The 57,671-nt window shown below is 29.9% G+C and carries 57 protein-coding genes and 2 other annotated features (1 of these 59 running past the window's edge); of the genes, 10 read left to right on the forward strand and 47 right to left on the reverse strand.

All coding sequences use genetic code 11. The features are described from left to right. The 5 genes from FAY47_RS01135 to ytxC form a co-directional block, all read right to left on the reverse strand. Window positions 1-747, reverse strand: a 747-nt coding sequence (locus FAY47_RS01135; protein WP_143314764.1) for an RNA methyltransferase, incomplete at its 3' end; no start/stop codon positions are given. Window positions 748-952: 205 nt separating this feature from the next. Beyond that, complete coding sequence (gene rplT / locus FAY47_RS01140; protein WP_143314561.1) at window positions 953-1,312, reverse strand: 50S ribosomal protein L20; 360 nt, start codon at window positions 1,310-1,312, stop codon at window positions 953-955. A gap of 24 nt (window positions 1,313-1,336) precedes the next feature. Then, window positions 1,337-1,534, reverse strand: coding sequence for a 50S ribosomal protein L35 (gene rpmI, locus FAY47_RS01145; RefSeq protein ID WP_143314562.1), 198 nt, complete (start codon window positions 1,532-1,534; stop codon window positions 1,337-1,339). A 21-nt stretch (window positions 1,535-1,555) separates the two neighbouring features. Beyond that, entirely contained in the window at window positions 1,556-2,077 is a 522-nt protein-coding gene (infC, locus tag FAY47_RS01150) for a translation initiation factor IF-3 (protein ID WP_143314563.1), read from the reverse strand. A 26-nt stretch (window positions 2,078-2,103) separates the two neighbouring features. Continuing rightward, window positions 2,104-2,226 (reverse strand) — a sequence feature (ribosomal protein L20 leader region). A gap of 50 nt (window positions 2,227-2,276) precedes the next feature. Continuing rightward, window positions 2,277-3,140: a putative sporulation protein YtxC gene (gene ytxC, locus FAY47_RS01155; RefSeq protein WP_143314564.1), complete on the reverse strand. Its 864-nt coding sequence runs from the start codon at window positions 3,138-3,140 to the stop codon at window positions 2,277-2,279. Window positions 3,141-3,280: 140 nt separating this feature from the next. Here ytxC and FAY47_RS01160 point away from each other — a divergent pair, with 140 nt between their 5' ends. Further along, the gene (locus FAY47_RS01160; protein WP_143314565.1) at window positions 3,281-3,982 is read left to right on the forward strand and encodes a DUF6873 family GME fold protein; all 702 of its coding nucleotides are present in this window, start codon (window positions 3,281-3,283) and stop codon (window positions 3,980-3,982) included. Between the two features lie 95 nt (window positions 3,983-4,077). On the opposite strand, the gene FAY47_RS01165 is transcribed toward FAY47_RS01160, so the two are convergent. From FAY47_RS01165 to FAY47_RS01220, 13 genes are all read right to left on the reverse strand, one after another. Next, entirely contained in the window at window positions 4,078-4,704 is a 627-nt protein-coding gene (locus tag FAY47_RS01165) for an HD domain-containing protein (protein ID WP_143314566.1), read from the reverse strand. 103 nt (window positions 4,705-4,807) lie between these two features. Then, the gene (locus FAY47_RS01170; RefSeq protein ID WP_143314567.1) at window positions 4,808-6,451 is read right to left on the reverse strand and encodes a peptide ABC transporter substrate-binding protein; all 1,644 of its coding nucleotides are present in this window, start codon (window positions 6,449-6,451) and stop codon (window positions 4,808-4,810) included. Window positions 6,452-6,505: 54 nt separating this feature from the next. After that, entirely contained in the window at window positions 6,506-7,480 is a 975-nt protein-coding gene (locus FAY47_RS01175; protein WP_143314568.1) for a dipeptide ABC transporter ATP-binding protein, read from the reverse strand. Next, entirely contained in the window at window positions 7,480-8,487 is a 1,008-nt protein-coding gene (locus FAY47_RS01180; RefSeq protein WP_143314569.1) for an ABC transporter ATP-binding protein, read from the reverse strand. Before FAY47_RS01180 ends, FAY47_RS01175 begins: the two co-directional genes overlap by 1 nt. Window positions 8,488-8,506: 19 nt before the next feature. Further along, window positions 8,507-9,448, reverse strand: coding sequence for an ABC transporter permease (locus tag FAY47_RS01185; RefSeq protein ID WP_143314570.1), 942 nt, complete (start codon window positions 9,446-9,448; stop codon window positions 8,507-8,509). A gap of 15 nt (window positions 9,449-9,463) precedes the next feature. Continuing rightward, a complete protein-coding gene (locus FAY47_RS01190; RefSeq protein WP_143314571.1) occupies window positions 9,464-10,390 on the reverse strand; it encodes an ABC transporter permease in 927 nt (308 codons plus the stop codon). A 334-nt stretch (window positions 10,391-10,724) separates the two neighbouring features. Further along, on the reverse strand, window positions 10,725-11,456 hold the full coding sequence (locus FAY47_RS01195) for a LytTR family DNA-binding domain-containing protein (RefSeq protein WP_185966679.1): 732 nt from the start codon (window positions 11,454-11,456) through the stop codon (window positions 10,725-10,727). A gap of 12 nt (window positions 11,457-11,468) precedes the next feature. Further along, on the reverse strand, window positions 11,469-12,731 hold the full coding sequence (locus tag FAY47_RS01200; protein WP_207706207.1) for a GHKL domain-containing protein: 1,263 nt from the start codon (window positions 12,729-12,731) through the stop codon (window positions 11,469-11,471). Between the two features lie 96 nt (window positions 12,732-12,827). Continuing rightward, complete coding sequence (locus FAY47_RS20120; RefSeq protein WP_185966680.1) at window positions 12,828-12,983, reverse strand: hypothetical protein; 156 nt, start codon at window positions 12,981-12,983, stop codon at window positions 12,828-12,830. Next, complete coding sequence (locus FAY47_RS01205) at window positions 12,955-13,587, reverse strand: accessory gene regulator B family protein (RefSeq protein ID WP_143314574.1); 633 nt, start codon at window positions 13,585-13,587, stop codon at window positions 12,955-12,957. Before FAY47_RS01205 ends, FAY47_RS20120 begins: the two co-directional genes overlap by 29 nt. Before the next feature lie 299 nt (window positions 13,588-13,886). After that, window positions 13,887-14,771, reverse strand: coding sequence for an Hsp33 family molecular chaperone HslO (gene hslO / locus FAY47_RS01210; protein WP_143314575.1), 885 nt, complete (start codon window positions 14,769-14,771; stop codon window positions 13,887-13,889). A gap of 2 nt (window positions 14,772-14,773) precedes the next feature. After that, window positions 14,774-15,520, reverse strand: a complete 747-nt coding sequence (locus FAY47_RS01215) for a class I SAM-dependent methyltransferase (protein WP_143314576.1) — start codon at window positions 15,518-15,520, stop codon at window positions 14,774-14,776. A 65-nt stretch (window positions 15,521-15,585) separates the two neighbouring features. Further along, window positions 15,586-15,837, reverse strand: a complete 252-nt coding sequence (locus FAY47_RS01220) for a small, acid-soluble spore protein, alpha/beta type (RefSeq protein ID WP_143314577.1) — start codon at window positions 15,835-15,837, stop codon at window positions 15,586-15,588. 455 nt (window positions 15,838-16,292) lie between these two features. On the opposite strand from FAY47_RS01220, the gene dapA reads away from it, so the two are divergent. The 4 genes from dapA (at window position 16,293) to dapD (ending at window position 18,989) form a co-directional block, all read left to right on the forward strand. Next, window positions 16,293-17,171: a 4-hydroxy-tetrahydrodipicolinate synthase gene (gene dapA, locus FAY47_RS01225; RefSeq protein ID WP_143314578.1), complete on the forward strand. Its 879-nt coding sequence runs from the start codon at window positions 16,293-16,295 to the stop codon at window positions 17,169-17,171. Between the two features lie 10 nt (window positions 17,172-17,181). After that, window positions 17,182-17,934 carry a 4-hydroxy-tetrahydrodipicolinate reductase gene (dapB, locus tag FAY47_RS01230; RefSeq protein WP_143314579.1) on the forward strand — a complete coding sequence of 251 codons (753 nt, stop codon included), beginning with the start codon at window positions 17,182-17,184 and terminating at the stop codon, window positions 17,932-17,934. A 70-nt stretch (window positions 17,935-18,004) separates the two neighbouring features. Next, window positions 18,005-18,160, forward strand: a complete 156-nt coding sequence (locus tag FAY47_RS20125) for a hypothetical protein (RefSeq protein ID WP_185966681.1) — start codon at window positions 18,005-18,007, stop codon at window positions 18,158-18,160. A gap of 118 nt (window positions 18,161-18,278) precedes the next feature. Further along, window positions 18,279-18,989 (forward strand): 2,3,4,5-tetrahydropyridine-2,6-dicarboxylate N-acetyltransferase, encoded by a 711-nt coding sequence (gene dapD / locus FAY47_RS01235; protein ID WP_143314580.1) that lies wholly within the window; start codon window positions 18,279-18,281, stop codon window positions 18,987-18,989. A gap of 110 nt (window positions 18,990-19,099) precedes the next feature. Here dapD and FAY47_RS01240 read toward each other — a convergent pair whose 3' ends face one another. Together FAY47_RS01240 and FAY47_RS01245 are read right to left on the reverse strand one after the other, a co-directional pair. Further along, a complete protein-coding gene (locus tag FAY47_RS01240; RefSeq protein WP_143314581.1) occupies window positions 19,100-19,756 on the reverse strand; it encodes a single-stranded DNA-binding protein in 657 nt (218 codons plus the stop codon). Window positions 19,757-19,868: 112 nt separating this feature from the next. After that, window positions 19,869-20,627: a polysaccharide deacetylase family protein gene (locus tag FAY47_RS01245; protein ID WP_143314582.1), complete on the reverse strand. Its 759-nt coding sequence runs from the start codon at window positions 20,625-20,627 to the stop codon at window positions 19,869-19,871. Window positions 20,628-20,729: 102 nt separating this feature from the next. On the opposite strand from FAY47_RS01245, the gene FAY47_RS01250 reads away from it, so the two are divergent. Further along, complete coding sequence (locus FAY47_RS01250; RefSeq protein ID WP_143314583.1) at window positions 20,730-21,275, forward strand: DUF4364 family protein; 546 nt, start codon at window positions 20,730-20,732, stop codon at window positions 21,273-21,275. Here the strand turns inward: FAY47_RS01250 and FAY47_RS01255 are convergent. Beyond that, a complete protein-coding gene (locus FAY47_RS01255; RefSeq protein WP_143314584.1) occupies window positions 21,235-22,143 on the reverse strand; it encodes a YncE family protein in 909 nt (302 codons plus the stop codon). The two genes, FAY47_RS01250 and FAY47_RS01255, sit on opposite strands and share 41 nt — an antisense overlap. A gap of 150 nt (window positions 22,144-22,293) precedes the next feature. Between FAY47_RS01255 and FAY47_RS01260 the strand changes: the two genes are divergently transcribed. After that, window positions 22,294-22,539, forward strand: a complete 246-nt coding sequence (locus FAY47_RS01260; protein WP_143314585.1) for a TIGR03905 family TSCPD domain-containing protein — start codon at window positions 22,294-22,296, stop codon at window positions 22,537-22,539. A gap of 150 nt (window positions 22,540-22,689) precedes the next feature. Here FAY47_RS01260 and FAY47_RS01265 read toward each other — a convergent pair whose 3' ends face one another. From FAY47_RS01265 to FAY47_RS01360, 21 genes are all read right to left on the reverse strand, one after another. After that, complete coding sequence (locus tag FAY47_RS01265; protein WP_143314586.1) at window positions 22,690-24,003, reverse strand: folylpolyglutamate synthase/dihydrofolate synthase family protein; 1,314 nt, start codon at window positions 24,001-24,003, stop codon at window positions 22,690-22,692. Window positions 24,004-24,105: 102 nt separating this feature from the next. Further along, entirely contained in the window at window positions 24,106-25,029 is a 924-nt protein-coding gene (locus FAY47_RS01270; RefSeq protein ID WP_143314587.1) for a hypothetical protein, read from the reverse strand. A gap of 26 nt (window positions 25,030-25,055) precedes the next feature. Beyond that, window positions 25,056-25,568: a prepilin peptidase gene (locus FAY47_RS01275; RefSeq protein WP_143314588.1), complete on the reverse strand. Its 513-nt coding sequence runs from the start codon at window positions 25,566-25,568 to the stop codon at window positions 25,056-25,058. Window positions 25,569-25,577: 9 nt separating this feature from the next. Then, window positions 25,578-26,186, reverse strand: coding sequence for a prepilin peptidase (locus tag FAY47_RS01280; protein WP_143314589.1), 609 nt, complete (start codon window positions 26,184-26,186; stop codon window positions 25,578-25,580). Between the two features lie 53 nt (window positions 26,187-26,239). Further along, window positions 26,240-26,986 (reverse strand): TadE family protein, encoded by a 747-nt coding sequence (locus FAY47_RS01285; RefSeq protein ID WP_143314590.1) that lies wholly within the window; start codon window positions 26,984-26,986, stop codon window positions 26,240-26,242. Window positions 26,987-26,995: 9 nt separating this feature from the next. Continuing rightward, window positions 26,996-27,166: a hypothetical protein gene (locus FAY47_RS20130; protein WP_185966682.1), complete on the reverse strand. Its 171-nt coding sequence runs from the start codon at window positions 27,164-27,166 to the stop codon at window positions 26,996-26,998. 53 nt (window positions 27,167-27,219) lie between these two features. After that, window positions 27,220-27,933: a hypothetical protein gene (locus FAY47_RS01290; protein ID WP_143314591.1), complete on the reverse strand. Its 714-nt coding sequence runs from the start codon at window positions 27,931-27,933 to the stop codon at window positions 27,220-27,222. A gap of 83 nt (window positions 27,934-28,016) precedes the next feature. Beyond that, complete coding sequence (locus FAY47_RS01295) at window positions 28,017-28,730, reverse strand: hypothetical protein (RefSeq protein ID WP_143314592.1); 714 nt, start codon at window positions 28,728-28,730, stop codon at window positions 28,017-28,019. Window positions 28,731-28,742: 12 nt separating this feature from the next. After that, window positions 28,743-31,133, reverse strand: a complete 2,391-nt coding sequence (locus FAY47_RS01300; RefSeq protein ID WP_143314593.1) for a DUF5702 domain-containing protein — start codon at window positions 31,131-31,133, stop codon at window positions 28,743-28,745. A gap of 10 nt (window positions 31,134-31,143) precedes the next feature. Further along, window positions 31,144-31,803: a TadE/TadG family type IV pilus assembly protein gene (locus FAY47_RS01305; protein ID WP_143314594.1), complete on the reverse strand. Its 660-nt coding sequence runs from the start codon at window positions 31,801-31,803 to the stop codon at window positions 31,144-31,146. Window positions 31,804-31,822: 19 nt separating this feature from the next. Next, on the reverse strand, window positions 31,823-31,999 hold the full coding sequence (locus FAY47_RS01310) for a Flp1 family type IVb pilin (RefSeq protein ID WP_143314595.1): 177 nt from the start codon (window positions 31,997-31,999) through the stop codon (window positions 31,823-31,825). A gap of 262 nt (window positions 32,000-32,261) precedes the next feature. Continuing rightward, the gene (locus FAY47_RS01315) at window positions 32,262-33,131 is read right to left on the reverse strand and encodes a type II secretion system F family protein (protein WP_143314596.1); all 870 of its coding nucleotides are present in this window, start codon (window positions 33,129-33,131) and stop codon (window positions 32,262-32,264) included. A gap of 1 nt (window position 33,132) precedes the next feature. After that, complete coding sequence (locus tag FAY47_RS01320) at window positions 33,133-34,080, reverse strand: type II secretion system F family protein (protein WP_143314597.1); 948 nt, start codon at window positions 34,078-34,080, stop codon at window positions 33,133-33,135. A 113-nt stretch (window positions 34,081-34,193) separates the two neighbouring features. Continuing rightward, on the reverse strand, window positions 34,194-35,435 hold the full coding sequence (locus FAY47_RS01325; RefSeq protein WP_143314598.1) for a CpaF family protein: 1,242 nt from the start codon (window positions 35,433-35,435) through the stop codon (window positions 34,194-34,196). An 8-nt stretch (window positions 35,436-35,443) separates the two neighbouring features. Continuing rightward, window positions 35,444-36,529, reverse strand: a complete 1,086-nt coding sequence (locus FAY47_RS01330) for an AAA family ATPase (protein WP_143314599.1) — start codon at window positions 36,527-36,529, stop codon at window positions 35,444-35,446. Window positions 36,530-36,558: 29 nt separating this feature from the next. Next, on the reverse strand, window positions 36,559-38,241 hold the full coding sequence (locus FAY47_RS01335) for a DUF6382 domain-containing protein (protein WP_143314600.1): 1,683 nt from the start codon (window positions 38,239-38,241) through the stop codon (window positions 36,559-36,561). Between the two features lie 135 nt (window positions 38,242-38,376). Next, window positions 38,377-39,564 (reverse strand): ABC transporter permease, encoded by a 1,188-nt coding sequence (locus FAY47_RS01340; RefSeq protein ID WP_143314601.1) that lies wholly within the window; start codon window positions 39,562-39,564, stop codon window positions 38,377-38,379. Continuing rightward, a complete protein-coding gene (locus tag FAY47_RS01345) occupies window positions 39,557-40,288 on the reverse strand; it encodes an ATP-binding cassette domain-containing protein (protein ID WP_143314602.1) in 732 nt (243 codons plus the stop codon). Before FAY47_RS01345 ends, FAY47_RS01340 begins: the two co-directional genes overlap by 8 nt. Window positions 40,289-40,615: 327 nt before the next feature. Beyond that, entirely contained in the window at window positions 40,616-43,258 is a 2,643-nt protein-coding gene (locus tag FAY47_RS01350; RefSeq protein ID WP_143314603.1) for a valine--tRNA ligase, read from the reverse strand. A gap of 51 nt (window positions 43,259-43,309) precedes the next feature. Next, window positions 43,310-43,536: a binding site (T-box leader), on the reverse strand. Between the two features lie 64 nt (window positions 43,537-43,600). Then, a complete protein-coding gene (locus FAY47_RS01355) occupies window positions 43,601-45,064 on the reverse strand; it encodes a cellulase family glycosylhydrolase (RefSeq protein WP_143314604.1) in 1,464 nt (487 codons plus the stop codon). Between the two features lie 137 nt (window positions 45,065-45,201). After that, a complete protein-coding gene (locus tag FAY47_RS01360; protein WP_243129497.1) occupies window positions 45,202-45,741 on the reverse strand; it encodes a CPBP family intramembrane glutamic endopeptidase in 540 nt (179 codons plus the stop codon). A gap of 95 nt (window positions 45,742-45,836) precedes the next feature. Between FAY47_RS01360 and FAY47_RS01365 the strand changes: the two genes are divergently transcribed. The 3 genes from FAY47_RS01365 to FAY47_RS01375 all read left to right on the forward strand — a co-directional run bounded on the left by FAY47_RS01365 (window position 45,837) and on the right by FAY47_RS01375 (window position 49,227). After that, on the forward strand, window positions 45,837-46,439 hold the full coding sequence (locus tag FAY47_RS01365; protein WP_143314605.1) for an accessory gene regulator B family protein: 603 nt from the start codon (window positions 45,837-45,839) through the stop codon (window positions 46,437-46,439). A 59-nt stretch (window positions 46,440-46,498) separates the two neighbouring features. Beyond that, on the forward strand, window positions 46,499-47,230 hold the full coding sequence (locus tag FAY47_RS01370) for a LytTR family DNA-binding domain-containing protein (RefSeq protein ID WP_243129499.1): 732 nt from the start codon (window positions 46,499-46,501) through the stop codon (window positions 47,228-47,230). Window positions 47,231-47,889: 659 nt separating this feature from the next. After that, window positions 47,890-49,227: a GHKL domain-containing protein gene (locus tag FAY47_RS01375; protein WP_143314607.1), complete on the forward strand. Its 1,338-nt coding sequence runs from the start codon at window positions 47,890-47,892 to the stop codon at window positions 49,225-49,227. A 26-nt stretch (window positions 49,228-49,253) separates the two neighbouring features. Here FAY47_RS01375 and FAY47_RS01380 read toward each other — a convergent pair whose 3' ends face one another. The 5 genes from FAY47_RS01380 to FAY47_RS20765 all read right to left on the reverse strand — a co-directional run. Further along, window positions 49,254-49,397: a cyclic lactone autoinducer peptide gene (locus FAY47_RS01380; RefSeq protein ID WP_143314608.1), complete on the reverse strand. Its 144-nt coding sequence runs from the start codon at window positions 49,395-49,397 to the stop codon at window positions 49,254-49,256. A gap of 197 nt (window positions 49,398-49,594) precedes the next feature. Next, window positions 49,595-52,282, reverse strand: a complete 2,688-nt coding sequence (locus tag FAY47_RS01385) for a glycoside hydrolase family 9 protein (protein WP_243129500.1) — start codon at window positions 52,280-52,282, stop codon at window positions 49,595-49,597. A gap of 40 nt (window positions 52,283-52,322) precedes the next feature. Further along, complete coding sequence (locus FAY47_RS01390) at window positions 52,323-54,545, reverse strand: glycoside hydrolase family 48 protein (protein WP_143314609.1); 2,223 nt, start codon at window positions 54,543-54,545, stop codon at window positions 52,323-52,325. Between the two features lie 137 nt (window positions 54,546-54,682). Then, the gene (locus FAY47_RS01395) at window positions 54,683-56,182 is read right to left on the reverse strand and encodes a glycoside hydrolase family 9 protein (protein WP_243129517.1); all 1,500 of its coding nucleotides are present in this window, start codon (window positions 56,180-56,182) and stop codon (window positions 54,683-54,685) included. 164 nt (window positions 56,183-56,346) lie between these two features. Next, window positions 56,347-57,671 carry the end of a glycoside hydrolase family 44 protein gene (locus tag FAY47_RS20765; protein ID WP_243129502.1) on the reverse strand. It continues 1,597 nt past the right edge of the window, so 1,325 of the gene's 2,922 nt are visible here — the last part of the coding sequence; its start codon lies off the right edge, out of view; the stop codon is at window positions 56,347-56,349.

Consider the following 57,671-nt stretch of genomic DNA (forward strand, 5'->3'; position numbering starts at 1 on the left):
TAATATAACCGATGTTGCTATAGCAACATTTAAAGATTCTGCTCCTCCTGGCATAGGTACCTTAACCTTTTTATCTGAAAGATTGTATATCTCCTCACTAACACCATTTCCTTCATTTCCAACTGAAATAATAATCTTTCCAGTTAAATCTTCTTTAAAGAAATCCTTATCTCCTTCCAAAGAAGTAGAAACTAGTGAAAATCCTCTATCTATTAATTTTTTTGTAATGCTATTATTTTCATCATCATTAATGATAGGAATATGAAATAACGATCCCATGGTAGATCTTATAGTTTTATCATTATAAACATCCACAGTCCCCTTTGTTAATATAACGCCATCCACACCGGCCGCATGAGCAGTTCTAATTATAGTTCCTAAATTACCAGGATCCTGAAGTTTATCACATAACAAATAAAAACTTCCTTCAAAGCTTATATCTAGCTTCTTCATCCCAACAACTGCTACAATTCCTTGTGGTTTTTCTGTAGAACACAACTCTCTTAATAAATCATCTCTTAATCCATAAATTTTCGTCTTATTTATATATTTTCCAAGATATTCATTAAGTTTTTCTACTTCACCGCTAAAGAATATATAATCTACAGAAACACCTGCTTTAAATGCTTCTTCTATAAGCCTAAATCCTTCTATTATATATTTAGAAATTTTATTTCTGCCTTTTCTATCCTTAAGTTTTTTTGTTTCTTTGTACAAAGTATTATCTTTACTTTCTATGAAAATCAAAGTTTACACCCCTACTATTTTATATTAACTATCTTACCTTCTATAATACTATAATCAGATGATAATTCAATATACTTGAAAATACTAATTTATGTTCAATTCTATCGTCCATATCCTTTTCATGTAATAAAGCTGCTCTATCTTATATATCTATTATTTTTTGCAAAAAAAAACGCGACACTTTGTCGCATTTCTATTATATATATTAAGCGTTTATGTTTTTCTTAGCTACTTCTACTAAATCAGCAAATGCCTTTGGATCATTTATAGCTATTTCTGATAACATCTTTCTGTTGATGTCAACACCAGCTAATTTCATTCCGTTCATGAACTTTGAATATGAAAGACCATTCATTCTTGTAGCAGCATTTATTCTAGCTATCCATAATCTTCTATAATCTCTCTTCTTTAATCTTCTTCCAACATATGCATTTCTTAATGCTCTTATAACTGATTCATTAGCTGTTTTAAATAACTTACTCTTTCCACCGTAGTATCCTTTTGCAAGCTTTAAAACTTTTTTATGATTCTTACGAGAATTAACCGCTCTTTTTACTCTTGCCATTCTTTAAACCTCCTGTACCAATTCTTATAGATATGGTAATAATTTCTTCATTGCTTTTTCTTGAGTAGTTGAAACATATCCCGCTTTTCTAAGATTTCTCTTTCTCTTTGCACTTTTCTTAGTTAGGATATGGCTTCTGAAAGCCTTTGCTCTCTTTAATTTACCTGTACCTGTTAATTTGAATCTTTTTGCTGCACCTCTATGAGTTTTCATTTTTGGCATTGCTTAATTCCTCCTCTCAGTTTATGCCTTTTTAGGGCCTACAACCATCGTCATATTTCTTCCTTCTCTTTTAGCTGGCTTTTCGATAATACATACATCTTCAAGCTTGCTCGCGAAGTTTTCTAGAATCTTTAGTCCTAAATGACCAAGTTCCATTTCCCTTCCTCTAAATCTGACAGTGATCTTAACTTTGTCTCCATCTAATAAGAACTTTCTTGCATTTTTAGCTTTAATTTCGATATCATGTTCTTCAATTGTAAGGCTTACCCTTACTTCCTTTATACTGATAACCTTTTGCTTTTTCTTAGCTTCCTTTTCCTTCTTAGATTGCTCATATATGAATTTTCCTAAATCCATAATCTTGCAAACTGGTGGCTTAGCTCCAGGTGATATCATAACTAAATCTAACTCTGCTTCATCAGCCATATTTTGAGCTTCTTTAGTAGCTATTACACCTAATTGACTTCCGTCAGCTGCTATAACTCTTATTTCTTTTTCTCTTATATCCTCATTAACTATATAATTTTTGTTAATAGTTTTCACCTCCGAAAAATAAAAGCAATATTCTATATATAATAAAAAGACGGCAGTATACTGCCGTCCTATATTATCAACAAAATCATCGCGATAAATAACCACGCTAGCTATCAATTGATGCTGCAAGGTGAGAAACGGCGTTTCTTCTTAACGTATTTAATTCTATCACCCAATAACTGTGATGTCAACATTTTTATTAAAAAATCTAATTATAAACTTTTTTAAACGTTACTCTATCTCCAAATACATTAGTAATTGTATCAATAAATTCTTTATTTGTACAATCCTCTTTACCCTGAATTACGATATGATTTGGAGCATTAGTGATTAATCCACTAATAACAATATCTTCAACACTAGCATCAATTCCTAATTTACATTCTGATAAATCTCTTAAAAAAGAACTAAAAATATCATTACCATATTCATCAGTAATTTTATATCCTCCAGTAGAGTTTATTTCTATATTTACTTCTTGTATTTTACTTTCTTGAATGTCTACAAAGTACTTTAATAATTTAATAAATTCCTTATATTCCTTTTCTACCATATATTTTTCTACTACTTTATCAATTATATCTTCGATATCTTCTCTAAGTTCCCTCATCCTGAAGGTAATAAACCCATTTATATTAATCATCTTATTTTCTTCAATGCAATATTTAATCTTCTCAATTATAGAATTAACTTTGTTTGCGCAATAAACAAACATATCATCCCTTGGTCCTTGCTCTCCAATAAGCACTTTCATAATTTCTTCTTCAACTTCTAATATTTCCTCTTGTCTTAAAAAGAAATAAGTGTCTGTTAAAAATTGAAACATTTCTTTTTCTTTATATTTCTTAATAACTATATTGTATAGAATATTGCTTATATATAAATTTATTCTATTACAGGTCTTTTCATCATAACCTTCATCATCACAAACCACCTTAACTACATGAGTTATCCCATCTAATCTTTCAACTACTCCAATAACTACATTTCTCTTTCTGAGAATATCCTTTAACTCTTGTAGCTCTTTAACAAAATCTAATTCACCTGAATAAGCTAATTCCTGTACAAGCATGGGTTTCACTCCCTTCCTAGTAATAGTATGTATTAAAATTTCAGCTATATACAGAATTTATTTTTCAGCTTTTGTCTACTTGATTTTTTTAATTTTTAATAGTAACTTATCCTTATAATGAATTATTTAAGGAGCGTTTCATGTTTTGTTTTGTAGATTATAGAATTACTCGTGAAGAAATAAATAACCTTATCAAGCATAAGCTTACACCTATTATTATTCCTAAATGCATAGAAGTTTATGATGCCATTGATGGTCATGTTGATATTCAACTGAATATCCTAAATAAAGAAGAAAAGACTGTAATAATACAAAAAAATATAAATAAAAGCTTTCTAACTACCTTATCTTCTAATAACATAAAATACATATTATCAGAAAAATCACTTGGAAGCTTATATCCAAATGATATAGGTTTAAATGCGCTAATAACTGAAAAATATTTTATCCATAACATAAATTTTACTGATAAAAATCTACTTGAAAGTCAATTAACTAAAAAGATAATCAATGTTAAACAAGGTTATACAAAGTGTTCAATATTACCAATTAAAGATGATGTGTTTATAACTAGTGATAAAGGTATTTTTAACTCCTTGAAAGATGAAGAAATTGATGTTTTACTCATTCCTGAAGGAGATATTCTTTTACCTCCTTTAAATTACGGTTTTATCGGAGGAATAGGTGGCATGATCTCTGAAAATAAACTTGGACTATTTGGCGAACTGAATAATTACAATTACGGTGATGAAGTATACAAATTTTTATATAAATACGATATCGAACCTATTAGCCTAAAAAAAGGGAAATTAATTGATAGGGGTAGTCTTATGGTTCTTTAACTTCCATATATATTACGTGGTTAAGATGTAAATTGTTCTCAAATAGAAGTGTTTTAAATTTTTTTATATAAAAGATTCAGATGCTATAATTATTCCTATAGCATCTGAATCTTTCCATATTTTTCTTTAAATTTCTTTATCTCATTTCTAACTTCTTCTTTATCCTTATCTGAAAGGCCACCTCTTCCTAATCTATCACTTAAAAATACCATGGACAAGTCATCTAAGTCAGTATATCTCTTCATACCTTCAATGTCTGAATATGGCATTTTGCCCATTACATATAAGAGGTGCATATGGTACCTTATTAGTTTTATTGTTTTTACAATAAATTTTTCATCATCTATAAAATAACTCAAAAACTTTCTTCCCTCTTCCTCTCCAACTTTATCATGATCATAAGAAATCCATCTTCCTTTACGAAGTTTTGTAGTAGTAAGTTTTCCTAAATCATGTAGTAGCAAACACCACATAAATGATCTTTTATCCTTAACTTCATCCAAAACCTTAGCGCCTTCATCTACAACCATCATGGTGTGTATCCATACATTGCCCTCTGGGTGATGTTTAGGAGACTGCTGAATTTTCTCTAGCCCCTTAATTTCACTAAATGGGTATTCATCCAAGATACCTTTATCTTTCAATTCATTTAAGAATATAGATGGTTTTTTATCCTTTAATAGATGCTCTTCAATCTCTTCATAAAGCTTCTTTCCACTCATAATAATAACCTCCATAAAATCCTGCTTATTTCTAAATTTATTATACCCTACAAACAAAAAAAATCTCGTAACAAGAATAATCTTATTACGAGATTTAAAATTACTATTCAGCCATATAAGCTTTAACAAAGTATACTTGACCTAAAGGTGATACTCTCATATCCTTAACCTTAGGATCAATTCCTTTTACAAAAGTATAATAGTATATTGGAACTATTGGCATTTCTTCCATTAATATATTTTCTGCTTCTCTCATATGTTGAGCTCTAGTTTTTGCATCAGTTTCTAATTGTGCTTTTTTGATTAATTCATCATATTTTGGATTTGCGAATTTAGCGTCATTATTTCCTCCGCCAGTCATCCACATATCTAAGAAACTCATTGGATCAGCATAGTCAGCACTCCAACCATGTCTAGCAATTTCATAACTACCATTTTCTCTTGATTTTTGGAATACCTTCCATTCTTCATTTTGTAAGTTAACTTTAACACCGATTTGTGCCCACATTTGTTGAACAGCTTCAGCTATTAACTTATTACCTTCAGCAGTGTTATACTTTAATTGGAAAGTAGGAAGTCCTTCACCATTTGGATATCCTGCATCAGCTAATAATTTCTTAGCTCCTTCAACATCAAACTTAGTTTCATCCCAATACTTTTTATCAGCAAAATCTTTACCGTCTATTTCTATACCTTTAGGTACGAATGAATAAGCAGGTTCTTGACCACCCTTAGCAACTTCTTTAACAATCTTTTCTCTATCTATAGCAAGATTAAGTGCTTTTCTAACATTTTTGTTATCTAAAGCTTTCTTAACTTCTGGCTTAAGTTGTTCAGTTTTATTTCCAACATTTAAACAATAGAAGTATGTTCCTAAATTTGGAGAAATTTGAACTAATCCAGATTGTTTACCACTTTCTATTTCTGCTACTGGTACAGTATCTATTGAAGTAAGTTCTCCATTCTTTAATGACGCATAAGCAGAAGTTTCATCTACTATCATCTTAAATGTTAACTTATTAAGCTTAACCTTATCTTTATCATAGTAATTGTCATTTTTAACAAATACGTAAGAATCTTTCATATTATATTCTTGTAACTTAAATGCCCCATCAGTTACATAAGTAGAAGGATCTGTAGTCCAATCATTTGGATGAGCTGAGATTACATCTTCTCTTAATGGCATATAAGTTGCAAATGCAGTTAACTCTAAGAAGTAAGTTGTTGGTTTTTCTAATTTTACTTCTAATGTTAAATCATCAACAACTTTAATTCCTAATGCATCTGCTGAACCTTTTCCAGTGTTATATGCTTCTCCACCTTTTATATAATACAATTGGTAAGCATAATTCGCAGCTGTTTTTGGATCTAAAGCTCTTTTCCAAGAATAAGCAAAATCCTTTGCAGTAACTTGTTGTCCATCAGACCATTTAGCATCATCTCTTAAATGGAATGTATAAGTCAATCCATCTGAAGAAATATCACAGCTCTTCGCTATTCCTGGCTCTGCCTTATCACTATCATAAGTTTTATAAAGTCCTTCAAAAGCATTAGCTATTACTATAGATCCATCAATTGCTTTATTTAATGTTGGATCTACTGTTTCAACTTCTGCTCCCAAGTTATGAACCATTTCTTGTTTAGCGCCCTTTCCGCTATCCTTTCCTCCACAACCAACTAATGTTGTCGCACCTAAAGCTAATGCTAAAGTTATAGCACAAAGCTTTTTAATTTTACTTTTTTGCATATTTGTTCCCCCTTAATAGATTTATTATAATTTGCTTAATGCAAAATAATAAGCTTATAAATTATGACACGCTACAAAATGACCTTTTTTAACTTCCCTCATCACTGGATCTTCCTGTCCACAGATTTCAGTTGCATATTTGCATCTTCCTTTGAATCTACACCCCTTTGGTGGATCAATTGGTGAAGGAATATCACCTTCCAATATTATCCTTTTGCTATTTTTAGCTTCCTTAGGATCAGGTATTGGAACCGCTGATAATAAAGCTTTTGTATAAGGATGCATAGGATTAGTATAAACATCATCACTAGTACCCTTTTCAACTAATTTACCTAGATACATAACTCCTATATGAGTAGAAATATGCTTTACCATAGATAAATCGTGCGCAATAAATAAGTATGTTAATCCAAGTTCCTCTTGAAGTTCCTCAAGCATATTTATAACTTGTGCTTGAATAGATACATCTAAAGCCGATATAGGCTCATCACAAACTATTAAATCCGGTTCAACTGCAAGTGCCCTTGCAATTCCAATTCTTTGTCTTTGACCGCCTGAAAATTCATGAGGATACCTGTTTATATGAGATCCATTTAGCCCTACTTTATCAAGTAAGTATCTAATTCTATCTTCTCTCTCTTTCCCAGAGTATAATTTGTGAATATCTATTGCTTCTCCAATTATATCTCCTACTGTCATCCTTGGATTCAAAGATGCATAAGGATCTTGGAATATCATTTGCATATTCCTTCTTAAAGGAACCATTTCTTTATCACTAAGTTTTGAAATATCTTTTCCTTTAAATATAATTTCTCCTGAAGTTGGCTGATAAAGTTTAAGTACTGTCCTACCTGTAGTAGTCTTACCGCAACCTGATTCCCCAACAAGTCCTAACGTTTCACCCTTATTTATTGTAAATGATACATCATCTACAGCCTTTACATAACTTTTTTGACTAAACAACCCCTTGTTTGCAGGGAAAAATTTACATAAATTTTTAACTTCTAAAACAACCTCTTTATTTCCCATTACTTATCTCCTCCCAATGTTGACTCTACCTTTGGCGCATTTTCATGGCATAACCAACAAGCTGCTTTATGTCCTTTTTCTATTTCAAATAGAGGTGGCTGTTTTTCCATACATATTTTCATTGTATGATCACATCTATCTGCAAACGGACATCCTACAGGAGGTTTAAATAAATCTGGTGGTTGCCCCTCAATTGGTATAAGTTTTTCTTTCATATCACTCTTAGGATTAGGTACAGATTTTAATAGTCCCCATGTATATGGATGTTTTCCTCTATAGAAGATATCTTCATCTGTTCCTTCTTCTACAACAAGTCCACCGTACATTACATATATTCTAGTACATAAATCTGCCACAACACCTAAATCGTGCGTAATTAAAATAATAGCTGTATTTAATCTATTCTTTAAATCTTTCATTAAATCGAGGATTTGTGCTTGGATTGTAACATCTAAAGCAGTAGTTGGCTCATCTGCTATTATTAGCTCAGGTTTACAAATCAAACTCATGGCTATCATTACTCTTTGTCTCATACCTCCTGAAAATTCATGAGGATATTGTTTAACTCTTTTTTCTGGGCTAGGAATTCCTACTAATGAGAGCATCTTTACAGCTTCATCTAGAGCTTCTTTTTTACTAACACCTTTATGTTTTATTAAAGATTCAGTTAATTGATCACCTATTGTTAAAACTGGATTAAGAGATGTCATAGGATCTTGGAATATCATTCCTATCTTATTTCCTCTTATTGTTTCCATTTCTTTTTCTGTAAATTTAGTTATATCTTTTCCATTGAATATGATCTCACCATCAACAATTTTACCATTGCTTCCAAGCAATCTCATTATGCTCATCATACTTACTGATTTACCACAACCTGATTCACCAACTATACCAATAGCTTCCCCTTTATTTAAATAAATATTCGTACCTCTTACTGCTTTTACTTCCCCTATATGAGTATCGAAGGAAGTTTTAAGTCCTTTTACTTTTAACAATTCGTCCATACTTATTTTTCCTCCTACTCTATCTTTGATTCTTAGGATCTAAAGCTTCTGTAAGCCCGTCTCCTAGTAAGTTAAATGATAGTATTATAATACATATCGCAGCAGCTGGGAAGAATAATTGATATGGATGTACATATATTGCCTTCATAGCATCATTACATAAAGTACCAAGTGAAGCTAAAGGCGCATTTATTCCAAGTCCTAAGAAACTTAAAAAAGCCTCAGTAAATATTGCTTCTGGAATTAATAATGTCATTGTAACAATTATTGAGCTTACGCAGTTTGGTATTAAGTGTCTAACTAATATTCTTGCTTTAGAAGCACCTAATGATTTTGCTGCTAGCACGAAATCTTGTTCTTTTAATTGAAGTATATCACCTCTAACTATTCTAGCCATACCTACCCAATATGATATAGAAAGAGCAATAATTATATTTCCAATACCGCTACCACCATCTTTGCTTGTAAAGAATGCCATTAACAATATTACATAGATAATAGTTGGTATAGAATATAATACATCAACTATTCTCATCATTACATTATCAACCTTACCACCTATGAAACCTGCAATTCCTCCATAAAAAACACCGATAACAAGATTGATAATAGCCGCAGCCACACCAATTGTTAAAGAATATCTCGCTCCATACATTACTCTAACAAATAAGTCTCTTCCTAATGCATCAGTTCCAAAGATATGTGCTCCCCCTGGATTAGCATTAGTATTCGTTAAATCATTTGCATCATAAGTAAATGATGATACAAGTGGAACGCTAATTGCAGCAACAATACATAAAATAACTACAATTAACGAAACTATCGCTACTTTATTGCTTTTCAATCTTCTCCAAGCATCTTTCCAATATCCAACACTTGGTCTTACTACTTGTTCAAACTTTTTTTCTTCAGCGCTTAAAGGTGTAAACAAGCTTTTATCTAAATCATTTAAATTTTCCATTTTTGTCTTCCTTCCTTACACTTCTGGCTTATCCAATTTTATTCTTGGATCTACTATTACATACATAATATCAACTAAAATGTTACATACTACTATTAATGTACTATAAAATACTAATACTCCTAGTAATGCTGAATAATCTCTATTTGTAACTGTGGATACAAATTCGCTACCAAGACCTGGAATTGCGAATATGCTTTCTACTACGAAACTTCCTGTCAATACCCCAGCTATTAATGGCCCAAGGTATGTAATAACTGGAATCAAGGAATTTCTTAAAGCATGTTTAAAAATAATAGTCCTTCCACTTAATCCTTTAGCCTTTGCTGTTCTTATATAATCCGATTTTAAAACATCAATTAACTTACTTCTAGTTAATCTAGTTATAAATGACGTCGCACTAGCTGCTAGTGCTATAGACGGCATAACCAAATGTTTCCAACTAGTAAACCCTGTTGTCGGTAAAATATGTAATTTGCTTGCTAAGACATATATTAGCAGTGCACTCATAACAAAGCTTGGAATTGTTATACCAAGTGTTGCTAAAAACATACATAGCCTATCTGGCCATTTACCAGATTTTAAAGCCGAAACAACTCCTAAACTTACACCTACTACTACTGCTAATGCTACTGCAACTCCTCCAAGTTTAGCAGATTTAGGGAATGTTGTTTTAATTGTCTTACTTACGTCCCTTCCAACAAACTTCATAGATTCACCCAAATCTCCTTTTAAAAGATTTGACATATAGATTTTATATTGCTCACCCACCGGCTTGTCTAATCCATACTTTGCCTCTAAGTTTGCTTTTATTTCAGGCGTTATTTTGTCTCCATCAAATGGACCCCCTGGCATTAATCTTACAAGAAAAAATGTTATAGTAATAACTGCCCATATAGTAATTATTCCTGTAAGAAGTCTTTTAAAAATGTACCTTAACAACTTCATCTCTCCCTTATTCCTTAATATAGATACACATGTCCTTATTAACAATTATATATAGATAAATGGATTTGTCAAATAAACTCGCATTTTATTTACACTACTATTAGTTATTTTAATATTCATTTGCAAGATTAAATTATTGATTTGTTAAAATATATTTATTCTTAGAATACGTTTTCACTTTTTATTTATGCTATTTTACAATTTATTCTACTATTTGTGTAAATAGAATTTTTTTACTAGATATTTTTTCCATAATAAAAATATTAACTTTTTATACTAAAAAAACAAAAAAATTAAAGTGATAAACACTTTAACTCTTTCTTTCATTTTATATAATCTTTGATAATTTGGACATTCGCCCAAATCCAATCTTACATTTTTCACCGTTATTCATTAATACATATTTTCTACTCTTGCTCATAGCCTTTACATATTTTAGATTAATTAAAACCTTTCGATTAACCATAAAGAAGTTCTTCCCAGCTTTACTCTCTAAATCTTTCAATCTCCCATTAAACTCTATTTGTCTATTTACACCATGTAATACAATTTTTTGAGTTTTAGAATCGAGTTCAAAAAATATTATTTTTTCTTTATCAAAGCACAATTTCTTTTTTCCTATATCTATAGATAATATTCTATCATCCTCTAAATCATTAGCTTCTTTAATAGAATTAGCCTTAACTAAACATTCCTTTACCTTATTTAGCATAGAATCAATTTCATCCTTTATTATAAAATCCATTGCTTCAATTTTATATTGGAATGTTAAAACACTCAATTCGCTATGAGTAGTAACAAAAATTATGAATCCATTTTTATCATGTTTTCTTATAATTTGAGCTAGCTCTAAGCCATGAATATCTTCCCCTAAATCAATATCTATGAAATATAGCCCAACAGTACCTTTTCCTTCAATACTACAAATCAAATCTTTGGCTTTATCTGTACTAAGCGCCAATTCCATATCTAAGCCATCCTCATCTATAGTCTTTTCTACAAAGTTAGTCAACCTTTCTCTTTGGCCTATGTCATCTTCAATTATATATACCTTTAACATTATCATACCTTTCTAATATATCTCTAGAATTTGTCTAAACTCGTCTTCCTCTATTATGGTATCAAGAGTAGCATGTGAATATTTTGATAATATTTCTCTAAGATTACTTAGCCCTATACCTCTATTTTCCCCTTTAGTAGAGAATCCTTTTTCATAAAGTTTATGTATTGGTGGAACACTACATTCAAAGGAATTAATTATAACAATCATCAGAGAACCACTTCTATTAATAAATCCTATTTTTATTTTTCCATCATTGCATGCAACTGCAGATTCAATTGCATTATCTAATAGAATTCCAATACATATACTTAAATCTATTACATCAAAATTAACTTTCTCTATTTTTTCAGCAACATCTATATCTACATTTACCCCAAGCTCTTGTGCTCTTATCACTTTAGTTAAAATTACCCCTTTAATTTCTTTAATCATAATATTATGAAGCAATCCAACTTTAGAATTTTTTTCGTTTATTTCTGTACCTAAAGGTACAATTCTATCCCGAAAATAACATTTTAATCCATTTAGATCTTCTTCTTCTATGTAAGCTGCCATTGATGATAATATATTTATATAATCATGTCTAAACTTTCTCATATCATTATATAACATCTCTAAATTTTCATTATATTCTGTAAGATCTTTTAATTGCCTTTCTCGAGTTTCAGCTGCTATTTCACTTTTTATGTTTTTATATCCAATAAACGTTATTATAATACCAACAATACAATAACTTATTGATATTACAATTCCTAAATAAATAAAATCGACTTTATCATTCGTCTCTTTCATTATATAACAATTTACTGAAAACATAAGTAAAACAATAGCGCAACTAAAAGCAACCATTAACTTATTTTTAAGAATTATTTCCTTTGTCATTCCAAATTTCTTAAGCTTCTTTTCTAAAAACTTAAACCCATTACGGATTACTTTACTAGTTAATATTGATAACAAGAAAATTATTATTCTTGAAATAATAAGTTTATTGTTGCCCATTGTAACTTTTTCATCAATAATATCAATAAAAATTGGCGAAACTAACAAATCAAGAATAAACATTATAAATAATGCAATAACTTCTGATACGAGACTGATTAAAATGCTGTTCCTTTCATATATTAAAAAAAGTAGCACCGCTAACCATAGAACTATATTTGAAAATCGACTTAATTCTAATGCAATAGCAATGCTGACTCCTCCTAAAACACAAATTTTAATCCATAACTTTCTCTTTGAAAACTTAACTAAGCCTAATTCCTTTATTGACAAAATTACAGTGATAAAAGTTATTATCCCACCTAGAATTATCATTTTATTCTACCTATCCATTTGTGTACTATAAAATTTGCGAGTTCCATTCTTTGCCTACTCTTCTTCTTGTATTAATTCTTGCATAAATTCTGGCTCATAATAAACAAAGAATAAACAATCAATGTTATCAGCCTTTTTTTCAAATTGTGACATTGCAGCATCATACATACCCTCTGCAACCTTATTTCCTACCTTTTTTAAAATACTCATAATTATTGTACCTCCTCTTAAAAACTTTATATGTTATAGGTAATATACTAATTGTCTCTGCTAAAGCAGAAATAGCAAATAGAGTCTTAATTTGATGAGAATTTAAAATCATTACTAAAGCAAACAAAAAAGTAAAAGTTACAATAGTTTTAATTTTAAATTTTTTTCTTAGCTTCTTCCCAACTAATGGTCTTGATTCTGTATCCGCTGGAGCATAAATAATATAAGCTAATAAGACCATAGCATAAATTAGATAAACTATATATATTGGTAAGGTAAAATATTTATTTACCAATCCACCTCCAATAAATATTAGAATCGATACAATAGTACAACTAATACTATTTGAAGAATGTATTCCAAATGCAAACTTACGTTGTATAGCAAAAAATGCCCATATAATAAATACTTCTTTAAAGATATTTAATAAGCAAGCTATTGCAAGTATGATAACCATTTTCGTTATATTTACATATAGTACGTATATATAGTAAACCAACTTTTTTTTGTCTAATTCGGTTATCTCTCTATTTTGTCCAACTATCTCCACTATCTTTTCGCTTATCAATTCCGGAATGCTATTTCTCTTTGCTCTTTCCTTCATATTAGTATTAAATTACCTCCCCACACTACTATATGTATATTATACATAATACTATATTTACAGTCAAATTTTACTAAAGAATTGGCTTTTTCTTTTTCCATGTAGTTATAAATTAAAATTATTGCATTTTTCATCATATCTCTAAACAGTATTCTACAGTATTTTTCATTATTTGTAAAATAATTGTCTAATGTCTCTATTTTACTACATATTTATTGATAAAAAAATTAATATATACTAAAAAGACCATAGAAATTAAAATCTCTATGGTCTTTCTAGTATATTTGCTTATTGCCATTTTACTTTTTAGCTTTTTCCAAAAGATCTCCTATGTCATAATTGGTAAATTTGTATTTTTTATTACAAAAGTGACATACTACTTCTTCTTCTTTGCCATCATCATAAATTTCTTGTAAGTCTTTTTCCCCTATACTAATTAATGCTTTTTCAATTCTCTCTCTTGAACAATCACAAAAATATTTGGGCTCATTTGCATCTTCAAGTTTCAAATCCATTCCATCAAAAACATATTCTAATATCTCTTCTATAGTTTTTCCTTCATCAATCATTGTAGTTATTGAAGGTATTTCTTCTAGCCTATACATTAATATATCTGCAAGCAACGGATCCGCACCTGGCATCATCTGAATTATAAACCCTCCAGCAGCTTTAATAGATAAATCTTTGTCAACTAATACCCCTAAAGAAACTGCTGATGGTGTTTGTTCTGAAACAGTAAAATAGTAAGTAAGATCTTCTGCAATTTCACCTGATTGAATTGGCACTTGTCCAACATACGGATCTTTAAGACCTAAATCTTTTATTACATATAATATACCTTTTGTTCCAACTGCTCCCCCTACATCTAACTTTCCTTTACTATTAAGAGGCAACTCTATAAATGGATTTCCAATAAAACCTTTAACAGAAGCATCCGAATGAGCTGTTACTGTTATTCCCTTAGCTTCTCCAGATCCATTGATTTTTAATGTAACTACTTCTTTTTCAGACTTCAAAGTTGTTCCTATTAATGCTCCTGCTGTCAGCATTCTTCCAAGTGCTGCAGCTGCTAAAGGTGTACACTCATGCACACTTGTTCCATCACTCACTAGTTCTGTAGTTATTCCCCCTATTACTCTAATCATACCATCTTTTGCTGTTCCTCTTACTATTTTGTCTTTCATAATTATACCTCCGCTTTCTTACCTACAACATATAAAACTCTTTCACTCTCATCACTGACAGCTTCATCATAATAGCCATTAAATTTACCTAAAACTCTAAATTCACATCTTTCAAGTATTTCTTCTATAAATTCTTCTTTGTATGCTCTTTCAAAATGCTCTTCTTCAAATTTCTCATATAAATCTCCATCCTTAACAAAAAAGGTTAAAAACATACTAACTATATCATCTTCTAAAACATTTTCCCAAGAATAAAACACTTTTTCTTCATTATATATATAAATGTTATTACCAAGAATATTAGTTAATTTATAATATGAATTTATATCAAAGAAAAAAACACCATCATCTTTCAAATGATCGTATACACCTTTAAAATACTTTTCTAAATCTTCACTATCTATTATGTAATTAGTTGAATCTAAAACACAACTTATCACATCAAATTTATGATTCAAGGATAACTCTGTCATATCTTGGCATATTATCTTACCTTTAATCCTATTTTCTTTAAATTTATCATATGATTCTCTTAACATATCTTCTGATAAATCTACAGCATAGGTATTTTTAAATTCTTTAGCCATTCTAATTGCTACATTACCTGTACCACATGCCAAGTCTAAATAATCTTCATGTTTTACATTATGTTTTTCCATAAGATCTTTTAACCTGTCAGCAATGTGATCATAATTCACATCTTCATTTATCAATTGATCATAAACTTTTGCAAATTCCTCATATGCCATAACTTTCCCCCATTATTAAATAATTACTCTAAATTATATTAAAGCTTATATTAACTTTAGTCAATTCATTTTCTGCCAAGGATTTCATTATTTGTTGGTATATGAAGTTCTTTTTTTCTTCTAGTCATTATCCCACCTATTCTTCCTGTTTCCTCTGCAGTAAGTCCACTCCATCCTAGAGCATCTACTTTATCTCTTAGTCCAAGTTCTTCTGCAATTTCATATTTGATTTTTTCTCTAAGCATTTCTTCTTTTGTTAATTGCTTATTACCTTTAATTTTTGCCTTAATAATCTTTTTTAGCGGTGTATTACCCACATTCTTCCCCTCCTTCTATCCTTACAAGTCTATTATTACCATTAGCGTTTCAATATATGCTACAAATTAATCACATCAAAAAAATATTCATCTTATCTCTTGATATTTAAACTATATTTATCTATATTTATTATGTATATAAAATATTTGATAATATATAAAAGAAGGTTCCTGTTATTTTACATAATGACATGAAATATGAACCTTTAACTTAGAAATTTCATATTGCTTATATTTTTAATTTACTAAGTACCACAAAAGATTATAATGTATATTATAATCGTAGAGAATAAATATTTCCTGATACTCTTAAAGTTGTATAATCATCATCAATTTCACACATAAAATTAGGCTAAGATATCTATTCTAATAACTTTACAGATTACAGGAAAACCATGCTTTATATGCATGGCTAAACTAATTATATAAAACTCAAATAGAATGGAGGATTCTAAATGTCAATATTTGAAGGTTCTGGTGTAGCTATAATTACTCCCTTTACTGAAAATGGAGTAGATTATAAAAAATTAAAAGAATTATTAAACTGGCATGTTGAAGAAGGTACAGATGCTATAATTATCTGTGGAACTACAGGCGAAGCAACTACCATGACACTAGAAGAAAAAAGAGAAACAATTAAATTTACAGTTGAAGTTATAAACAAGAGAATTCCAGTAATAGCCGGTACAGGTTCAAATAATACACTTGCTGCTATAGAAATGAGTAAATACGCTGAAAGCGTAGGCGTAGATGCTCTACTGGTAATAACACCTTATTACAATAAAACAAATTCTATTGGTTTATTTAAACATTTTGAAGCTATTAATAACGCTGTAAATATTCCAATAATTCTTTATAATGTTCCTAGTAGAACAGGTCTAAATATTACTCCTAATAACTTATTAGAGATCTCAAAGCTTTCTAATATAGTAGCAATTAAGGAAGCTAGTGGTAATATAAGTCAAATAGCTAATATGAAAGCACTTTGTAAGGATTCTATAGATATCTATTCTGGTAATGATGATCAAATTATACCTATTATGTCCCTTGGTGGCAAAGGGGTAATCTCAGTACTAGCTAATGTTATCCCAAATGATGTCCATAAAATGACTAAAGCTTATTTTGAAGGAAATCTCAAAGAAGCTTTAACTTTTCAATTAGATAATCTTGAATTGTCTAATGCTTTATTCTTAGAAACAAATCCTATCCCCGTAAAAATTGCTCTTAACATGATGGGAAAAGAAGTAGGTCCATTAAGGTTGCCTCTTTATGACATGAATCCTAGTAATAAAGAAATGTTAAAAAATACTTTAAAAAAATACAAATTAATATAAGGAGAGACATATGATTAAAATAATTTTAAACGGATGCTCAGGAAAAATGGGCAAAATGATAACTGAAACCGCTAAACAATTCGATAATTTACAAATAGTTGCTGGTATAGATAAATACCCTGCTGAACTTGGTTATCCTATATTTGAAAGCACTAAAGCTGTCAATATAGACTACGATGTTCTTTTAGACTTTTCAAGAGCTGATGCCTTAAACGACATTTTAGACTTAACCGAAAAAACTAAAAAACCTTTAGTAATATGCTCAACAGGATTTTCAAATGAGGACTTAGACTTAATTGATAAAAGAAGCAAATCACTACCTCTATTTAGATCAGCTAATATGTCTCTTGGCATAAATTTAATAAATTCTCTTTTAAAAAAGGTAGCACCTTTGCTATATGGAAACTATGATATAGAAATCGTAGAAAAACATCACAACCAAAAAGTTGATGCTCCAAGCGGTACTGCTATCCTTCTAGCTGATACTATAAAAAATTCGCTAACTGATAAAACAGAATATGTTTATGGAAGAGAAGGAAATTCTAAAAGAGCACAAAACGAAATAGGTATACATGCTGTAAGAGGAGGCTCTATAGTTGGTGACCACGATGTTATATTTGCTGGTACTGGCGAAGTTATCGAGTTAACTCATAAAGCAATTTCAAGAGAAGTTTTTGCAGTAGGTGCACTTAAAGCTTGCGAATACATGAGCACTATAACAAATCCTGGTCTTTATAATATGGATGATGTTATAGGATTATAAAATTCATAGAATATCTTCTTTTTAATTGTAAATACTATTTTATAGATTACATTAAGGAGGGTATACTAATATGACAAAGGATAGTCAACCTGATAATAAAAAGGCACGAATGGAAAAGTGCAACCATCAAACACCACTTACAGATGAGGAAGCTAAAAATCATAATAGAAATGATAAAAGACAATCTATTAAGACTGAAGGCTTTCAAAGTGATCATATCAATTAATAAAAAGCTGTCTATATATAGGCAGCTCTTATTTATTTAATTATTTCTTCGATTTTTTGCAAATTTTCATAAGACAAACATAATTATATATAGAGAAGTGATTATGGAGGTCCATATTATGAATTGTAATTTATCCGATCCTTTTGAAATTGCAAGATATATAAAAGAATCTAAAAAGACAACTCCAGTTAAAGTTTACGTGAATGGTGATTTAAGCAATGCTGACTTAAGCCATACCGAATGGTATGGATCAAAAGGATTTTATATTTTGATAGGAGAATGTAATATAATAACACCTATTATTTTAAATAATAAACACTTAATTAGACACTTTCGTATAGAAAATGATAGAAGGAATTCAGCTATACCCATGTTAGATTTACTAGAATTAGATGCTAGAATTGAGCCAGGGGCAATTATTAGAAATTTCGTAAAAATTGGTCGTAATGCTGTAATCATGATGGGAGCCGTAATTAATATAGGTGCAGAAATAGGCGAAGGGGCAATGATAGATATGAATGCTGTCATTGGTGCCAGAGGAAAAATAGGCAAACGTGTCCATGTAGGTGCTGGCGCTGTTATAGCAGGTGTTCTTGAACCACCTAGTCTTTCTCCTTGTATTATATGTGATGATGTTATGATAGGTGCTAATGCCGTTATACTAGAAGGAGTAACCATAGGTTATGGCGCTGTTGTAGCAGCAGGTGCTGTTGTAACTAAAAACGTCCCTCCAGGAATTTTAGTAGCAGGTGTCCCTGCCAAAATTATTAAAAAAGTTGATATTGAAACACGTCGCAAAACTGAACAACTAAAAGATTTAAGAGATTGATACATAAAAAGCAGCTATAAAAGCTGCTTTTAAAAATTAATTAATTTATTCTTATGTGGTTTATATACTTCATTTTGTTTAGTTTAATTTAATTTATATAATAGCAAATTCTACACTGCTCCAGCTTCATCTTGTGACGCTGAATCCTCTTTTGAAACTTTCTCCATTTTAGAAATAGACACTTCATAAGCAATCTTTTTAATTGCTTCAGTTTCGGAAATCTTCTTTTGATATTCTCTGCTTTGAAGCCTTCCCCAAACTCTTATATTATCTCCAACACTTAAAGTCTGACAAAATCTAGAATTTCTTCCCCACGCAATAGTTGGAATATAGTCCGACTTATTATATGCTCTATTTACTGCTAATAACACATCAGCTATCTCCCTTCCAAATGGGGTTGTCCTGTATACAGGTTCCTTACATATAAATCCATCTAAGTAAATTTCATTTGGATTCTTACTTCTTTCAATGCATGGTTCTATGTTTCTAGCAAAAACTGTTAATATAAGTTTATTAGATCCATCCATAAACTTGTTATATGATCTTAGTTGTCCCTCTACTATAACTTCATTTCCAATAGTTAAATCTAATTCACTTAATAACCTTTCAGAAACAGTAATATTTAACAAATCTACTGAATCGCTTAATCTCATAACCTCAATATTGAAGCTATAAAATCCTTCCCCATACATTTCATGACTGAACTCAAGTTCAGATGCTATCTTTCCTTCAAGATATATTTTGTTATTTAACATTAAATTATCCATTTGTAACCCCTCTCTCCCTTGGTAATAACTTAATTCAAAATAAAGAAGACCCCCACAAGTACATATTTCCATTATAATACATTTTAACATTAGTTTTCAATATAATTTGAAATTATTTTCTATATTGGATACCATTTTCGTCTATATAATAATTTTCATATAGAATTAATCGTCCTACAGTTTCAAAAGAATACCCCTCACTTTTTAATTCTCTAATAATCCTATCTAGATTTTGAGGAGTATATTTAGCATTATTATGAAAAAGTACGATAGATCCTGATTTTACATTTTTTTTAACCTTATTATATTCAACATCAACTCCCTGTTCCCTCCAATCAACCGAATCTGTATCCCATTGAATCGGTATATATCCTGCTGACCAAACGGTTCTACATGCTTTTTTATTGTAATCTCCACTAGGAAATCTAAAAAGTTTTGGCTTTTCACCTATAGCATTTTCAATAGTTTCACTTGTTTTCTTAAGTTCTTCTAACATCCTTGCTTCTGAAATACTACTAAACATTGGATGTTTATAACTATGATTTCCGATTTCATGACCCCTTTCATGAATTAACTTTAGTTTTGTTAAGTTTTCCTCACTATAATTTACCCAACCTCCCATTATAAAAAATGTTGCTTTTACATTATATTTATCCAAAATATCTAATATGCTATTAAGGTAATCCTTCTCAGCCCAATTTATATCAAAGCTTATAGCTATAACTTTTTCTTCTTTATTTACTGAATATATAGGAAGTTCACATACTTCACTTGAAACCTTTTTGTTTGCATTTTGGAATAAATATGATGCCCCTATTAAAACAAATATTAACAATATAGATAAAATTGTCTTAATCCATCTCCATTTCACCTCTAAGACTCCTACTATTTCTATATTTAAATTTATATTCACTTATCAACTTTTTATGATATAATAATTTCGTATACTTTCACAGGAGATGGAGGTTGTTATATGTTTGAAAATTCGGCAGAACTTGCGGAAAACAAATTATTACTTTTATATATTTTAAGTGAATTAAAAACACCAATTTCTAATACACAACTTACTGAAATAGTTCTTGAAAATAATTTCATAAATTATTTCACCTTACAACAATATATTAGTGAGCTTGAACTATCTAAGTTTATATCTTATAAAAATATAAACGAAAAAAAACTTTTAATTTTAACCGAAAAAGGAGAAAATGTTCTATCCTTGTTTAATGACAGACTTTCTCCTTCAAAAATAGCTATATTCGATAATTATATAAAAGATAAGATTGATTTGATAAAAAAAGAATTAACTATTCAAAGTGATTATACTATAGCAAAAAATGATAGTTTTTTAGTTGATCTTAAAGCTCTTGAAGATAATTTAACACTTATGGAGTTAAAATTATCCGTTCCTACAAGAAAACAAGCTGTCTCTCTTTGCTCAAAGTGGCAAGAGAACCCATCTGATTTATATAATAAAATTATTAATCTACTGTTTTCTGAGGATAATCAACAAGAATCATAGCATTAGGCTCTTTGCCTACTGTTATGGTTTTAATTATTCTTTCCTTTAAATTAAGTTTTATAACTTTTCCATTCATATTATTCCCAATAAAAATATCTTCTTTATATTTTATAATCCCTCTAGGCATTCCACCTACAAAAATTTTTTTAATTTCTCTCTCTTTTTTTAAATCTACTATACTTAAATATCCCTCAGAAAAATTTGTAATATATAATCTTTCATCCTCTTCAAAAATATCAACAGGACTTCCACCTACTTTTATACGTTTAACTATTTCATTGCTATCTGTAGATATTACAGATATATATCCATCTATGTCCATTCCGAGATAACTTTCACAAAGGTATAACTTTTTCTTATCCTTAGATAGTAAAATCTTTGTTGGATACTCTGGTGCTTTTATATTATCTATGGCCCTATTCTTTAAGCAATCTATGACAGTTATAGAGTGTCCTTCCATATTACTTATATATGCAATATCTTTTTCTGGATAAATTTCTATACTGTGTGGAAATGCTCTAGCTCCAAGAAATACCTCACATATCATACTTTCCTTATTTAAATCTACTACAACCAATGAATTAGATTCGCCACAAAGCACATAAGCCTTGTCCTTAAATACCTTTACATCATTTGGATGAGCACCTACGTGAATATTCTTTATTTCTTTATTAGCCATTAAACTAAAAATAGAAATACTATTGCTATAATTATTTGTAGTTATAATATTTCCGTTATAATAATCAATTCCATGAGGTCCAACAGGCTTTTCTCCTAATTCTAAGGGTAGACTTTCAACTGAATAATCCTTCAAGTTAATTTTACTTAATGTATCACCAGCTGTATTACATACAAAAATATATTTCATCTTTTTAACCCCCTTTAGAAAAACCTTTTGTACTTATAATATATGTGAAACCCCAACTAGTGGGACAACTTTCAGTTAATATTTCACTTTATTTATTTTCAATATAAGCATATAATATAATTACACTTAGACAATGGAGGAGGGTGCATTATGTACACTTACAAGACCAAAGGAACATGTTCCACAGAAATCAACTTTGAAGTTGAAGACAACATAATTAAGGAAGTAAACTTCATTAGAGGTTGCTCAGGTAATTTACAAGGTATCTCAGCATTAATTAAAGGTATGAATGTTGATGATGCTATAGATAAGTTAGAAGGAATTGACTGTAAAGGTAAAGGTACTTCTTGTCCTGACCAATTAGCTAAAGCCTTAAAAGAGTGGAAAAATAAATAAATACTAAAACAAGCTATCATAAAGAAGTTAATACTTCTATTTTGATAGCTTGTTTTAGTAATTTTCTTAGCCGCCATTTTTTCAGCATATTCTTATATTCTTATATTCTTATATTCTTAAGAATATATATGGTAATATTCCTTTTTCATGCTATAATACTTTATTACAAATCTCTCTTATTTTTTTTCTCATATCTCCTATCATATAAAGGGAGCCACTTACAAGAATCAGATCATCTTTATCAGCTTCCTGGAGTGCCAGAGTCAAAGCTTCATTATACCCTTCCATAGCAACACAATTGCTATTATACTTCATAGCAACCTTTTTCAAATCAACAGCAAGTTCTGCTCTATCACTATGGGGAGTAAGAGCATATACTTTCCTTGCCATAGGTGCTATAACCTTTACCATTTCTTCTACTTGTTTATCTGCTAATATTCCTAAAAGCAAATAAATATTTTTATATTTCAAATACTTTTTTACATTAACACTTAATTGACTTATACCTTGGATATTATGTGCTCCATCTATTACTATTAAAGGATTCCTAGACATTATTTCAAACCTTCCAATCCATTTAACCTTCTCTATAGATTTTTTTATTTCTTCTTCTACTATTTCTAAATTTTCCTTTTTACAAATCACTTCATATGCCTTAAGGGCTACTAAAAGATTAGTTATTTGATGTGCTCCAAGTAATGGTAATTTTAAATCAATAGTCTGTTCTTTAAAATTAACTTGTACATGTTGATAGATTTTATTTTCATCTAATATATCTATTAATACTCCATCCTTGTAGTCTACATTATAAATTGTAGAATTCATCTCCTTAGCTTTATTATAAATAGCCATATAAGCTTCTTCTTCCTGAGGATAAGTTACTACTGGAGTATTGCTTTTAATTATCCCTGCTTTTTCACAAGCTATTTCAGAAAGTGTATTTCCTAGTAGATTAGTATGATCAAAACTAATAGATGCTATTACACTTACTATTGGCATAATAACATTTGTAGAGTCTAACCTTCCTCCAAGACCTACCTCTATAACTCCATAATCAACATTTTCTTCATAGAAGTACAAAAACATTAAGCAAGTTATTATTTCAAATTCAGTAGGATGGCTAAACCCTTCCTCTATAACCTTATCTACAGCAATTTTAACCTTATCCATTAAGTATCCTAATCTCTCTTTAGGTATATTATCACCATTTATTTGAATTCTTTCTTCAAATTCCTCTAGATATGGTGAAGTATACATACCTACCTTATACCCCTTTCCTCTAAGAAGAGAAGTTATCATCGCTGTAATAGACCCTTTTCCATTAGTGCCTGCTATATGTATAAGTTTAAGTTCTTTCTGTGGATTACCAAGTAGTTCTAATAATTTATATGTTCTCTCTAATCCATAATTTGATCCAAAGTTTCCAACCTGTTTTATATAATTCATAGCCTCTTTATATTTCATTACTTATCATCCTATTCATTTTAATTAATATCTATATTATAAGATAGAAAAAAAATAAGTCAAACGCAATGACCTTTGCATTTGACTTGTACTAAATTACTTTTATATAGATCTTGAAACAATTTCTTTAAACTTGCTTGAACAGTCTTGCATTTGTCCATATAAGTCATAAGAAACTTCTGATTGAGAACTAGCATAGATATAATCCTTAATCATAATAATTACTACCACTGGTTCAATAAATGTAGCAGATATTATTGCCCATAATAAAATAGCTACTATTATACCTATAAAAAATCCTTTTGAATGCATAAGTGGAGTTAAGAAACCTATTATTAAAAATAACATAAATGCTTTTATAGCCACTACTCCAATTGCAACCTTAGCACTAGCTTTAAAAATAGCTTTCCAGTTTTGTACATATAGTACTATTCCATCTGCTGTCTTTTTCCATACATTACTTTCATCATTCTTTATATAAATATATGCCATTACTGCTTCATCAACATAATTTGTTACAGTCTTAATAAAGAACTTTACGATCCACATGAATGTTCCAATCCCAGGAATAAAATCCAAGAAATCTTCTACTCTATTTAAAACAGACAACCCTTGATTTGTAGCACCTCTAATTAAACTATCAAAACCAAAACCAACATTAGTTGTTATAAAGTTTTCTTTAACAGTTCTCTTTGCATACTCAACTTGTCCTTCCTCAGGTAAACATCCATAAGCCATATAATATGCTATTACAGAAACATGTCCAGCTTTTATTAAATACATAACCCAGTGATTTATGAAATATACCACTGCCATTACTGCTATTACTGCTATAAAAGTAAATATTGTTGGATCAAATCTACCATGAGTCATTTTTCTCAATGCTGCCCCTATACCAAAAAATATTCCAAATACTAAGAATGCTATTACTCCCTTTAGAATATTTGCTCCCATTCTTACCATGATCATAGGCATCGTCTTAGTCAATATTTCCATAGTACTTCTATTTTTCATATCTTCGTTCATTAATTACACTCCTCAATTTTTACATTCTATATAAAATTATATACCATTATCAACTGGGAAATGCTCCCAAGTAATATTGCTACGGCAAAAGGAAATCTTCCATTCCCTTTTTCATAATCTACCATGCTTTTACTCAATATTAAATTAAATAAAAAGCTGAAAAGATACTTAATTCTTTTCAAAAAATTTTTTCTAATTAATATAAGTATTATTGATACAATTCCCCCTGCTATGAAGGAATATATAATATTATTCAATAAAAATTGCCATCCCATTAAAAATCCTATAGTTGAAAATAATTTAATATCACCTGCTCCAAACATCTTAAATATAAACAGCGGTGCAAATACTATTATAGGAATAATCCCTCCAATTAAGGAATCCACTCCTCTACCTAAACCTCCAAATATAAAATTCAATAATAGTCCACCTATAACAAAAGGCAATAATACCACATTATATATCTTATTGTTTCTAACATCTGTAACAAAACAAATAACCACCAATAACACTAAAATTCCTTTTATAAAAATCTCCAAAACAACCTCCTACTGTAACACATTTACCAAAATACACGCTATTAAAATAAATGGCACAAAAGGCATTTCTTTTTTTCTATTTTTAAAACTTTTAATTAAATAAAATACTCCTATAATAGCTACAAATAATGAAGCTAAAAATAAAACCATCAAGATTCCATCTAAGCCATAATATAGTGATAATATTGACAATAAAATTGCATCACCATAACCTAATGCTTCATTAGTAAATTTACTTAATAAAAACACTACGATTGATATCACTAAAAAAGCTATACCAACGTTTATTAAATTATCTTTGTTTATTACAAATACTGACGCTACACTTACTACTGCTAACATAATTATCACTTTGTTTGATACTACCTTTTCTTTAATATCAACTAATGCTAAAGCAAATAATAAGAATGTAACTATACTATCAAAAATTAATTTTATACCAGGTTCTTCATAATAAGTTAATACCCCTATTAAAATAACTAGAATAATACCCTGTAAATATGTAAACTTATTCTTCAAAACGCTAAAATTAATTTTTTTATCTTTTATACTACTTTCTATTACTCCATAGAAAAGCCATAGTATTAATGCTCCTATGAGAAGAAAATATGGTGACATGTTCCCACCTCCTTTGTTTATTTGCCATCTCCACCTTCACTTGAATTATTACTTCATTTGTCTCCGATCCAAGCCTTTACACGAGCTTTATGTTTCATGTGAAAAACCTTCTTAGATATTAAAGGAAATGGCACCTTCACGTTATACTGAACTTGAATTACTATATCTTCACCGTTATTAAAGGTTGTCCCCTCAAAGTTTAAAGCGTCCTTTACATTAGATACCTTATTGCCACCAGCATCTACTAAATTCATCTTACCTAATTTATCTTCAGAGGATTCCTTATCATTCCCTAAGTCCATTAGAAATAAATATTTCGAAATATTCTCACAAACTGCTGCTGCAGCTTTATCTTTATAAGAATTACCTATAGCACATAAAATCATTATCCCTTCTTTTCCAGGGTTATCTTTAACAGTATTCATTAAGTTTCCTAAATCACTACTACCTTGCATTTGTGCATTAATCTCAGCAATATCTCCCATTTGAACATCTTCTTGTGTTTGTATTTTATTAAACTTAGAAAGTGCTTCTAAAACTACCTTTTTTTGTTCTTCAACTTTATCTGCTGAATCACCCATAGCAGTACTTGCAGAACTTGCTATATCCTTTAATCCTGATCTTTCATAAAGATATGAATATTCACTAATATTATTAGCAGTATGACTTAATGAATTTTTCATAGTTTCATCAATATATACAAGCCTCATTATAAAGGCTAAAGTAAGCATTGCTAAAGCAAATATTGGCACTACTAATGCTGCTTCTACGGTTATAGATCCTTTATTTCTTTTAAACATCCTCGTAAATCACCTAATCTTTATATCAAATTTGAATCCAATTCTTGAATTCGAATTATTGTCTTCTTTTATCGTGCTTTTCTTTGAAGCCGATTCATAAGCTTCATCTCTGCTACAACTAACTATTGCAAATGTTGCTATAATCAGTAGCAATACCCCTAATATATTTTTCTTTTTCACCATTTCCACCTTATTTAGTAAAGTTTATGTAAAGTAGTTAAAACATTTTAATATTATTTTCTTAGTGAAAAACTAAATATTATCATATTTGTGTTTTTACCAGCTCTTTTGCTTCCACCTTCTATACCTTCATGGAATGAACCTACGTCTCTTGCTGATGCTCCTTGTTTTTCTTTCGATTGTATCTTTCTAATATGTTCTGACATCCATTTATCTAATGAGGCAAAATCATAATCACTACCTTGTACTTCTTGTACTAATTCTTTAAACATCTTAAAGTTGTCCAATTTAAACTCTTCTGTTGTTGGATAGTCAAATGTGATTTGATATAAATAACGTGGTCCATCTGTATTTTTACTTTCATAAGCACTATAAGATATAGAGTATCTATGATCCCCACCATCATTAAGATTTACCCCTTCAGTTGTTGTTATACTATAGCCTTTTCCCCCTTCAAGTGAGCAATCATTTTCATCTTTAGCTATATGCACTGGCACTTTCATATTTTTATCTGCATTATAAGCCGTCTTAACTCCATACTTTTCCAAAATATCCTTAATCTCTTTTGTCTGCTTTGCACCTAAATCAAAGACATTTTTTTGTGTAGGCTCTATTTTCTTAAATCCATCTTTTGAATCCGAAGTATTTTCTTCCTTTGTAGTAGTTTCTGTTGATGATGTGTTTCCACTATTACTTTTACCACACCCTACTACACTAAATGCTAATGTTAACGACATTATTATTGCTAAAATCCTTTTCTTTTTCATCCCTTACCCCTTGTTTATGTAAAGTAGTTAAAACATCTTAATACAGCACTTGCATCTAATCAAATGCTGTATTAAGTTTTATATTATTTTCTTAGCGAAAAACTAAATATTACCATATTTGTATTTTTACCAGCTCTTTTGCTTCCACCTTCTATACCTTCATGGAATGAACCTACATCCCTTGCTGATGCCCCTTGCTTTTCTTTTGATTGTATTTTCTTAATATGCTCTGACATCCATTTATCTAATGAAGCAAAATCATAATCACTACCTTGTACTTCTTGTACTAATTCTTTAAACATCTTAAAGTTGTCTAATTTAAATTCTTCTGTTGTTGGATAGTCAATTGTTATTTGATATAAATAAAGTGGTCCATCTGTATTATCTCCTACATAAGCATTGTAAAGTATTCCATATTGATGATCTCCTCCATCATTTACTTTTACTTCTCCAGTTTTTGATATATTATACCCTTTTCCCCCTTTAAGTGAGCAATCATTTTCATCTTTAGCTACATGAATCGGAACATCTGTATTATGATCACCATTATATGCTGTCTTTACTCCATACTTCTCTAAAATGGTCTTAATTTCTTTTGTCTGCTTAGCTCCTAAGTCAAAGATATTTTTTTCTGTATTTTCAATCTTCTTAAATCCATCTTTTGAATCTGAAGCACTTTCTTCCTTTGTAGTAGTTTCTGTTGATGATGTGTTTCCACTATTACTTTTACCACACCCTACTACACTAAATGCTAATGTTAATGACATTATTATTGCTAAAATTCTTTTCTTTTTCATCCTTATTCCTCCTTAAAAACTTAATGACTTTTTAATATTTATTTCATATCTTCCACTCTTCCTATTTTCTTCAAACATCATAGGAAGATTAAAAAACATATATTTAATACTTGCTGTACCAGTTACATTAATTTGTGTCATAGCTTTTGATAAATCAAAATCTTCATTTCCCTTTTTCATATTTACTTGTATCATATCTTCTGTTCTAGCTAAGGTAGTTTCTTGCGATTGTAATAATAAGAATAACCTTAAATAATCACTATATATTGTACTTAAAAGCTTATCTGATGTCTCTTTAGGATTGTCAAACGTTTCAACCACTGAGCTTTCAACAGTCAAAACATTTTGTGTAGCCCAATGATCAAAATCTCTTTTATATAAAGGTACCTTATGACCTTTAACTAAAAGATCAAGATCTGACTTGCTTTCAGCTGCTACCCATCCTGCTGCATATATAGCCTTAAGAAAAGTTAAATTAGAAGGTATTCCAAATATTGCAAGAGTTGCTTGGGTTAATAGTGCCATATCTTGAATCTTTTGCATACAATCAGTAATACCTCTAATTGATATAGCATTTGCTAAAACTCTACAAGCATAAATCTTCCACCAAACATTATCACTATTACTCTTGTCATCAAGATTTCCAGCTAAAATATATTCAATTTCATAATCTAACTGTGTATCAAAATCAACCATTTTAGGAACTCTGTTCTTAGCTAATTCTGGCGATTCACCTACAACCCTATCTTTAAGCCTAGTCATTACATATTCATTTAAATATACCTTATCCCTAATACTGTCTAGAGCGTTTTCTAATCCTGCTAAGACATCCATGGCATCTAAAGATCTTTCTATATTAGAATTACCATCTCCAGAAATAGCACTATCTCTATTTTTATCAAACTTGATAAAATCTTTAGTATTAATATTTTTAGAAGGTAATACAGATGAATATTGTGCTATACTTTTTTCTGATAAATTAGGATCATTATCTACACTCTCTTCCTTTTTATCCTTTAGATCTTCTCCAGCCTTTTGTTTTCTGCCTGTAGCATCTTCAGGCTTTTCTTGAGGCGGTGTTTCTAATAATTCTTGCAGCTTATCAACAGAGCTACTTATAGTATCTTGAATATCTGTAAGTTCACTAGGAATGTCAAGTCTTCTCTTAGTATCTCTCATGCTATTTTTACTATTGTAAAAGTCAATTACTGAAGCATAATCATTCTTCCTGCTTAACTGTTTTATTTCCCCTATGACATTTCCATCAACCTCATGTTCATTATAATCACTGCCACGGAATTTATCATAGTTCTCCATTTGTTTTTGTATTTCTTCAATTGCTTCTTTATTGTTTTTAGCACGTTTGATATTTTCATCTAAATTGTTTTTATCACCAAATATAGCATCATAGGTTTCTGCTTCCATTTGAAAACCTTCATTTATAGCATCTACGCTATCTCCTAAGCCATTATTGGTCATTGTGCCCTTGTTCGCACTAGTCTCAGTATTTTCTAAACTAGATTTATATTGTTCATATACATCTCTAGCATTATCAACAGCTTCCTTAGCTACCTTCGAGTCCTTTAAAAATTCATCTAAGGCTTCTTTAAGTTGTTTAACGTCTTCTTCAATTTGCTTACTACAATCTTTTTTTCCTTTATTAATGATACTTCTTAAATTACTTAGATTAATTGGTTCATACTTAGGATTCTCTTCTTGCTTTTTGTCTTCATATTTTTCAACAGCATCTAGTATCATAGATAAATGTAAGAAAGCCTTTATATCAGAAAATTGATATGTAACATCTTTTCTATTATCTTCGTTGTCATACTGTTTTATCTTTTTAATTAAATCCTGTATCTTTTTTCCTTGTTCATCTACTGATTTAAGTTTCTTATCAATATCTTTAACCTTTTGGTCTAATTTCTCCTTCTTCTTTAGGACATCACTGTATTTGTTCATATCCTTAAATAAGCTTAATTTTTGAATTATATTTTCCATTAAGTTTATAGGAGCTCTATATTTCATATTTTGTAATATCTGTTCTTTAATGACCTCAGGCTGTGTTAATGGCCCTTTCATATTTATGTTTAATGCATCTAATTTGTAATCATAAAGATCAACATATCCATCTCCAGGAGACAATAAGTTATCCTTAGTAACACTTGTTACTGTGTCTTGCATACTAGATTCATCACCACTATAAGCAAAAAGTCCATACTTATCTTTTAAATCTCTATTATAGGAAGCTAGTACAGATTTTGTACCATTATCAACTGCCCTATTTACTTGGGTATCAGCAGTTCTCATTCTTGACCCATCTACCAATCCACCAATAAATACAATTATAATTACGATTATTAAACTTAAGTAGATGGTTATAGATCCTTTACTATTTTTCATATTTCATCCCTTAATTCCCCTTTGCAAACTGGTCAAAGTTATCGATAGTTTCCTTTATTTTATCTAATTTATCTTTAAAGTTTCCCAGTGGATCTCCTTTATCCATTCTATAACATACTTCCTTATATATTTCCAATGCTATATCAACATTTCTAGTAAACTCTACTGGATTATTAATCACTGCATCTATTTGAAATGTATCTACTATTGGTTTGTTAATTCCTATTAACTTAAATATACCTTTAAAAGGAGTTCCATAATCAATATTTACATCAACTTTTAACTTTCTAAAAATAACATAGTTTTTACTTGTAACATTTGTGCTTATCTTAACATTTTTAGCTAACAAGAAAGAATGGATGTCCTTATCTAAGGCTACGCTTAAGGATTCTTTCTTTTGATCAGCTTTAAAATCATACAAAGATGAATATATATCTGAATCTGCAGATATATATTCACCAGTTTGAAAATCTATATTACTTTTAAGCCAGTAAATTGCAGCTTTGTCTAAGTTCTTATTTGCAATTGAATTTGCTGTTGTCCTATTGTAAATCATAGAAGCAGCAAAACATATAAATATTACAAAGACAAATATAAACGGGAATACTAACGCCATTTCAACTGTTAAGCTTCCTTTTTTATTGCTCGTTTTTTTACTAATCTCAATCATAATATTTTATAATCCTTTACTAAGGAGCCATAACCTTGTCGCCACCACTACTGATACTACCCAAAACTTTATTAACAAATGCAACTATAGCGTCCTTAAATAATAATACTAAGGCTATTAAAACAACTATTATTAATACCATTTCAACTGTACCCATTCCCTCTTCTTCTGTAATAAATCTTTTTAAGTTATTCATCTTTATCCCCCTACTTGTTAAATCATTATTATTTTGTATGAAATTCTTATAAACTTCATCACATATTGTATCTCCTTAATAAATTGTAGTTTCTGTGATAATATTTGTAAATAGGACCTTATATAGTATTTTTTCAGGACTTTAGTCCCGTTTTGGCATATACTGGTATAAGTTTCAGTTTTTTTCATTGCTTTTTAAATTAATCTAAAAAAAGCACAAAAAAATATGAAATAGATTTTTCTATTTCATATTTTAATTCACTTTAAAAATTAGCTATTTGAAGGGCAGCTGGAGTCATTATTAATAGAAATACAGCTATTAACATTAACATCATTGGGAAAAGTAATTTTGTTGATGCTTCCTCTCCCTTTTGCTTAGCCACATTCTTTCTAGATTCCCAGCACTCAAATGACAATTTATTTAATACTATTACTATATCACTAGAACCTCTTATCATACTTTGAGTAACTATACTTGCAAACTTTGTTATTTCCTTTACCTTAGTCCTTCTAGAGAGTCCTTTTAAAGCTTCTTCCATGCCCTTTTGCCCTTTTAAATCTAACAATGTTTTTTTCATTTCGTAATAAAGTACCGTATCTTCTTTATTACCTTCTACTATTCTAGTAAAAGCACCTTCTACTGTTAGTCCTGCATTTATTAAAAGAGTTAATTTACTTAAAAACTCTGGAAAATCATATTTTATTTTTAAACTTCTCTTTTCAAAATCCTTATTTAAATTTGAGTCCAATAAGAAAAACACTAAAATCGAAGCTAATGGTCCTAAAGCTGTCATAGCAGCAGAAAATTCCCTATTAGTAAACATTAACAAATAAACAGCAAGCCAGCCAACTAACATATATAAACACTTATTTGCTTCATATACCCTAAAATTATCACTAGCTTCTACTCCATAGATAGACATCATCTTTGAATAAGGTTCTCTATTTATATTTTTAAATCTCCCAATTCCTATACTATCAACAATAAATAGTCCTACTGGAAGAAAATCTTTAAGTGGATATTGATTTTTATCTATACTACCTAGTTCCTTTTTGTAACCTTTACTGGAACCAAGCAAAAATAATAATACTATTAAAATTAAAACCGCAATAAATGGTATTCCTGCTAACATACTACACCTCTATCTTCATTATTTTCTTAGCCCAAAGATTACCTATAAGTATAAGTATTATGGACACTGTAGTTATCATTCTTCCACTAATTGACTTTAATGGTGCCATAAAATCTGGAGCACTCATATATAAAAAAGCAACTAGCACTACTGGTATTAGAGAAAGAATTTTTTGTTCAAACTTCTTTCCTGAAACCAGTACATTTATATCTTGCTTGATTTCAATTTTATCTCCAATAATTTGAGAGGAATTTCTTATGACCTCTTTAAGGTTTCCTCCTGTTCTTGTACACGTAGTAAATATATATGCAAAGGTTTGAACATCATCTAAAGCACTTCTCTCTGCAAAATCAGCTAATGCATCTTCAATTGTTTCATTTCTGTCTATCCTTCTTATGATAAATTGAAGTTCATCTAAGATATAACAGTCAGATGTTTCTTCATACATAAGCTTTAAATCATTATAACAATCTTTAAATGCCATAGGAACAGATTTACCTGCTGATAATGATGATGATAAAGCATATAATGCTTCCTTGAATTGAAGCAATAGCTTTACCTTTCTAGTGTTTATTAGATCCTTAGTTTTCATCTTTGGATAAAATAAACCTGCAAGTGATATTATAGCTGCCCATGCTACACTTTGATAAAATACATATCCAACAGCAAAAGCAACCGCCATTCCCAAAAGTCCCCATAAGATAAATTCTTTCACACTCATCTTATAGTAACTATAGTTTGGCAATATACCTGGTCCTTCTTTTTTCTTCTTTTCTTTTATGCCTTTAGATTTGTTCTCTTTAACCCTATTTTTTTCATCTTTATTAATTACTTCAATTTCTATAACTTCATAATTGCGTCGTTTTTTTATAATCACGATTAATATCACTGATATTACTAATATAACTGCTATAATAGCAATTATTCCTATCAAGAATTCCGTTTTCATTCTTTACCCCCTATTTCAATATATTTAGTTAAATCAATATTGTTTTAGAGATACAATACATGTAAAGCTAACTAAAATTTCAATAAAATAGGTTTTTAATTGTTTAATTTATTTTATACATTTATATGTATTCCTGCCATAGACAGTTTTTCCTTATTTACTAATTCATTTTCAGTCCTAACAAGACTTCCAATGATTTTTCCACTTTCTGTTTCTCCCTCTTCTTTAAACACATAAAGAGGATTTAGTTTTATATTTCCATCATCATCTATTCCTAGCACTTCCGCAATTTCTAAGACCTTTCTACTTCTATCTCTAAGTCTTCCTAGATGTACTATAATATCTAGAGCTGATGATATTTGTTGTCTAATAGCTTGAATTGGGAAATTTACTCCCGTAAGAACCATTGTTTCAAGTCTACTTAACATATCTTTTGTAGAATTGGCATGTCCTGTTGATAAAGAACCATCATGCCCTGTATTCATTGCCTGCAACATGTCTAAAGCTTCTGCTCCTCTTACTTCTCCTACAACAATTCTATCAGGCCTCATTCTAAGTGAAGATTTTATTAAATCTCTAATAGATATTTCACCCTTACCTTCTGTATTGGCATTTCTAGTTTCAAGTCTTACTATATTGTCTACATTTTCAATTTGTAATTCTGCTGAGTCTTCAATAGTTATAACTCTTTCATCCCTTGGAATGAAATTAGATAAAGCATTTAAAAATGTTGTTTTACCTGATCCAGTACCACCACTTATGAACACATTATATTTTGCTAATACAAAATTTTGCAATAGCTTTGCAACATCTGGTGTTATTGAACCATACCTTATTAACTTTTCTACTGTCATTGGGTCTTCTGGGAACTTTCTTATTGTTACAATAGGCCCGCATAAAGATATAGGTGGTAATACCACATTAACTCTTGAACCATCCTTTAATCTTGCATCTACTATTGGAGACGATTCATTAACTACTCTGTTAACATCAGAAACTATCTTTTGAATTAAGTTTTCTAGCTTTTTCTGATCTTCAAATACAGTCTTTACTTGGATTACTTCCCCATCCTTTTCTACAAAGATATTTTTATGACCATTAATCATAATTTCTGTAATATCTTTATCATCTACTAAAGGTTGTAATACATCTAATTTTCTAATAGAGTTATATACCGTATTAACTAATTCTATCTTTTCTGAAACGCTAACGGCATAACTTTTTGTTTTTTGAAACACTTCTTTTGATATAACGTCTCTAGCATCTTCATCTGATAAATCTTGTTGAATGAATCTATCATCCCTTATCATAGAATTAACTTCATCGATTATTTGTTGCTTTAATTCTTCTTTCATCTTATCACCTAAACTAAATTTAATTTAACTATTAAGCTTTGTAATATTTGCTTCATAACCATAGTAGCATTTGATTCCATAGCATAATTAAATTGCATATTCATATCATAGGGTATTCCACCTTCTACACTTTTATTTTCTCTTTGTAGAGCTTCCGGCACCATATACTCTAGATTATTTATTGATTTATTTATTAAGAATGTATACTTTTCTAAATCAGTAACATTATTTATAAATGTATTTAATTTTTCTGTAGAAACATTATCCATACCAAATGGAACTATTATAGCATCTGAATTGTTTAATAAAACTCTATATTGTAAATTATATTTTGATGATGTATCTATAATAATTGTGTTAAACATCTGCACCTCTATAAGATTTTCTAAAAGAACTTTAACATCCTTTTTATCCATATCTTCAATATCTAGCATACTGTCAATTGACTTATAGAAATATACTCCTGAATTCTCATCCTTACTTACAAAACTTACTATATCTCCTTTAATGTCCTTCTTTTTTTCTTTAATAGCAAATATTAAATCAGATAATGTAGTTTCTTTCATTGAATTAAAATATAAATCGGTAGTTTGAACATCTTCAAGATTTAAATATAACACGCTATTTCCATTAGCCGCTAACTCCTTAGCTAAATTAACTGCTATAGTTGTTTTCCCAATCCCTCCTATTGGAGAATAGACCGTAATAATCTTACTTTCTGTATTAGTAACCGATAACTTTTCTAATTCATCAGAATTCTGTTCAGTATAAGCCTTAATAAGACTATCATGAAGAGCTTGTCCTGAAATATATTTATTAATTATAGGATAGCCATCAATTTCACCTTGTTCTTCAAAATCACTAAATATAACTTTTGTTTTTATATTGTAAGTTGTTAACTCTTCAAAATACATGTCTTTATTAATTACTACTATATCGAATTTTTTCTTAGTTTTTAAAAATTCTAATAGATAATCTTTATTCGAAAAACAACTAACTGTAAATCTTTCGGAATAATTATTATTAAAGTAATCACTTACTCCTTGCATATATCTATCATCTGCATCTACTATTGCTATACTTATCTTTGCCATAATTAATCACCTCGCTTTTATAATTCTTTTTAATATAATCTAAATGTATATACTGAGTCTGCTAGCATAATTTCATCTTTATCTTTTAATGGCTGAGGACTATTGCTAATTATCCTTTTTTTATTGATAAAGGTTCCATTTTTTGAATTCAAATCAACTATGTAGTACATTCCCTTTTGATTAATTATTTCTGCATGAATTTTACCTACAGCTTTGTTTAATATAGCATAATCTACTTGTGTAGATAACCTTCCTAGTCTGAACCTTCTAGTATTTATGTATATTTTTTCAGATTTTCCTGAACTATTTACTAAAAGATAAGGTTCACTTGTTGTAAGCAATACTGTTTCATCATCATAATTTTCTGTAGAGTCATTTTTAGGTATTTCTTTCACATTAGAACTATTCATATTTACTCCAGTAGAGCTATTATTAATATTTTGCATATTGTAATTCATATTATTGTTAGCTTGCATATTAAAATTATTACTAGTACTAGTACTAGTATTTGTAGTATTATTCATAAAGTTATTATTAGTATTCACAGAAGTGTTAACATTATTATTTGGCATCCCATTGTTTATATTTCCATTATTATTGCTCACGTTGTTACTTGAAACGCCGTTATTTATGTTCATATTGTTATTAACATTTCCATTACTCATATTATTTTGAACAGTTTTATTTTTCTTTATCTCATCTTTTTTCTTTGGCTCTTTTATCTTTACTTTTACCTTGATCTTCTTTTTCTTATCTAATAAGTTTTTTAAAGCAAGAAAATCTAGTACTCCAATTATTAAAACTACTCCTAATTTTTGTGAAACATCCTCTAATGCTATAAATGCCAAAACTGCTAAGCATGCTGTAACCACAACCATAACAATGCTTATTATTATGTTTACTGTTTTGTATACTTCTTTAACCTCTACCTTTTCACTTAAATCAGCTTTACTTTTCTTCAAATTATTTGATGGTTTAAACTGATTGTTATTCATTTGCACAGGATTATTGTTTGTTTGCATTGGATTATTATTTAGATTTTGTCCCATTATATTAGGTTGTTGAACGAAACTTCTATCTCTCCCTATATTACCTTGAATATTGTTTTGTTCATTTAGGATGGTACCCATATCTTTACAGACATTACTTAAGAAAAAATCGTAAAATTCCTTTATAGTAGTCTTTTCTCTCTTTAAGAAATTCAACATTTTCTGAAGATAATGATCTGAATAAGTATCGTCAATATTTGCATAATCTACTATTATATCTTTAATCATATTCTTAAACTTATCATTAACGTTTAAGTTGTAATTTTTTTCAATTGGGATGTAGATATACTTAACTTGTAAGTTTTCCTTAGATATATATATCTTATCAAGATCCAAAACATAATTATTAACGGACAAATATTGTTCTTCTGATTTGACTAATGTCCCACACAAATTTTTTACAATATCCAAAAAGTTCTTTCTTGATATTCTATTCATCCTAAAATAACTATCAATTGGAATTAGAGATGTAGTCTCATAATACAATTGAATTTCTGAATTAAATTGTCTCTTCTCAATAGGTAAAAAGCCACCATCCACATTTCTATTTACCATTTCAATTTGAAAATCAATTAATTCTAAAGCGTTAAAGTTTGTAACTAAATAATTTTTATTACTGCTTGTATTTGTAACAAAAACTATTTCTTTGGTTAAATTTGTCACTATTACCCCTCCATTCTTTTAATATATTACCATCTTAGCTTTTTAAATACAACTATCGATATTTAATCCATAATCCAAAAAAAATTCCAACTCATTTTATTATGAGTTGGAATCTCCAAACTTAATATTTTTAATTTAACTTCTAAATATAACTTCTTCCCTTGAGAACATGTACCTTGTAACAGAAACTATAGCTATAATATATACTATATGCCAACCTATAACTATTGCTATATGCTGAAGATTATATATTCCAAATAAGAATTCCTTCATAACACAAACTGCATTTACTAATGGTACATGGAAAAACACCTCTTGTATATTTTTTACATTCATATACATTGGAACAAATACAAGTAACATCATAGGAACCATTAACCCTGAAAGGTATGTATTTGCTTCCTTTGTTGATCTTGCATATATACTTATTCCTATTTGTAAAGTACAAATAGCTATTATTATAAATAATGAAAATAATATTATCAATGCTATTGCTTTTGAATTTATATCAAAAGATATTTCTGTACCAGCTACTGACGAAATATATCCCTTGAATGATACAAACAGAGATGACATGCTGGCAATTAATGCAACTACAGCGATAAGAGCCATACTAGCAATCTTTCCCCATAAAAGCGAACTTCTATTTCCTGATGTTGATAACAAAGGTTCAAAAGTTCCTCTTTCTTTTTCTCCTGCACCCATATCAGCTGCCAAGCCCATAGTAGGTGTAAGAAGTAATATCACTATCATTGCAGGTAGCATTCCCATAAGCATATTAGCTACTGAATTCATCTTTCCATCTTCGCTTATCCCTGATTTTTGTTCTACTGTAAATGGTGTAAGTATAGAGGAATTTATCCCCACCTCATTTAATCTTTGCTCAACTATCTGCTTGCTATACCCTTCAAAAAGAGTATTTACCATTCCAGCTGCAATTGTAGATTTATCTGATTGGTCATCTACTAACAATTCTATATTATTTGATTTCTTTTCAGCTATATTAGCATCTATATTATGTGGCAAATTAACTATTAATTCTATTTCACCATCTTTTAATGCTTTTGAAGGATTCTCCACATCTTCTATCGTTATATTATCTTGAGTTTTTAGAACCTCAACTAAACTAGATTCCTTATCTCCTTCAATAACAACTCTTATTTCTTTTTCTGCATCTTTAGAGCTCTTTTGCATTGTTGAGCCCATAACTTTAAACATTATTGGGTAAATTAATATAGGTAATATAATAGTAAAGGCAATGGTTTTTCTATCTCTTAATATATCTGTTAATTCTTTTTTTAATACAGTTATGAAATTATTCATTGGAATCACCTCCAATTAATGAAAAGAACACATCTTCTAAATCTTGATTACTATACTTTTCTTTAAGTTCTTTTATCGTTGAATTCTCTAACAATTTTCCCTTGTGGATTATTATTACTCTGTCACAAAGCTTTTCTACTTCAGTCATTGAGTGACTTGAAAATAGTATAACTTTTTTATCATCTTGGCATTTTCTTATAAAATCATGAATTATCCTAGTTGCTCTTACATCTAAGCCTGTACATGGTTCATCAAATAGCATAACCGATGGATTATGAACAATTGAACGGGCAATAGATACTTTTTGTTTCATTCCCCTTGAAAACTTACCAACTTTTTTATTAATATACTCTATCATTCCAAATTCACTAGCCAAATCATCAATTCTCTTATTTGCCTCGTCATCACTCATTCCAAATAGATTAGCAAAATACTTTATATTTTCTCTTGCACTTAATCTATCATAAAGTCCTACATCTCCTCCAAATAATATCCCAATTTCTCCTCTTACCTTATTTCCTTGATTTGTAGCACTTAAATCATTAACAATAACTTCTCCTGAAGTAATTTTTAACATAGTTGAAATCATTCTAAGAGTTGTAGTTTTTCCTGCACCATTTTCACCTAAAAGTCCAACTACTTCTCCTTCCTTTACTTCAAAGGACAGATTATCAACAACAGTTGCATCTTTAAATTTCTTAGTAAGATTTTTTACTTCTAACAAAACTTCTCCCCCTATTTCTCTTAATGTATTCTATTTATTATACAATAGATATTAAATTTTAACTAGATATTACTGGATTTTAATCCAAATTATCTTATGATTAGTTTAATATTAACCTCAAATTTTTCCCAATATATGTAATAGCAAACAATCTTTCAACTTTATTAGTACTCATTAGTATTTAAATTCTCTACATTTTCCACATATAAATAAAGCAGCCCAATGGGACTGCCTTATAATTTCACATAACTAAATTTTCTCAACTAAATATTTCTCTATAGCTAGTTGTTTTCCTACAGATAATATTAATATTTGAAAACAATATACTTAACCTAAAGCCTTTATTCTCGCTTCAACAGCTTCAAGCATTTCAACATACTTTTCTCTCTTAGCTTTTTCTCCATCTACCACTGCTTGAGGGGCTTTAGCAACAAATCCTTGATTCCCTAGCTTTTTATCAATTCTTTCTATTTCACCATTGAGCTTTTTAACTTCCTTGTTTAATCTTTCAAGTTCCTTTTCCTTATCTACTAAATCTAGAAGAGGCATAAATAATTCTCCACCTTTAACTACTAAGGATACTGCATTTTCTGGAACTTCATTCTTGTTATCTATAAACTCAACCTCTGAAGCTGATGCAAGCTTTTCAATATAAACTACTCCTGACTTAAATGCTTCCTTAGCTTCTTCTCCAATATAACAAATAACTTTTGCCTTTCTTGAAGGTGGAACATTCATTTCAGCTCTTACATTTCTAAGTCCTTTAATTGCTTCTATTATATATGCCATTTCTTCTTCAGCATTTTTATCAACTAATGATTCTTCAAATTCTGGCCATGCTGAAGTTGTAATTGTCTCTTCATCACTTAAGTGAGTAAAGATCTCTTCTGTTATAAATGGCATTACTGGATGTAATAATTTTAATCCTGTAATTAAAACTTTATTTAAAACATTATAAACTACACCTTTAGCCTTTTCATCTTCACCATAGAATACTGGTTTTACAAGCTCTATATACCAGTCACAGAATTCAGTCCACATAAAGTCATAAACTTTTTGTATAGCTATTCCAAGCTCAAACTTATCCATATTTTCTGTAACTTCACTGATTAAGTTATTCATTTCTGATAATATCCACTTATCAGCTAATGAATATTCAGTACAGTCTTTGTATTTATTCATTATATCTTTATCAAGATTCATCATAACAAATCTTGAAGCGTTCCAAATCTTATTAGCAAAGTTTCTAGCTGATTCTACTTTTTCTGGATAATATCTTATATCATTTCCCGGAGCATTACCAGATACCAACATATATCTTAAAGCATCAGCTCCATAACTATCTATAACATCTAAAGGATCAACACCATTTCCTAAAGACTTACTCATCTTTCTTCCTTCTGAATCTCTAATAATACCGTGAATTAATACTGTATCAAAAGGAGTTTCATCCATGTTATGAAGTCCTGAGAAAATCATTCTAGCAACCCAGAAGAATATAATATCATATCCAGTAACTAGAGTGCTTGTTGGATAGAAGAAATCTAAGTCTTCTGTCTTATTTGGCCAACCAAGTGTTGAGAAAGGCCAAAGTGCTGATGAAAACCAAGTATCTAATACATCCTTATCTTGTTCTATATTAATAGATCCACACTTTGTACATGCTGTAGGTGCATCTTCTAATACCATCATTTCGTTGCAATCTTTACAATAGAAAACTGGGATTCTATGTCCCCACCATAATTGTCTTGAAATACACCAATCTTGAATGTTCTCCATCCAATTAAAATAAGTCTTTTCAAATCTTTCAGGAACAAACTTAGTTTTCTTATTTTTAACTACTTCTATAGCAGGCTTTGCTAAAGATTCCATCTTAACATACCATTGCTTAGAAATTATAGGCTCTACAGTAGTACCACATCTATCATGAGTACCAACATTATGAGCATGGTCTTTAACCTTTACTAACAATCCTGCTTCTTCTAAATCTTTTACAATAGCTTTTCTTGCTTCATACCTATCAAGCCCTTCATACTTTCCACCAAGTTTATTGATAATTCCCTTATCATCCATAACTCTTATAATTTCAAGGTTATGTCTTTTCCCTACTTCAAAATCATTAGGATCATGAGCTGGTGTCATCTTAACTGCACCAGTTCCAAACTCTAAATCAACATATTCATCGCCAACTATAGGGATTTCCCTATTTACTAATGGTAAAATTACAGTTTTCCCTATAAGATGCTTATATCTTTCATCATTTGGATTAACGGCAACTCCACTATCACCTAGTAATGTTTCAGGTCTAGTAGTTGCGATTTCTAAAACACCAGAACCATCAGCTAGTGGATAGTTAATATGCCAAAAATGACCTGCTTGTTCTTCATATTCAATTTCAGCATCAGAAAGAGCTGTTTGACAATGAGGACACCAGTTAGTTATTCTATTTCCTTGATAAATTAAACCTTCATTATATAATTTAACAAAGACATGTTTAACAGCTTTATCTAGATTATCATCCATTGTGAAAGCTTCTCTTGTAAAGTCAGCTGATACTCCAACCTTCTTTAATTGAGTTCTTATTCTCTCTCTATATTCATCAGTCCATTCCCAAACTTTTTCTAAGAATGCTTCTCTTCCCATTTCTTTCTTATCAAGACCTTTTTTAGCAAGTTCGTTTGCAACTTTAACTTCTGTTGCTATTGAAGCGTGGTCTTCACCTGGAACCCATAAAGTACAATAACCTTGCATTCTCTTAAATCTTATAAGCATATCTTGAAGTGTATTATCAAGAGCATGCCCTAAGTGAAGTTTACCTGTTATATTTGGTGGTGGCATAACTATTGAATAAGGCTTTTTACTCTTATCTACAACTGGAGTAAAATACTTTTTCTCTTCCCAAGTTTTATATATTCTCTCTTCAAAATCTTTTGGATCATATGTAGTTGATAAATTTTTGTTTTCTTCCATATTTATTTCTCCTTATCTTTATCTTTGCAAAATAAAAAGAGCCTTAATCCTAAAAAGGACGAAGACTCGCGGTACCACCTTTATTCCTACTATAGTAAATTAGAACTATTATAGGCTCTTATTTAAATAACGGTTTAGAAAAACCGTCCTTAGCTACTAAAAAATTTCACTAAGGAAGCTCAAAAGCTACCTTCAAAACCTTCCATATAAGGGCTTTCACCTAATCCCTCTCTCTTAAATACTTTTGGGTTCTTACTCCTCTTTATCACTGCCAATAAAATATTAATTTACTTCATGATATATTAATATAATTATTTTGTCAAATTAATTTTTCACCATAGTTTATAGTAGATCATAAAGTGCAAATAAATCACTGATATCTATTTCTCCATCTTTATTAATATCTGAATTTTTTTCATTAATTTTATAATTAGGATTTAACAAAAACTTTTTAAGATCTATACCATCTGCCATTGTTATTTCCCCATCTCCATTAACATCTCCAAGTAACGCTGGTTCAGGAACCTCTCCATTCACATGCGTTCCACATTTTCCCAAATTGACCTTATGATCTAATCCTATGCATTTTCCTGTACTTTCATCCTGCCATAATGTAGGCTTAACTAATGCCATCTTTGCTGTATCAACTGTTTTAAAATCATAGCCAAGTATTCCACCAGTATCTCCTGAGTTTGCATTAACACACCAGAATGTATGATTTAAATTATTTTCCTTAATTAAGTCAGCTAACTCTTTCATCCATTTTTCATTCTTTCCACCATCAAGGTTTCCACCCCATTCTCCTATTAGAACTGGTGCTATATTCTTTTCTTTAATGTAAAACCAGTTATCACGCCATACATCCTTAATCAATGAATCCTTAGTAAAATCACCTTCAAACCATGACTGAGCTGATACCCCTGGACCATAATCATGTGGAGAATAAATTACTTGATTTTTATACTTTCCAAGATCTACAGGATAATCTTTAACACCTCTAAGATTTCCTCCCCACCAAGAACCATAATAGTCACTTATTCCTTTAGCATCATAAGTAAGGCCTTCTTTTGGATATGTCTCTACTCCTTCTACTATAACTAGAAGATTTGGGTTAACATCTAAAATTGTTTTTCCAACCTTTTCAGCTTCATATTTCCAATTATTTTTATCAGTACTTCCGTCCCATTTAGCTGATTCTCCTGCTTGATATGACTTTCCATGAGGTTCATTAAAAACATCTGCTGCTACTACTGTATCATCATTTTTATAATGTTCAGCTAAATAAGCCCAACAAGCTTCAAAATCTTCAGTTCCATAATCACCGCTATACCAAGTAGGAGTTTGTCCAGCACTTACAATCCTGTGCATATCTAGCATAACTTTCAAACCTATCTTTTTGCAGTAAGCTATAACTGCATCCAAGACTTCTAAACTATTTTTCCCTTTTAAATCTGGATTAAGATAATCATTTGGTGAAGCAGGCATTGGATATGTACCTTGCCTCCATTGATTTACTAATTCTACTGATAAAGGCACTCTTAAAATATTAAATCCGTTATTAGCAACTGTATCCAAAATGTTCCATGGTGTATTTGCCCATATTCCATGAAAGGAATAATCTGGTGTTTCATTTCCAAACCAAGCTATACCAGTTAGTCGTACTTCATTACCATTTGCATCTAAAATTTCACTTCCGTTTGTGTGTAAATAATCATCATTATTATCTGCAGCTAAAGCTGTCAATGGTGAATTTAAAAGCACCATAGCTGCCATCATAACAGAAATACACAATGACTTTCTTTTCATAGATAATTTCCCCCTCAAATTTACTGAAACTACTGTCATTGCAATAGTTTTGTGCTATAATATTACATAATTACATATAATATGTAAAGTGAAATAGCATAAAACGCCTGTATTTAAATCGCAAATGATATATTACTTTATAATCCTATCCAAATACACAAGTTAAATACTGAATGACAAATTATTGTTACCCATAATGATTTGTATTCTTTAAATAAATACCCAAAAGCTAAACTTACCATAGCTGTAGTTATGGATGATTGTAATATATTAGTGCCCGAATTTATCCATGTAGGAATATGAAGACTTGTAAATATAAACGTAGTTATTAAATTTGCTGTCCAAAAACTATACTTACTATCTAACTTTTGTAAAAGGAAACCCCTAACCGGTATTTCTTCAAGAAAACCTACAAGCATCCCGCTTATCCATAGTATTCCTATATTAAAATTCATATGAAATGATCCTATAAGTATATTTTTTATTATAAGCAGACCTATTAACATAAGACTTACTATAGTTCCAATTAAGATACCTTTTAACGAATTCTTAGTTAATTTCAGATATTCAAAGGGATTAGTTTTTTCCACTTTATAAATATAAATGAATACAGGTACTATGAATATAAAAATATATATTGATAACATTGATAAAAAAAAGCTTGGACTTATTTCCAATTCAAACACCTCTTTGCAAAAATTATATATTTATTATATAGTAAAATATGTTATTTTCATAATAATAATAATGATGTAGAGAAAGGATTATTTTGATGATTGTTACAGATAAATTAACTAAAAAACTTACAAATTTTATCGGTGAAACACTTTCAAAATCTGATGAAGATTTGGAGAAAATTGAATATGGTATTAAAGTTATTTTTCTAAACCTATTTAAAATGATTATTTTATTTTCAACTGCTTATATTTTAGGAGTATTTAAATATACCCTTATAGCTCTTATTATATTTGCCATATTTAGAACATTTGCTTCTGGAGCTCATGCAAATTCTAGCCTTCAATGCATTATACTAAACTACGTGCTTTTTCTTGGAAATGTCTATGTTAGCATGTATTTTCCTTTAAATAAATTATATATTTCTTTAATTTTTATAATTAGTTTAATACTTACTTATTTTTATGCTCCAGCAGATACTGCTGACCGTCCCTTAGTAAGCAAAAAACTACGTAAGAGCTTAAAAATCAAGTCATTACTAGTTGTTATATTTTTCTATATAATTTGCATGATTATAAAAAATGATATTTATATGAATTTAATCACCTTTTCTATCTTAGAAGAAGCTTTAGTAATTACACCTGTAAGCTACAAAATTTTAGGTAAAACATATAACAATTACGAAAATATTCAATTATAGACATAATAATGTAAATAATGTTATAATATAATGTACACTTTTTTATGGGGGGAACATTAATGAATATAATACTTTGTGAAGATAACTCACGCCAAAGAAAAGATTTTGAAGATATGATAACAAATGAAATAAATGATTTAGATTTTAAAATTGTTCTTTCTACAAATAATCCAAACAAAGTTATTAAACATGTAGAGGATAATTTATCAAGTAATTTTATTTACTTTCTAGATATTGATTTACAAAGTGATATAAATGGAATAGAGTTAGCTAAAAAAATTAGAAAATACGATTCATCTGGTTATATAATATTTTTAACAGCTCATGCTGAATTAACACTTTTAACATTCCAATATAAAGTAAGAGCTATGGATTATATACTAAAAGGGGACAACCATTTAGTTAGACAAAAAATTCATGATTGTATAACTCAAATTTGCACTGATATATCAAATAGTAGGCATAAAAAAAGTAATATAATTCCTATTGATATTGGAAATAATCTTGTATTTTTTGATTTAGACGAGGTTCTATTTTTCGAAACAGCTGATACTGAACATAAGATTAGAGTGCATACTTCTTCAGGGTATTCTGAATTTTACGGAACCTTAAAAGATATCGAAAGCACCTTAACTCCGTCATACTATAAACCACATAGATCTTATTTAGTAAATACTAAGATGATTAAATCTATAGATAAAGAGAACTTAATTATACATATGAATAATGGCGAAACGTGCTATGTGGCATCACGTTACTTAAAGGGACTGTTACAAAAATGTTTAAAGTAAAGTAATGAAGAAAAATAATTTAAATCTTTATTAAAATATAAACGTATTCAATTTGTTTTTAGTAAGAAAGGACTGTATTATTTTGTCATACTTAGTTTTAAATGTGCTTCTTTCTTGTATAATGTCGCTTATGATAATTTTGCCTTCAATAAATTTAAACAATTTACAAATTAATAAAAAGCTTTTTCTTACTTGTTTTTTTATTAATTTTATTCCTATTTCTGTTTTGCATCTTAATACAAGAGATATAGCTTATATGATTATACTTCTATTTACTTCTTTTATTTACTTAAATTCAATGTATAAGAATGTAATGTATTCTATTTTAATTATAGTATTTATAAATGTAGTTATTTCAATAAGTGATCATATTACTGAATTTTTGTTTGCAAACTGTATGGGAATATCTACGTTTCAAATTAATAGCAACATTTTTTTTTATTTCACATTTGCTTTTGTTATTTTATTAATATCGTGTATAATGTGCCAAATTTTCAAAACAGTCTTTTTTAAAACAAAGAAAATATGTACTAATTTTCATAAATCTAAAAACAAGTAATCAACATAGAAAAAATTTTGTCTTCTATGTTGATTTATGCCTTATATTTTAAATACCCTTAAAATATAAGGCATAATTAAAATAAGAAAGGTGGTTTCATATGTCAATCTTAGCTTTTGATATATTGTATCCATTAATCATGACACTTCTAGTTGCTATACCTACATATTTGTTAAGCAATGTTACAAATAAAATACAATTTTCTATATACTTTACTACATGTTACTTATTACTTGTTCTTTTGATAATTAAAAATAAATCCGATAATGCAATACAAATACAGATATTTTTATCAGCAATTTATTTTTATATTTCTAATAAAAATATCATGCATTCTATAATAACTCCACTTTTAGTATTCTTTATTACTGCCGTTAGTGATACAATTAGTGGCTTATTTTTTATGAAAGTTTTAAATATAAGCTATATGGATATGAAAACAAATTTAAATTTATATTTTTCAGTAGGTGTATTAATACTTTTTTTGACTATTCTTATTAGCAAATTGATACAAAAAGTGTATTTGGATGTTGTTATTAATAATATCTTTTTAACAAAACTTAAAAATTATAATCATATTATGATTTTTACCTCTATTACTATTACTGTACTTCTATTGTCATATATTTTTATGCTGAGATTTTTTCTTAAGTTTGTTAACGAAAATTTCATTGCTTTATATACATTGTCAGTGTTCTTTTTCTTAACGATATTTATATTGGTAATTTATTTTGCACTTCGTTTCATTAAATTATCAATAAAGCAAACCTTTATTGATAAAGAAAACAAGCAACTAAAAGAATATTCTACAATGCTTGAAAATATGTCAACTGACTTAAGACGATTTAAACATGATTATATAAATATCCTTTCAACCCTTGGAGAATTTATTAACGAAGAAGATATAAATGGACTTAAAGGTTATTATAGTAAAGAGTTGCTACCAGAGAGTGAAAAAATAATTAATAGAGATAAATATGTATCACTACTTAAAAATATTAAAATTACTCCACTAAAGGCTCTAATATCTTCAAAAATAATTTATGCTCAATCAAGAGGTATAGACACTAGAGTTGAAATATTAGATGAAATTGATGATCTTCCTATTAGAACCTTTGATATATGCAGGATAATAGGAATATTCTTAGATAACGCAATAGAAGCTACCTTATTATGCGATAAAAAATTTATTCATTTAGCCTTTGTAAAAACTGATGATTCTATAGTTATTATTATTTTAAATACCTGCTTAGAGGATTCTCCTCCAGTCTATAAAATTTATGACAAAGATTTTTCAACTAAAGGAACTGATAGAGGAATAGGTTTGAAAACAGTTAAAGATATGCTAAATGATAGTTATAAACATATCTTATTAAACACTACAATGGAAAACTGCATTTTTAAACAAGAAATGATTATAAATAAAAGCGATAACTAATTTTAGTTATCGCTTTTATTTATCTTCTAGTCTACCTTATATAATGATTTAGGAATATTTGTTTCTTCAAAACACCAAAAAAAACATAAAGATGATGATGTAGTTGCAGCTAACATAGCAATTGCAGAAATAAGTAGTGCTATAGATTTCTTAAATTTAAAAGACTTCATTTTTCACTTACCCCTTTCCAAGTATCGTTTACATACTAATTATAACATAATTTACATATTGTTTTCATAACTTTTATGTAAAGTTTACTATTTTTTAATAAAAGAAAAAGTATCTAAACAAAGTTTTCCTTTGTTTAGATACTTTTAAATCTTCCTTTATAATAATACTTGCCTTCTTAGTAGAACCTTACTGATAATTAAAGCATATCATAAAGTTCAAACAAATCAGAAATATCTATTTCTCCATCTTTATTAACATCTGCATTTTTCTCATTAATCTTGTTGCTTGGATTTAATAAATACTTCTTCAATGCAATAGAATCAGCCATTGTAACTTCACCGTCTCCATCTACGTCTCCTAGAAGTACATCTGGACCATTACCGTTATCATCCATATAAGATGAAATCCATGCAAATGGTGCGTTCCAGTTAATTGTAATTTCATTAGTTGACCATGATTCTATATTATCCATAAAGCATTTTTCTGAAGCCATTTCTCCTGGTTGCCATCCTGAACCCTTTACCCATGGATCTTGTAATCCTGAATTTGGTCCACCTGACATACATCCTGCTGGTGCATGTGGGAATGCAGGGTCAGTTTGATATGACCAGAAACGATGATGTGGATTTTCTAATGGATTAGAACCATATCCAGTTATATAACTTTGAACATTTGGATTACATCCAAGTAGATAGTCCATAACTCTTGAAGCACCATCAATATACTTACTTGTATTTGGACTAAAATCATTTGCATAAGCCATTAATATAGCAGAGTTAGCGACAAATGAATTTGATCCCCATGGAAGTCCTGTGATTTTCTTAGTTGAATCTGAAGGAAGTCCTGCTTGTGTAGATGATAATTCACTTTCATTAATTGGAATACCATATCCCTGATTATTTTCTATATCGATAAATTTATCAGCTGCTGCCTTTATATTATCTCTAGCCTTTTCAACATCTGCAGAAGGTAAATTAGTCTTTACTGAAGCTAAAGTAATAGTTCCTAATCCTTGAACATTACCCCAGTCAAAGCATCCAACTGTACCATTATCTTCTCCTCCAGTTAATGTAGTAGGCATTTCTAAATAATGCTTAGAACTCTTAGCATAATCAAGATATTGTTGATCCCCTGTAGTTGCATATAATTCACATGCTGCCCAGTAGAATTCATCTCCTACATAGTTATCACCGTAAGCTCCACCACCTACGCTACCTTTAATAGGAGCTAAAATATCTGGATGCTTCTCTGCTGCTTGCCATGCTGTTTCAGCTGCATCTTGGCATGTTTTCGCAAACTTTGGATCTATATCCTTCCATAAACGAGCTGCTTGTGAAGTAACTGCTGCAAAGTTCAATGTAGCTGCTGTACTTGGTGGTTGTAAATAACGATCTTCATCATCTTGGTCAGGTCTCATTCCTAGAGCAGTCCAACGTTCATCATGAGCTTTATGATGTACCATACCAGCATATTCTTGATTAAGTTCCTTTGGTATTTGCATCTTTAAGAACATTTCTACATTCCAACGAGATTCATCAAGAATATCAGGAATATTATTGCCACTTTCAGGGATATTCATTGTGTTATCTCCAAATGGAGCCTTTGTTAAATCTTGTCCCTTTTCTTTAGCTCTTTCATATTGATTCATCATAGTCCAGGTAGAAATACCACCATTTACTATATACTTACCATGGTCTCCAGCATCATACCAACCACCAGTTACATCTAGTGAATAGTTACCTGGATACCAATTTGCTTCACCATCTGAAGTAGTTTTAGCATTTTGTAAAATATCCTTTGGATGTCCAGCTGGTCTAGCCAAATCTTTAGTTCCGCAATATGGCATTTTTATCTCTATACCACTTCTATTGTGATAGAAATATTTTATTGCATCAGACTTCATCTTTGTATATAAATTCTTGCCTATTTCAAAAGGTAAACTTTCATAGCTAGATACCTTTGCTTGAACATCTGACTTATTAACTGCTAATTTATATCCCTTTCCTTCTTGCTTAAAGTATGAGAAATCAATTGTGTGTACTTTATCTCCTGAAGCATGATCATCTCCAAATACTGTTGTCATTCCTGAATCAACAACATTATTGCTAGAATCTAATAACTTCCAAGGAATAGGACTTGTAGATTCTGATAATACAGTAGCCTTCTTTTCACGATTTGGAAGATATCCAACTTGGTTTACACGTATTGCATTAGTTGGTTCTGGTGTTGTTTTTTTGTAACCAATAAATTGTGGATCATCTAAATATATATTATCAAAAGAGAACTTATATCCCATTTCTGATGCAGCACAATCTCCAGCTAAGTGGAATGCAAATTCACATTTAGGATCAGTTTCATCATTCATAGTGAACTCTGAAGTTACTGTTTTGGGAACACCTGCTTGTAAATCATATGGATTCCAGTTGTTATTCCAGTATTCTTTATATGGTTTACCTTGTTGACCTATCTTAGGATATATCTTACAGTTATGATCTGCAGTAACTGTAAACTTTACAGTGTAGTGATGTCCTCTTTCAAGTGTTAATCCTCTATGACGGAATTGTACTGCCCATCTATTATCCTTAGTAGGTGGTGTTTGAATCTTATTTATAGTAACATTGTAAGTTCCTCCTGAAATATCAAAAGTACCTTCTGCTGGATAAGTTTCAACTTCTGTCCATGGCAATCCAACACGATTTTCAAATGTACTATTTCTTATTAAGTGACCTTGGCTTTCATATTCATCGTTACTATTAGAAGCACTTGTTAAGTTCACTTCAGCAGCATTAACCTTTGAATTGCTATAGTTTGCAGTAGGTGTAACTAAAGTTACACTTACTGTCATAGCTGAAAGAACCAAACATAATAATTTTTTCTTTATCATTCTTTCTCCCCCTTAAATTTTTATAACTTTTCACACCAAATTACAACATATCATAAAGTGCAAATAAATCACTAAGATCGATTTCCTTATCATCGTTAATATCAGAATTTGCTTCATTTATTTTATAACTAGGGTTTAATAAGTATTTCTTTAAAGCAATGCTGTCTGCCATAGTAACTTCACCATCACCATCAACATCACCTTTAAGTACTGGACTTGGTAACTCTGAAACAAGGTTTGCATAAGTTCCGTTAGCAATTGCAATTTCTGATTGAGCCCAGAAACGGTGATAATGGAAAACTGGGTCTTCTCCTTTATCATAAGCTTCCTTCAACATGTTATATTGAGGATCTTTTTTATACTTAGAACGAATGTCAATAAACTTAATTCCTGGCTTAATTATATCTCCATTAGCCATCTTTCCTGAATATCCACTTGGAACAAATACTTCTTGCTCAAAGAACTTTTTATAATCAGCTCTCTTTTCTGGTGAAGATAATCCCTTATCATCTTGATAGCTATTCCACATACGGTCAAGTAATTCTTTAGAAAGCTTTTGAGCTGACATATCATACTGACCATTATATAAGGTGTCTTTATATTTATGAGAACCTGCAGCATAATACATTAATGTATTTGCTAAAGATGCTGCTGGTCCAAGATCTTGTGAATAATCCTTTACTTTTACATGAAGATCAGGATTTCCTGTATATGATCCATCCCATGTATCAGGCTTTCCTGACCATTCTAAGTTAGAAGGAACTTCAAAAGTTCCATCATCTTTAAGATGAACTTCTCCCTTAACCCAATTAACCCATTTATCAAGAAGTTTACCAGCCTTTTGATCTCCTGTATTATAGAAATATTCAGCTATACGTTGCATTGACCAAACTTGCATACCAAACCATTGATTACTTGGTGGATCATGATAAACTGGTGCTTCATCATAAGCCATTCCATAGAATGTTGTAGTTCCTGCTGGATACTTACTGTTACTACCATTTTCATCAGTAGTATATGAATTTGTAGCACCACCTGCTATAGCACCTTCTGAACTTTGTAACCATTGATAGAATTCAAGTTGACGTTTTAAACTCTTAGCCCAATCTGATTGACCATTTTGAGACTTAGGCTTAAAGTCCTTAGAAGTTGACATAATCCAAGCTGTCATTGGATTTTGATATCCAAAGTGATTATGTCCACAAGATATCTTCCAAGACCAATCTGCATTGTCACTTCCACCCCAAGAATAGTACCAACCTAATAAGTAGTGTTGATTAGTTCCTTGTTTTTGATTATCTGATCCTATACCTATTTCTCTAAAGTATTTATCAAACATTGAGTATCTTAAATAGTCACCCATTTTTGTTGCTTTTGATACTTCATTATTTACATTTGATCCTTGTTCCTTAGCCCATTGATCTGCCCAATAAGTTGCTTGAACTGCACGAGCATCTGCATCAGAAGCTATTGTATATCTCCATTGTTTTGAATAGCTATCATCTGCATTAAAGATATCTAAGAAACCATTTCCTTTGTCTCCACCCCATTTAAATTTTTCATATGATGGATGAGTGATTGCTTTCCATACTGACTCGCTAGATCCTCTTTGATAGTTGTTAATGTACGCTGGATTAGTGTCATTTGCATTTCCACGATTTCCATAACCATACCAGTTATCTGTATCTAAAAGCCAATGCATTCCATACATTTCATCTGTACCATAAGCACTCTTTAAATCGTTACATATTGGATCTTGTCCAACAGGTGCGTTTGCATCTCTTCTACTTGGATATTTGTTAATTGATACATATTCATTTATGAAATCTGCAGGATCATTAGGTTTATAAGTATTTAATCCCTTTTGATCTACTCCATGAGGTATAGCGTAAGTATCTGCTGATTGCCATGCATCCTTAAATGCAGACCAATCATTAGTGAACTTACCATACATAGCTTCTAACCACATATAGTAACTATAACCTTCACTTGTTGTTTCATGTCCATAATCAGGACCTTCAACCATTAATGTTTCAACTGAATGATATGGAACCCTTAAAGTTTTTCCATCACTTGTTTTAATTTCTCTAAAATATCCATTGCTTGGATCATGTATTTTTTCTCTTAAATCTAAGAAATGTTGTTTATACTTTGCACTCTCTTCATCATTTGCAGCCTGAGCTGTTGAAGTTAGCACTGGTGATAATACAAATGTAGCACTAAGAACAGCTGCTAATATTAATTTAGATTTTGCCTTTATCACTATAAATCCCCCCTAAGTTTTTTAAATATATATTGTGAATTCCTTTGCATTTAGTTATTAATTTACCTTACCTCCTTATTTAATTTCTCAATGCATTGGATTAACAATCGCTTTTTGTTTTACTATACATAAATTTACTAAAGTAAATCATATATATCATATAAATCTGCAATATCAACTTCACCATCATTATTTACATCTGCTGCTTTTGTGTTGATATCACCTGATTTTCCAAGTAAATATTTTTTTAATGCTATAACATCACTCATTGTGATTTGTCCATCTCCATCTACATCGCCTAGCAATACACTTTTTTCATAAGTATATTGAACCATTCCAGATAAAGCACCAACTAAACCAGCATTGTAATCAATTGCAACTTCAGTAAATTGATATTGATTTATATCCTCTACATAATTGTCATTTGCATCTGGTCCACCTACTAATGCTCCAGTTAATACATGCTTTGCTTCTTTTTCATTGTCATGGTTGTCGTTAGTATATCCATTAGCTGCTCTATGATGTGGATGTTTTGGATAGTTTGAACCAAATCCAACTACATATGACATGTTTTTTGGATTTTTACCTAATATATAATCTAACTGAGACTTTGCAAAATTCTTCAAAGACTCATCTTTAGTTTGCTTATAATATGCTAAAGCTAGCATTGATTCTGCAGCAGAATACCTAAGCACTCCCCATTCAGTTAAATACTTTAATCCACCTGGTGTTGTTTTTATTGAATTCTTCCAATAATCCAAGTTGTACTTCATAGCACTTTTATATTTAGCTTCTCCTGTTATTTCAGCTAATTTTAAAATTACAGGAAGTTTCATACTATTCCAACACATTGTCCAATTATCATCTAAAGAACTTGAATTTGACATTATTAATTCTTTAGCATCGCTTAAATACTGATTATCCCCCGCAGCTTTATAAAGCCAAGTTGCTGCCCAAGCTAAATCATCATTATATTGAGATGAAACATAATAGCTTTGCCCATTACCGCATCCCCTATTATTTTTTCCCATATTATATAATTCCTTAGCTGCCTGCAAACATTTATTTGCATAGGAGATGTCTTTACCTTTATAATTCAAATACATTAAACTTAATGCTGCTGAGGTTTCTCCTAAGACATCTGATGCTGGCTTACCTGAATCAGCTACAAATAGCGTCTTTCTCGATCCAGGTTGTTTTTCAGGGCTTCCCCAATAATTATGATCTACGTCTCCGTCACCCACTTGATAATAGAATATGTTTTGAGTTGGATGACATTTCAAGAAATAATCTGTAAAATGTTTTAATTGTTGAAGTTGTTTTGATGTATTTCCACTAAGGTCAAATCCATCTTTAAATTCATATAATGCCCATCCCATTACTGAAGCTGCATAACCTTGAGGAAGTCCAAATTTTACATGGTCTCCGGCATCATGATACCCCCCAGATAAATCAAGCCCTACATCACTTCCATCAGTTGTATGACAAGCACCTCTCCAATCAAATTCGTTGTTTTCTCCAGCATCTTTACCACACTTATTGGCATCATAAAATATTATTGAATCTTTTAATGCAGTCTTATAATCCATGCCTTCGCTAGCCCTAGCAATACGTCCTGGAATAATGGCTGTAGCCATTATTCCTAAGGCAGTAATTAATGCTATATAACTTCTACTTTTTTTAATCATCTTTTTCCCCCCCCACTTTAATTCTCAAAACAAAGCATAATTAATGATTTTTTAATCATCACTGTCTTATGCTAGAAAACATAACCTTTATTTTGAAACTTATTTTTTATTGCTTATAACAAATCATAAAGTGCAAATAAATCAGAGATATCTACTTCCTTATCTTGATTGATATCTGCATTCTTTTCATTTATCTTATTTTCAGGTGATATTAAATATTTCTTTAAAGCAATACAGTCTGCCATAGTTACTTCTCCATCACCATCAACATCACCTATAACAAGATAAGGTTTGTTTTTATCACTCATAGCCTTAGCACTATCCATAATTACATTTGCAATTGAACTAGGATATAATACACGGAACCCATCATAATCTGGATAGTCTTGTTTTCCATCAAATCCTACAGCAGTTAAAATCCAGAACATTGACCCTGCTCCACCATAATTTAACACTGTATCATTCCATGTCTTATAAACACTCTCTTGATTGCTCTTAATACCATATTCCTCAAGAACTGCTGGCTTATTGACCGCTTTAGCTGCATCAATATGATCCTTTATCCATTGAGTACCCCATTCTACTGATCTTCCCCATCCATCTGGATATAGGTGATAAGTACCATAATCTATAGAAGGAAGTGCTACTATTTTATCCCAATCTACACCTGCTCCTCCGTTATAATCATAATCACTACTATATTTACTGTCTTTTCTGTTAAAGAAACCTTCATCTCCAACTGCTACCATATGATCTGGATCGATACTCTTTATATATTCACTCATTTCCTTAACCCAGTTATAAAGAGTAGCTCCTGATTGATCATCTCCACATCTAGGTTCATTACCAAGTTCCCAAGTCATAATAGTTGGATCATCTTTATACTTAACTCCTGTCAATGAATTTGTTCTATTTAAGAAATGATTTATATAATTTTTATATGCTGTTTTGCAAGCCTCATTTGTGTAGAATTTGTCATGACTACCTGCTCCTGTCCATTGAACATACTTATCTATTCCACCAAAATCCTTCCAGTTATTTATAAATGGAATAACTAATTTCATACCAGCTTCTTGAGCCTTTTTAACAACATAATCAAATTTCTTAAATCCATTTTCATCATATACACCAAGACTTGGTTGTAAAACTATATCACAGCTCTTATCTCCATCAAGAAATCCCCAAGTACGCATTACTTTTAACCCCATAGTTTTTGCTTTATTAAATACATCATCAACCATATAATCTGGAGCATAAGGCAAATAATAATTATTTGTACCTTGGAAATAGAATGAACTTCCATCTAAAGAAAATTCACTTCCATTAGCTTTTACAAATCCACTTTTTGATTTAGTTGGATCTGTTGGTTGTGGATTATCTTGAGATTTAGCATCTAACACCAAATGACATACTGATAACTGAGGTACTTCATAAGTAA

This window comes from Clostridium sp. HBUAS56017, from assembly GCF_007115085.1.
GTDB classification, from domain to species: Bacteria; Bacillota; Clostridia; order Clostridiales; family Clostridiaceae; genus Clostridium; species Clostridium cibarium.

Excerpts from the sequence above, each read along its gene's own strand:
- rplT (WP_143314561.1), bottom strand. The coding sequence starts at position 1,312 with ATGGCAAGAGTAAAAAGAGCGGTTAATTCTCGTAAGAATCATAAAAAA.
- rpmI (WP_143314562.1), bottom strand. The coding sequence starts at position 1,534 with ATGCCAAAAATGAAAACTCATAGAGGTGCAGCAAAAAGATTCAAATTA.
- ytxC (WP_143314564.1), bottom strand. The coding sequence starts at position 3,140 with ATGCTTGTACAGGAATTAGCTTATTCAGGTGAATTAGATTTTGTTAAA.
- FAY47_RS01160 (WP_143314565.1), top strand. The coding sequence starts at position 3,281 with ATGTTTTGTTTTGTAGATTATAGAATTACTCGTGAAGAAATAAATAAC.
- FAY47_RS01165 (WP_143314566.1), bottom strand. The coding sequence starts at position 4,704 with ATGAGTGGAAAGAAGCTTTATGAAGAGATTGAAGAGCATCTATTAAAG.
- FAY47_RS01170 (WP_143314567.1), bottom strand. The coding sequence starts at position 6,451 with ATGCAAAAAAGTAAAATTAAAAAGCTTTGTGCTATAACTTTAGCATTA.
- FAY47_RS01175 (WP_143314568.1), bottom strand. The coding sequence starts at position 7,480 with ATGGGAAATAAAGAGGTTGTTTTAGAAGTTAAAAATTTATGTAAATTT.
- FAY47_RS01180 (WP_143314569.1), bottom strand. The coding sequence starts at position 8,487 with ATGGACGAATTGTTAAAAGTAAAAGGACTTAAAACTTCCTTCGATACT.
- FAY47_RS01185 (WP_143314570.1), bottom strand. The coding sequence starts at position 9,448 with ATGGAAAATTTAAATGATTTAGATAAAAGCTTGTTTACACCTTTAAGC.
- FAY47_RS01195 (WP_185966679.1), bottom strand. The coding sequence starts at position 11,456 with ATGTTAAAGGTATATATAATTGAAGATGACATAGGCCAAAGAGAAAGG.
- FAY47_RS20120 (WP_185966680.1), bottom strand. The coding sequence starts at position 12,983 with ATGAGTATTTTAAAAAAGGTAGGAAATAAGGTTGCAGAGGGTATGTAT.
- FAY47_RS01205 (WP_143314574.1), bottom strand. The coding sequence starts at position 13,587 with ATGAAGGAAAGAGCAAAGAGAAATAGCATTCCGGAATTGATAAGCGAA.
- hslO (WP_143314575.1), bottom strand. The coding sequence starts at position 14,771 with ATGAAAGACAAAATAGTAAGAGGAACAGCAAAAGATGGTATGATTAGA.
- FAY47_RS01215 (WP_143314576.1), bottom strand. The coding sequence starts at position 15,520 with ATGGCATATGAGGAATTTGCAAAAGTTTATGATCAATTGATAAATGAA.
- dapA (WP_143314578.1), top strand. The coding sequence starts at position 16,293 with ATGTCAATATTTGAAGGTTCTGGTGTAGCTATAATTACTCCCTTTACT.
- dapB (WP_143314579.1), top strand. The coding sequence starts at position 17,182 with ATGATTAAAATAATTTTAAACGGATGCTCAGGAAAAATGGGCAAAATG.
- FAY47_RS20125 (WP_185966681.1), top strand. The coding sequence starts at position 18,005 with ATGACAAAGGATAGTCAACCTGATAATAAAAAGGCACGAATGGAAAAG.
- dapD (WP_143314580.1), top strand. The coding sequence starts at position 18,279 with ATGAATTGTAATTTATCCGATCCTTTTGAAATTGCAAGATATATAAAA.
- FAY47_RS01240 (WP_143314581.1), bottom strand. The coding sequence starts at position 19,756 with ATGGATAATTTAATGTTAAATAACAAAATATATCTTGAAGGAAAGATA.
- FAY47_RS01250 (WP_143314583.1), top strand. The coding sequence starts at position 20,730 with ATGTTTGAAAATTCGGCAGAACTTGCGGAAAACAAATTATTACTTTTA.
- FAY47_RS01255 (WP_143314584.1), bottom strand. The coding sequence starts at position 22,143 with ATGAAATATATTTTTGTATGTAATACAGCTGGTGATACATTAAGTAAA.
- FAY47_RS01260 (WP_143314585.1), top strand. The coding sequence starts at position 22,294 with ATGTACACTTACAAGACCAAAGGAACATGTTCCACAGAAATCAACTTT.
- FAY47_RS01265 (WP_143314586.1), bottom strand. The coding sequence starts at position 24,003 with ATGAAATATAAAGAGGCTATGAATTATATAAAACAGGTTGGAAACTTT.
- FAY47_RS01270 (WP_143314587.1), bottom strand. The coding sequence starts at position 25,029 with ATGAACGAAGATATGAAAAATAGAAGTACTATGGAAATATTGACTAAG.
- FAY47_RS01280 (WP_143314589.1), bottom strand. The coding sequence starts at position 26,186 with ATGTCACCATATTTTCTTCTCATAGGAGCATTAATACTATGGCTTTTC.
- FAY47_RS01285 (WP_143314590.1), bottom strand. The coding sequence starts at position 26,986 with ATGTTTAAAAGAAATAAAGGATCTATAACCGTAGAAGCAGCATTAGTA.
- FAY47_RS01290 (WP_143314591.1), bottom strand. The coding sequence starts at position 27,933 with ATGAAAAAGAAAAGGATTTTAGCAATAATAATGTCGTTAACATTAGCA.
- FAY47_RS01295 (WP_143314592.1), bottom strand. The coding sequence starts at position 28,730 with ATGAAAAAGAAAAGAATTTTAGCAATAATAATGTCATTAACATTAGCA.
- FAY47_RS01300 (WP_143314593.1), bottom strand. The coding sequence starts at position 31,133 with ATGAAAAATAGTAAAGGATCTATAACCATCTACTTAAGTTTAATAATC.
- FAY47_RS01305 (WP_143314594.1), bottom strand. The coding sequence starts at position 31,803 with ATGATTGAGATTAGTAAAAAAACGAGCAATAAAAAAGGAAGCTTAACA.
- FAY47_RS01310 (WP_143314595.1), bottom strand. The coding sequence starts at position 31,999 with ATGAATAACTTAAAAAGATTTATTACAGAAGAAGAGGGAATGGGTACA.
- FAY47_RS01315 (WP_143314596.1), bottom strand. The coding sequence starts at position 33,131 with ATGTTAGCAGGAATACCATTTATTGCGGTTTTAATTTTAATAGTATTA.
- FAY47_RS01320 (WP_143314597.1), bottom strand. The coding sequence starts at position 34,080 with ATGAAAACGGAATTCTTGATAGGAATAATTGCTATTATAGCAGTTATA.
- FAY47_RS01325 (WP_143314598.1), bottom strand. The coding sequence starts at position 35,435 with ATGAAAGAAGAATTAAAGCAACAAATAATCGATGAAGTTAATTCTATG.
- FAY47_RS01330 (WP_143314599.1), bottom strand. The coding sequence starts at position 36,529 with ATGGCAAAGATAAGTATAGCAATAGTAGATGCAGATGATAGATATATG.
- FAY47_RS01340 (WP_143314601.1), bottom strand. The coding sequence starts at position 39,564 with ATGAATAATTTCATAACTGTATTAAAAAAAGAATTAACAGATATATTA.
- FAY47_RS01350 (WP_143314603.1), bottom strand. The coding sequence starts at position 43,258 with ATGGAAGAAAACAAAAATTTATCAACTACATATGATCCAAAAGATTTT.
- FAY47_RS01355 (WP_143314604.1), bottom strand. The coding sequence starts at position 45,064 with ATGAAAAGAAAGTCATTGTGTATTTCTGTTATGATGGCAGCTATGGTG.
- FAY47_RS01365 (WP_143314605.1), top strand. The coding sequence starts at position 45,837 with ATGATTGTTACAGATAAATTAACTAAAAAACTTACAAATTTTATCGGT.
- FAY47_RS01370 (WP_243129499.1), top strand. The coding sequence starts at position 46,499 with ATGAATATAATACTTTGTGAAGATAACTCACGCCAAAGAAAAGATTTT.
- FAY47_RS01375 (WP_143314607.1), top strand. The coding sequence starts at position 47,890 with ATGTCAATCTTAGCTTTTGATATATTGTATCCATTAATCATGACACTT.
- FAY47_RS01380 (WP_143314608.1), bottom strand. The coding sequence starts at position 49,397 with ATGAAGTCTTTTAAATTTAAGAAATCTATAGCACTACTTATTTCTGCA.
- FAY47_RS01385 (WP_243129500.1), bottom strand. The coding sequence starts at position 52,282 with ATGATAAAGAAAAAATTATTATGTTTGGTTCTTTCAGCTATGACAGTA.
- FAY47_RS01395 (WP_243129517.1), bottom strand. The coding sequence starts at position 56,182 with ATGGCTACAGCCATTATTCCAGGACGTATTGCTAGGGCTAGCGAAGGC.